43 protein-coding genes are annotated in these 42,391 nt (G+C 74.3%); 20 read left to right on the top strand and 23 right to left on the bottom strand.

The features are described from left to right. Window positions 1–79 precede the first annotated feature (79 nt). Both RIM90_RS12060 and RIM90_RS12055 read left to right on the top strand, forming a co-directional pair. Entirely contained in the window at window positions 80–739 is a 660-nt protein-coding gene (locus RIM90_RS12060) for a peptidoglycan recognition family protein (RefSeq protein ID WP_309060645.1), read from the top strand. A gap of 77 nt (window positions 740–816) precedes the next feature. Next, window positions 817–1,140, top strand: coding sequence for a hypothetical protein (locus RIM90_RS12055; protein ID WP_309060644.1), 324 nt, complete (start codon window positions 817–819; stop codon window positions 1,138–1,140). Window positions 1,141–1,416: 276 nt separating this feature from the next. Here RIM90_RS12055 and RIM90_RS12050 read toward each other — a convergent pair whose 3' ends face one another. The 7 genes from RIM90_RS12050 to RIM90_RS12020 all read right to left on the bottom strand — a co-directional run bounded on the left by RIM90_RS12050 (window position 1,417) and on the right by RIM90_RS12020 (window position 7,269). Continuing rightward, on the bottom strand, window positions 1,417–2,802 hold the full coding sequence (locus tag RIM90_RS12050) for a nucleobase:cation symporter-2 family protein (RefSeq protein ID WP_309060643.1): 1,386 nt from the start codon (window positions 2,800–2,802) through the stop codon (window positions 1,417–1,419). 243 nt (window positions 2,803–3,045) lie between these two features. After that, window positions 3,046–4,425 (bottom strand): 8-oxoguanine deaminase, encoded by a 1,380-nt coding sequence (locus RIM90_RS12045; RefSeq protein WP_309060642.1) that lies wholly within the window; start codon window positions 4,423–4,425, stop codon window positions 3,046–3,048. A 141-nt stretch (window positions 4,426–4,566) separates the two neighbouring features. Next, window positions 4,567–5,490, bottom strand: a complete 924-nt coding sequence (gene pucL / locus RIM90_RS12040; RefSeq protein WP_309060641.1) for a factor-independent urate hydroxylase — start codon at window positions 5,488–5,490, stop codon at window positions 4,567–4,569. Between the two features lie 4 nt (window positions 5,491–5,494). Beyond that, window positions 5,495–5,917, bottom strand: a complete 423-nt coding sequence (gene uraH / locus RIM90_RS12035; RefSeq protein ID WP_309060640.1) for a hydroxyisourate hydrolase — start codon at window positions 5,915–5,917, stop codon at window positions 5,495–5,497. 6 nt (window positions 5,918–5,923) lie between these two features. Next, on the bottom strand, window positions 5,924–6,433 hold the full coding sequence (uraD, locus tag RIM90_RS12030) for a 2-oxo-4-hydroxy-4-carboxy-5-ureidoimidazoline decarboxylase (RefSeq protein WP_309060639.1): 510 nt from the start codon (window positions 6,431–6,433) through the stop codon (window positions 5,924–5,926). A 219-nt stretch (window positions 6,434–6,652) separates the two neighbouring features. Then, entirely contained in the window at window positions 6,653–7,021 is a 369-nt protein-coding gene (locus RIM90_RS12025) for a helix-turn-helix domain-containing protein (protein ID WP_309060638.1), read from the bottom strand. Further along, complete coding sequence (locus tag RIM90_RS12020) at window positions 7,018–7,269, bottom strand: hypothetical protein (RefSeq protein WP_309060637.1); 252 nt, start codon at window positions 7,267–7,269, stop codon at window positions 7,018–7,020. Before RIM90_RS12020 ends, RIM90_RS12025 begins: the two co-directional genes overlap by 4 nt. Window positions 7,270–7,603: 334 nt before the next feature. On the opposite strand from RIM90_RS12020, the gene RIM90_RS12015 reads away from it, so the two are divergent. From RIM90_RS12015 to RIM90_RS11995, 5 genes are all read left to right on the top strand, one after another. After that, window positions 7,604–8,443, top strand: coding sequence for a TIM barrel protein (locus RIM90_RS12015; protein ID WP_309060636.1), 840 nt, complete (start codon window positions 7,604–7,606; stop codon window positions 8,441–8,443). Window positions 8,444–8,612: 169 nt separating this feature from the next. After that, a complete protein-coding gene (locus RIM90_RS12010) occupies window positions 8,613–9,503 on the top strand; it encodes a 2-hydroxy-3-oxopropionate reductase (RefSeq protein WP_309060635.1) in 891 nt (296 codons plus the stop codon). Window positions 9,504–9,685: 182 nt separating this feature from the next. Then, window positions 9,686–11,149 carry a catalase gene (locus RIM90_RS12005; RefSeq protein ID WP_309060634.1) on the top strand — a complete coding sequence of 488 codons (1,464 nt, stop codon included), beginning with the start codon at window positions 9,686–9,688 and terminating at the stop codon, window positions 11,147–11,149. A 369-nt stretch (window positions 11,150–11,518) separates the two neighbouring features. Further along, complete coding sequence (locus RIM90_RS12000; RefSeq protein WP_309060633.1) at window positions 11,519–11,755, top strand: hypothetical protein; 237 nt, start codon at window positions 11,519–11,521, stop codon at window positions 11,753–11,755. Window positions 11,756–11,943: 188 nt separating this feature from the next. Further along, window positions 11,944–12,642 carry a TIGR04222 domain-containing membrane protein gene (locus tag RIM90_RS11995; RefSeq protein ID WP_309060632.1) on the top strand — a complete coding sequence of 233 codons (699 nt, stop codon included), beginning with the start codon at window positions 11,944–11,946 and terminating at the stop codon, window positions 12,640–12,642. A 56-nt stretch (window positions 12,643–12,698) separates the two neighbouring features. Here RIM90_RS11995 and gcl read toward each other — a convergent pair whose 3' ends face one another. Continuing rightward, window positions 12,699–14,483, bottom strand: coding sequence for a glyoxylate carboligase (gene gcl, locus RIM90_RS11990; protein ID WP_309060631.1), 1,785 nt, complete (start codon window positions 14,481–14,483; stop codon window positions 12,699–12,701). Between the two features lie 211 nt (window positions 14,484–14,694). Between gcl and RIM90_RS11985 the strand changes: the two genes are divergently transcribed. From RIM90_RS11985 to RIM90_RS11975, 3 genes are read left to right on the top strand one after another with little or no spacing between them, the layout of a single operon-like run. Further along, entirely contained in the window at window positions 14,695–15,384 is a 690-nt protein-coding gene (locus tag RIM90_RS11985; RefSeq protein WP_309060630.1) for a hypothetical protein, read from the top strand. Window positions 15,385–15,427: 43 nt separating this feature from the next. Next, window positions 15,428–15,970 (top strand): GNAT family N-acetyltransferase, encoded by a 543-nt coding sequence (locus RIM90_RS11980; protein WP_309060629.1) that lies wholly within the window; start codon window positions 15,428–15,430, stop codon window positions 15,968–15,970. After that, window positions 15,967–16,431 carry a GNAT family N-acetyltransferase gene (locus RIM90_RS11975; protein WP_309060628.1) on the top strand — a complete coding sequence of 155 codons (465 nt, stop codon included), beginning with the start codon at window positions 15,967–15,969 and terminating at the stop codon, window positions 16,429–16,431. Before RIM90_RS11980 ends, RIM90_RS11975 begins: the two co-directional genes overlap by 4 nt. Window positions 16,432–16,504: 73 nt before the next feature. On the opposite strand, the gene RIM90_RS11970 is transcribed toward RIM90_RS11975, so the two are convergent. After that, window positions 16,505–18,118 carry an AMP-binding protein gene (locus RIM90_RS11970; protein ID WP_309060627.1) on the bottom strand — a complete coding sequence of 538 codons (1,614 nt, stop codon included), beginning with the start codon at window positions 18,116–18,118 and terminating at the stop codon, window positions 16,505–16,507. Beyond that, window positions 18,115–19,788: an AMP-binding protein gene (locus RIM90_RS11965; RefSeq protein WP_309060626.1), complete on the bottom strand. Its 1,674-nt coding sequence runs from the start codon at window positions 19,786–19,788 to the stop codon at window positions 18,115–18,117. The genes RIM90_RS11970 and RIM90_RS11965 overlap by 4 nt, the downstream gene beginning before the upstream one ends. A gap of 143 nt (window positions 19,789–19,931) precedes the next feature. Between RIM90_RS11965 and RIM90_RS11960 the strand changes: the two genes are divergently transcribed. The 3 genes from RIM90_RS11960 to RIM90_RS11950 all read left to right on the top strand — a co-directional run bounded on the left by RIM90_RS11960 (window position 19,932) and on the right by RIM90_RS11950 (window position 24,750). Beyond that, the gene (locus RIM90_RS11960) at window positions 19,932–20,789 is read left to right on the top strand and encodes a helix-turn-helix transcriptional regulator (protein ID WP_309060647.1); all 858 of its coding nucleotides are present in this window, start codon (window positions 19,932–19,934) and stop codon (window positions 20,787–20,789) included. 154 nt (window positions 20,790–20,943) lie between these two features. After that, entirely contained in the window at window positions 20,944–23,754 is a 2,811-nt protein-coding gene (locus RIM90_RS11955) for an AAA family ATPase (RefSeq protein ID WP_309060625.1), read from the top strand. 207 nt (window positions 23,755–23,961) lie between these two features. Next, on the top strand, window positions 23,962–24,750 hold the full coding sequence (locus RIM90_RS11950) for a serine protease (protein WP_309060624.1): 789 nt from the start codon (window positions 23,962–23,964) through the stop codon (window positions 24,748–24,750). Window positions 24,751–24,855: 105 nt separating this feature from the next. On the opposite strand, the gene RIM90_RS11945 is transcribed toward RIM90_RS11950, so the two are convergent. After that, on the bottom strand, window positions 24,856–25,974 hold the full coding sequence (locus RIM90_RS11945) for a winged helix DNA-binding domain-containing protein (RefSeq protein WP_309060623.1): 1,119 nt from the start codon (window positions 25,972–25,974) through the stop codon (window positions 24,856–24,858). A gap of 243 nt (window positions 25,975–26,217) precedes the next feature. Here RIM90_RS11945 and RIM90_RS11940 point away from each other — a divergent pair, with 243 nt between their 5' ends. The 5 genes from RIM90_RS11940 to RIM90_RS11920 all read left to right on the top strand — a co-directional run bounded on the left by RIM90_RS11940 (window position 26,218) and on the right by RIM90_RS11920 (window position 28,523). Next, on the top strand, window positions 26,218–26,574 hold the full coding sequence (locus tag RIM90_RS11940) for a hypothetical protein (protein ID WP_309060622.1): 357 nt from the start codon (window positions 26,218–26,220) through the stop codon (window positions 26,572–26,574). Between the two features lie 36 nt (window positions 26,575–26,610). Continuing rightward, window positions 26,611–26,796, top strand: coding sequence for a hypothetical protein (locus RIM90_RS11935; protein ID WP_309060621.1), 186 nt, complete (start codon window positions 26,611–26,613; stop codon window positions 26,794–26,796). Window positions 26,797–26,945: 149 nt separating this feature from the next. After that, window positions 26,946–27,896: a polysaccharide pyruvyl transferase family protein gene (locus RIM90_RS11930; RefSeq protein WP_309060620.1), complete on the top strand. Its 951-nt coding sequence runs from the start codon at window positions 26,946–26,948 to the stop codon at window positions 27,894–27,896. A gap of 54 nt (window positions 27,897–27,950) precedes the next feature. Further along, window positions 27,951–28,271, top strand: a complete 321-nt coding sequence (locus RIM90_RS11925) for a DUF3040 domain-containing protein (RefSeq protein ID WP_309060619.1) — start codon at window positions 27,951–27,953, stop codon at window positions 28,269–28,271. Between the two features lie 51 nt (window positions 28,272–28,322). After that, window positions 28,323–28,523 carry a hypothetical protein gene (locus RIM90_RS11920; protein ID WP_309060618.1) on the top strand — a complete coding sequence of 67 codons (201 nt, stop codon included), beginning with the start codon at window positions 28,323–28,325 and terminating at the stop codon, window positions 28,521–28,523. Between the two features lie 115 nt (window positions 28,524–28,638). On the opposite strand, the gene RIM90_RS11915 is transcribed toward RIM90_RS11920, so the two are convergent. From RIM90_RS11915 to RIM90_RS11860, 12 genes are all read right to left on the bottom strand, one after another. Then, complete coding sequence (locus tag RIM90_RS11915; protein WP_309060617.1) at window positions 28,639–29,535, bottom strand: glycosyltransferase family 2 protein; 897 nt, start codon at window positions 29,533–29,535, stop codon at window positions 28,639–28,641. After that, window positions 29,532–30,410 (bottom strand): glycosyltransferase, encoded by an 879-nt coding sequence (locus RIM90_RS11910; protein ID WP_309060616.1) that lies wholly within the window; start codon window positions 30,408–30,410, stop codon window positions 29,532–29,534. Before RIM90_RS11910 ends, RIM90_RS11915 begins: the two co-directional genes overlap by 4 nt. Further along, complete coding sequence (locus tag RIM90_RS11905) at window positions 30,407–31,399, bottom strand: glycosyltransferase family 9 protein (protein WP_309060615.1); 993 nt, start codon at window positions 31,397–31,399, stop codon at window positions 30,407–30,409. Before RIM90_RS11905 ends, RIM90_RS11910 begins: the two co-directional genes overlap by 4 nt. After that, complete coding sequence (gene rfaE2 / locus RIM90_RS11900; RefSeq protein WP_309060614.1) at window positions 31,396–32,757, bottom strand: D-glycero-beta-D-manno-heptose 1-phosphate adenylyltransferase; 1,362 nt, start codon at window positions 32,755–32,757, stop codon at window positions 31,396–31,398. Before rfaE2 ends, RIM90_RS11905 begins: the two co-directional genes overlap by 4 nt. Window position 32,758: 1 nt before the next feature. Continuing rightward, entirely contained in the window at window positions 32,759–33,385 is a 627-nt protein-coding gene (locus tag RIM90_RS11895; protein ID WP_309060613.1) for an SIS domain-containing protein, read from the bottom strand. Then, window positions 33,385–34,602 carry a glycosyltransferase gene (locus RIM90_RS11890; RefSeq protein ID WP_309060612.1) on the bottom strand — a complete coding sequence of 406 codons (1,218 nt, stop codon included), beginning with the start codon at window positions 34,600–34,602 and terminating at the stop codon, window positions 33,385–33,387. Before RIM90_RS11890 ends, RIM90_RS11895 begins: the two co-directional genes overlap by 1 nt. Further along, window positions 34,599–35,549, bottom strand: coding sequence for a glycosyltransferase (locus RIM90_RS11885; RefSeq protein WP_309060610.1), 951 nt, complete (start codon window positions 35,547–35,549; stop codon window positions 34,599–34,601). Before RIM90_RS11885 ends, RIM90_RS11890 begins: the two co-directional genes overlap by 4 nt. Beyond that, window positions 35,546–36,544, bottom strand: coding sequence for a glycosyltransferase family 9 protein (locus RIM90_RS11880; protein ID WP_309060609.1), 999 nt, complete (start codon window positions 36,542–36,544; stop codon window positions 35,546–35,548). Before RIM90_RS11880 ends, RIM90_RS11885 begins: the two co-directional genes overlap by 4 nt. After that, on the bottom strand, window positions 36,541–37,266 hold the full coding sequence (locus RIM90_RS11875) for an HAD-IIIA family hydrolase (protein ID WP_375165432.1): 726 nt from the start codon (window positions 37,264–37,266) through the stop codon (window positions 36,541–36,543). Before RIM90_RS11875 ends, RIM90_RS11880 begins: the two co-directional genes overlap by 4 nt. Then, on the bottom strand, window positions 37,263–38,270 hold the full coding sequence (locus RIM90_RS11870; RefSeq protein ID WP_309060608.1) for a glycosyltransferase: 1,008 nt from the start codon (window positions 38,268–38,270) through the stop codon (window positions 37,263–37,265). The genes RIM90_RS11875 and RIM90_RS11870 overlap by 4 nt, the downstream gene beginning before the upstream one ends. Further along, window positions 38,267–39,904, bottom strand: a complete 1,638-nt coding sequence (locus RIM90_RS11865; RefSeq protein WP_309060607.1) for a carbamoyltransferase C-terminal domain-containing protein — start codon at window positions 39,902–39,904, stop codon at window positions 38,267–38,269. The genes RIM90_RS11870 and RIM90_RS11865 overlap by 4 nt, the downstream gene beginning before the upstream one ends. A 169-nt stretch (window positions 39,905–40,073) precedes the next feature. Then, complete coding sequence (locus tag RIM90_RS11860) at window positions 40,074–41,036, bottom strand: NAD-dependent epimerase/dehydratase family protein (RefSeq protein ID WP_309060606.1); 963 nt, start codon at window positions 41,034–41,036, stop codon at window positions 40,074–40,076. 191 nt (window positions 41,037–41,227) lie between these two features. Between RIM90_RS11860 and RIM90_RS11855 the strand changes: the two genes are divergently transcribed. After that, window positions 41,228–42,004, top strand: a complete 777-nt coding sequence (locus RIM90_RS11855; protein ID WP_309060605.1) for a polysaccharide deacetylase family protein — start codon at window positions 41,228–41,230, stop codon at window positions 42,002–42,004. An 85-nt stretch (window positions 42,005–42,089) separates the two neighbouring features. After that, window positions 42,090–42,391 (top strand): SRPBCC family protein (locus tag RIM90_RS11850; protein ID WP_309060604.1); only part of this gene is annotated, 302 nt, incomplete at its 3' end.

Here is a 42,391-nt window from a genome sequence, read left to right as displayed (position 1 = left end):
GGGGGGGGGGCGGGGGCCGCCCCCCCCCCCCCCCCACCGCTGCCCCCCACCCCCCTTCCTCCCTCCCCGAGGAGTGATCGTGAACGCCGAGAACGCCCTCCGCCGCCGACTCCTGCTCACCGGTGCGGCGGCCGGCCTGGTCGCCGCCACCACCCTGCCGGGCACCGCCCACGCGCGGGACGCCGACGTCGTCGAGCCGGACATCGACAGCACCCGGACCTGGGGCGCCCGTCCCCCCGGGGGGACCATCCGCCTCCTCGACCACCGCCCGAGCAGGATCGTCGTCCACCACACGGTGAGCGCCAACACCTCCGACTTCTCCCGCGCCCGGGCGCACGCCCACGCCCACTGGGTCCAGGACCTGCACATGGACAAGAACGGGTGGGTCGACACCGGCTACCACTTCCTGGTCAGCCGGGGCGGCTGGATCACCGAGGGCCGGCACGGCAGTCTGAAGGCCCTCACCGGCGGAACCACCTTCCCCCTCGGCACGCACACCGCCGGGCAGAACGACTACGCCGTCGGGATCGCGTGCGAGGGCGCGTACCACGACGGCGCGGTACCGCCCGGGGCCCAGTGGGAGGTCCTGGTGACCCTGTGCGCGTACACGTGCTCCCGGTACCGCGTTCCGTCCGGGCAGATCTACGGCCACAAGGACTACGGCGACACCCTCTGCCCGGGGGTCGTCCACGACATGCTGCCCCGGCTGCGCGCCGAGGTGGCGGCCCTGCTGGCGTGACGGCCGCCGGGCCGGGATCCGCGGGCGGCGAAGGAGTCCGGGTGCCCGGGCGGCCCGGCCCGGGGCCCTTCCCTCCCGTGGGCCGAAGGCGCGTCGGGCCCGGCCTGTACATCTCCGTCGGCATCGGGGCCGACGGGCCCGTCCCCGGCCCGTACTCCCTGCCGAGTCCGGGCGCGCCGGTCACCGGGGGCAGGACGCCGACGGGTTCCGGACCGCCGGTTCCCGAGGAGCGGACGTTCTGCCGGGAACCGCGGCCGGCCAGTGAGGAGTTCGTCCCCGAGGCGCCGGCCGTGAGCGGACCGGACCGGGACCGGCTCGGCGCCGAGGGCGCCGAGCCGGTCCGGGCGGTGCGGGAGTTCACCGGCCGGGTGCGTGCCGCGGGGCCGGTGCCCAGCCGGTGATGTGCGGTTGTCCGGCGCCGTACGACCGGCCGTTCCTGTACCGGTGCCCGATCCGCTTCACCGGCTCCCGTCCCTTCGGGCACTCGGGCTGCCTGGGCATGAAGCCCCTCCACACCACCGGGGCGGGGCTGCCGCTGCGGGCGGTGGCCGAGGGCACCGTGCCGCGCGAGCCGCTCCCCCGGCGCGGGCACCCCCTCCCCCGAGCCCTCGCTCGAGCAGGGTGCGCCCCCGTCAACTCGGACGACGCGATCGGGCAGGCCGGGCTGTTCGCGAACCTCATGGCGTGGCCGGGGCCTTCACAGCCGTGATCTCCTCGCCCGCCTCCATCGGGTGGGTGACGTCGGCCGCTTCGCGGCTGCCGTTGCCCAGGTGGTTGAAGACGAAGTTCAGCAGGACCGCCATCACGCAGCCCGTGGAGATGCCGGAGTCCAGGATGATCCGGGCCGTCTCCGGGAAGGAGTGGTAGAACTCCGGCGCGCTGATCGGGATGATGCCGACGGCCAGCGAGACGGCCACGATGAGGACGTTGTTGTCCTTGTCCAGTCCGGCCCGGACCAGGGTCTGGATGCCGCTGGCCGCGACCGAACCGAAGAGGACCACGCCGGCGCCGCCGAGCACCGGGCGCGGTACGACGGCGATCAGCGAGGCGGCCATCGGACACAGGCCCATCAGCACCAGGAAGCCTCCGCCGGTGGCGACGACGTACCGGCTGCGGATCTTCGTCATCGCGACCAGACCGATGTTCTGGGCGAAGGCGCTGCACATGAAGCCGTTGAACAGCGGGCTGATCGCGGAGCCGAGGGTGTCGGCGCGCAGGCCGGCCGCGATGGTCTTCTCGTCCGCCGGGCGGTCGACGATCTCGCCCAGCGCCAGCATGTCGGCGGTGGACTCGGTCATGGAGACCACCATCACCACGCACAGCGAGATGATCGCGGCGAGCTGGAACTGCGGGGCGCCGAAGTGGAACGGTGTCGGGAAGCCGACGATGCTCGCCTCCGCGACCGGCGAGAAGTCCGTGACTCCGAACGGGATCGCGAGGAGCGTACCGCCCACCAGGCCGAGCAGGACGGCGATCTGCTTGACGAAGCCGCGGGTGAAGCGGCGCAGCAGCAGGACCATCACGAGGGTGGCGGCGGCCAGACCGAGGTTGGTCGTCGAACCGAAGTCGTCCGCCGAGGGGCTCGCTCCCTGTGCCCAGCCGAAGGCGACCGGCAGCAGCGAGACACCGATGAGGGTGATCACCGTGCCGGTGACGACCGGCGGGAAGAAGCGGACCGCCTTGCTGAAGAAGGGGGACACGAGGAAGCCGAGGAGGCCGGCGACGATCACCGCCCCGAAGATGATCGGCAGGGCGTCGTCCTTGTCCTCGGTGGAGGCGACGATCGCGGTCATCGGGGCGACACCGGCGAAGGTGACGCCGTTGACGAAGGGCAGCCGGGCGCCGATCTTCCAGATGCCGAGGGTCTGCAGGAAGGTGGCGAGGCCCGCGGTGAACAGGCAGGCGCCGGTGAGGAAGGTGAGTTCGGTGCCGGTGAGACCGATGGCCGCGCCGACGATCAGGGGTGGGGCGACGACGCCCGCGTACATGGCGGCCACATGCTGCAGGCCGGTGGTCGCCATCTTGAGCGCGGGGAGTTTTTCGTCAACGGGGTGGTCGGCCACTGCGGCTCTCCTCCGGTCGGTTACACGTCGGCTTTGACGTGGGTGTCATGGAGGTGTTGCGGGTGGTCGTGCGGGACCGGGGACGGATCCGCCCGGCCGGGGACGTCGTCCCCGGGCCGAACGGTGGGCCGTTCCGGGGCGCGCGCGTCCACGCGCGCCCCGGAGACGGCTGCCGCGCACCCCTGTCGGGGTCCACGGTCGCCGGCCGGGAGCCGTCCCTCTCGGCCGGAGTCTTCGAGGTGTTCAGTTCTGCGCGGCGATCCGTGCCAGCCGCTGTGCCTCGGCACGGGTCGTGCGGGCGATCGTGTCCTCGTCGGCCGTGAGCAGCCGGCCGTTCTCCACGATCTGCCTGCCGTTCACGAAGGAGGCGGTGACCGGGGCCGCCGCGCCGAGGACCAGCGCGGTCACCGGGTCGGCGATGGAGGCGTGGGCGAGCGTGTCCATCCGCCACAGCACCAGGTCGGCGAGCTTGCCCGGCTCCAGGGAACCGATCTCGTCGGCGCGGCCGAGCACCCGGGCCCCGCCGTGGGTGCCGAGCCGCAGCGCCTGCCGGGCGTTCAGGGCGGCCTCGCGGTGGACACCGAGACGATTGATCAGCAGGGCGTTGCGCAGTTCGGTGTGCAGTTCGCCGGACTCGTTGGAGGCCGTGCCGTCCACGCCGAGGCCGACCGGGACGCCGGCCGCGAGCAGGTCGGGGACGCGGGCGATGCCGGCCGCGAGACGGGCGTTGGAGGAGGGGCAGTGGGCGACGCCGGTCCCCGTCCGGGCGAAGGCGTCGATGTCGGAGTCGTTCATGTGGACGCAGTGCGCCATCCACACGTCCTCGCCGAGCCAGCCGGTGGACTCGAAGTAGTCGGTCGGGCCCATGCCGAACAGCTCGTGGCAGAACTTCTCCTCCTCCGCGGTCTCCGAGCCGTGGGTGTGCAGGCGCACGCCGAGGCGCCGGGCCAGCCCGGCCCCTTCCCGCAGCAGTTCGGTGGAGACGGAGAAGGGGGAACAGGGGGCGACGGCGACCTGGGTCATCGCGCCGAAGGAGGCGTCGTGGTGCTCCCGTACGGTCTCCTCGGTCGCGGCCAGGGCATCCTCGAGGGTCTCGACGGCGAAGTCCGGGGGCAGTCCGCCGTCCTTCTCGCCGCGGTCCATGGAGCCGCGGGCGAGGGTGAGGCGGACGCCCATGTCGCGGGCGGCGCGGATGACGGCGCCGGCCAGGTCACCGGAGCCCCGCGGGAAGACGTAGTGGTGGTCCGTGGCGGTGGTGACCCCGCCGCGGGCCATCATCGCGAGCGAGCCCTGGGCCGCCGCGTGCACCATCGGCTCGTCGATGCGCGCCCAGGTCGGGTAGAGCGCGACGAGCCAGTCGAACAGGTTGTGGTCGGTGGCCAGGCCCCGGGTGATCCACTGGTAGAAGTGGTGGTGGGTGTTGACCAGACCGGGAGTCACCAGATGCCCGCCGGCGTCGATGCGGCGGACGACGTTCTCCAGGCCCTCGGGGGCCCCGCCCGCGCCGAGCGACTCGATGCGGTCGCCGGCGAGGACGAGGTGACCGGAGGCGTACTCGGTGTCCTTCGCGTCGACGGTCGCGATCGCGCAGTTCTCGATGACGATGCGCTGGGCTGCTGCCATGGTTCGTCCCTTGTGTTCTCGGGTTCCTTCTGCGGGCAGGGCACGGCAGGACCCCGGGAGTTCTGGGTGCCGCGGCCGGGGAGGCGGCCGCGTGTGCCGAAGGAGGCGGGTGCCCTCGGCGGACCGAGGGCACCGGGTGGGTCAGAGGTTGGTGAGGTCCACCGGGATGCGCGCCTCGCAGCCGTCGCGCAGGACGGTGGCCTCGATCAGGCCGTAGGGGCGGTCGGCGGCGAAGTACACCTCGTTGTCGTTCTTCAGCCCGAACGGCTCCAGGTCCACCAGGAAGTGGTGCTTGTTCGGGAGGGAGAAGCGGACCTCGTCGATCTCGCTGCGGTTGTTGATGATCCTCGCGCCCATCTGGTACAGCGTCTGCTGGAGCGAGAGGGAGTAGGTCTCGGCGAAGGCCTGGAGCATGTGCTTCTTGGTCTGCTCGTAGGACTTCTCCCAGTGGGGCATCTTCTGCTCGTCGTCGGTCCAGTTGAAGCGCCAGCGGCCGGACACCTCGGTGGCGAGGATGCGGTCGTAGGCCTCCTGGAGCGTCGTGTACTTGTCCTTGACGTAGCCCCAGAACTCGGAGTTGGTCGAGTTCATCACCACCAGGTCCTTCAGACCGGATATCACCTCCCACTTCTCGCCGTCGTAGGTGATCTGGGTGAGGCGGACCTCCTGGCCCCTGCGCACGAAGGAGTGCTTGACCTCGTCGGCGCCGATGAACTTGGAGTTGGCGTCGGAGGTGGCGATCCGCTCCCAGGCGTATTCCTCGATGCGGATGCGCGCCCGGTGGATGGGCTCCTGCGAGGTGACGAAGTGGCGGGCGAGATGGATGCCGAACTGCTCGGCGGACTCGATTCCGTACTCCTTGGCGAACGCGAACACCGTGTTCTTGGTGGTGTCGGTCGGCAGGACGTTGGCGTTGGAGCCGGAGTAGTGGACCTCCTCCATGTCGCCGGACAGGGCGACCGAGACGTTCAGGTCCTTGATGTGGTGGGTGGCGCCGTCCCGCGTGATCTTGACGACTCGGTTCTCGGCCTTGCCGTACTGGTTCTGTCCCAGGATGGTCGGCATGTAGCTAGCTCCCTCGGTAAACGGAGTAGCCGAACGGGTTGAGCAGCAGCGGCACGTGGTAGTGCTCGCCCGGCACGACGGCGAACGTGATCGCCACCTCCGGGAAGAACACCGCGGGGCCGCTGTCCCGATTCGCGGGGGCGTCCTGCTGCGCATCGGCTTGCTTCTTCGCAGTTTTCTCGAAGTACGGCTCGACCGCGAAGTCGAGTCGTACGTGGGTGGTCCCCTCCGGCAGCGCCGGGAGGTCCTTGCACCGCCCGTCCGCGTCGGTCACGGAGCCGCCGAGCGCCTGCCAGTCCCCTCCCCGCCCGTCCTGGGCGGGCTGCCCCGAGCGGGCGGAGAGGTGGACGGCGACGCCCTCGGCGGGGCGGCCGGCGCTGGTGTCCAGGATGTGCGTGGACACGGAGGCGGTGGTCTCGGTGCTCATGCTGCGTCAGTCCTCTTCGACGAGTCGGGCCAGCCGGATACGGTTGATCTTCCCCAGCTCGGTGCGGACGATCTCGCGCTCCTGCTCCGGCGCGTTGCCGATGCGTTCCTTGACCGCGTCGCGCATCTGCTCGCCGGTCCGGCCGGTGGCGCAGATGAGGAACACATGGCCGAACTTCTCCTGGTAGGCCAGGTTCAGTTCGAGCATCTCCGCCTTGAGCCCCTCCGAGGCGCCGGCCATGCCGCTCTGTTCCCTGGCGGAGGTCGGGTCGCCGGGCTTGGGGCGGCCGATCGGCGGGTGCCCGGCCATCGCCTCCTCCAGGTCCGCCGCGGTCAGTTCCGCCATGGCGGCGTCACTGGCGGCGTACAGGTCCTCGGCGGTGGCGTACGGGCGGGCGGCGAGCAGGCGCCGGGCCCACGCCGTGGAGGCGCACGCCTCGTGCAGTGCGGCGAAGGCCGCGTGCTCCTCCAGGGCGTTGAAACGGGCCAGGCCCAAGGGCGTGGAAGTCGACGTCACGGGAGCCTCCGTGGCCGCGAACGGCCTTCGTGCTGAACGGGCGTGCCGATAGTGAACGCGGTCACGGACAGCTCGTCAACAGTTTGTTGAAAATTCGGGGGAACATATACGAGTCCGCCACGACGCTCCCCCGGATCGCCTCCAGCATGCGCCCACAACGCCTCGGGCCGCCCCCCGGATGCCGGGGGGCGGCCCGTGACCGCCCATGGAATCCGCAGGTCAGGAGTTCTTCTCGCGGTTGAGGTAGTTGTAGACGGTGAAGCGGCTGACGCCGAGCGCGCTCGCCACGGTCTCCACGCCGTGCCGCACGGAGAAGGCGCCGCGCGCCTCCAGACTGCGGACGATCTCCTGTTTGGCCCTGCGGTCCAGGTCCGCGAGCGGCATGCCCTTCCTGCGCTCCAGGGCGGCGAGGATGTGGTCGAGGGAGTCCGCGAGCTGCGGCAGGCGTACGGCGACGACGTCGGCGCCCTCCCAGGACAGCACGACGTCATCGGTGCCCGCCTCGTCCGGCGGGAGCATCTCGCCGCCCATGGCGTCGACCAGCGGCTTCACCGCCGCGATGAAGGCAGCGTCGCCGGCGCCGGTCACCGCTCGTCCTCCCCCACCACGTTGACCTGGAGCGAGATACGGGTGGCGCCGGCCGTCAGGGTCCGGCGCAGCAGCGCGTCCACGGCGGTGAGCACCGCGTCGGCGCTGCCCTCGGCGGTGTTGCCGAACGGGCCGACGTCCACGGCGTCCAGTTCGGCCGCCTCGATGATCTCGCGGGCCACGACCGCGTGCCCGGGCGCCTCGTCGAGATCGAAGGGCTCGGTCGTGAACTCCACTCTCAAACGCATCACTCGCACTGCCCCCATGACATCGGCTCCGGCCCGCTCATCCTCTCAGCCATCCGGCCGGGAGGGCACGTCCGCGCACATTCTGCCGCCGGGGCACCGGCGGTGCGCCGCGGGCCGCCCGGGTCCGGATGCCGCTCGGCCGCATGTCGCAGGGGTGGGAGGTGAGCGGCGCCGGCGCGCCGCGAGCCCTTCGCACCGCCCCCGCTCCCGCGCCGGACGCGGGAGCGCTTTTTCACGGCCGCTCTTGACAGCCCCTCCCGGCCACAGGCAATCTTCCAATACGCAGAAATCAACTTCCGCGATACGAAATACACAGGGAAGGAGCGCGGCCCCGATGGGATTCGCAGACCAGCGCTTCAACGTCAACCTGTCGATCCTCTTCACGGAACTCCCGCTCCTGGAGCGCCCCGCGGCCGCCGCCGCGGCCGGCTTCACCGCGGTCGAGCTGTGGTGGCCCTGGGTCGACTCCCCCACCCCCGAGCAGTCCGAGCTCGACGCGCTGAGGAAGGCGATCCAGGACGCGGGCGTACGGCTCACGGGCCTGAACTTCTACGCCGGACAGCTGCCCGGCCCGGACCGCGGCGCGCTGTCGGTCCCCGGCGAGGAGTCGGAGCGGTTCCGCGCCAACGTCGACGTGGCCGCCGCGTTCGCCGAGTCGGTCGGCTGCAGGGCCCTCAACGCGCTGTACGGCAACCGGGTCGACGGCGTGGACCCGGCCGAGCAGGACGCGCTCGCGCTGGAGAACCTCGCGCTCGCCGCCCGGGCCGCCGACCGGATCGGCGCGGTCCTGCTGATCGAGGCGCTGAACAAGCCCGAGTCGCCGCTGTACCCGCTGGTGTCGGCGCCGGCCGCCGTGGAGGTCGTCGACAAGGTCAACGCGGCCACGGGACTGGGCAACGCCCGCTTCCTGATGGACCTGTACCACCTGTCGATGAACGGCGAGGACCTGCCCGCCGTGATCGAGCGGTACACCGCGAAGACCGGTCACGTGCAGATCGCCGACAACCCCGGCCGCGGCGCCCCCGGCACGGGCTCGCTCCCGCTGGAGGACCTCCTCGACCGGCTGCGGAAGGCGGGCTACGAGGGCTGGGTGGGCCTGGAATACAAGCCGGGCGACCGCCCGAGCCGCGAAGCCTTCGGCTGGCTGCCGGAAGAAGCCCGCGCCGCCCGCTGAGCGCCCCCCCCGGGGGCTGCCACCCCCGGGGCCATCCGGGACCACCGGCCGCCGCATCGGCCCGCACGGCCTCCTCCGCGACCGCCGGACGTCCTCACCCGCCGGACCGGCCGAGTCCCCACCGGCCGGCGTCCCATCGCAGCACAGCAGTCAGAGAGGCACTCCCACCATGAGCAATCTCCCCAAGATCTCCTGGATCGGCCTCGGCATCATGGGCTCCCCCATGTCCGAGAACCTGATCAAGGCGGGGTACCGGGTCACCGGCTACACCCTGGAGCAGGAGAAGCTGGACCGGCTGGCCGCCGCCGGCGGCACCGCCGCCTCCTCCCTCGCCGAGGCGGTCCGGGACGCCGACGTGATCATCACGATGGTGCCCGCGTCCCCGCAGGTCGAGGCCATCGCGTACGGTCCCGACGGCATCCTCGAGAACGCGCGCTCCGGCGCCCTGCTGATCGACATGTCCTCGATCACCCCGCAGACGTCGGTCGACCTGGCCGCCGCCGCGAAGGACAAGGGCATCCGGGTGCTCGACGCTCCCGTGTCCGGCGGTGAGGCCGGCGCCATCGAGGCGGTGCTGTCCATCATGGTCGGCGGCGAGCAGGCCGACTTCGACGAGGCCAAGCCGATCTTCGAGGCGCTGGGCAGGACCATCGTGCTGTGCGGTCCGCACGGCTCCGGCCAGACCGTGAAGGCCGCCAACCAGCTGATCGTCGCCGTGAACATCCAGGCGTGCGCCGAGGCCGTGGTCTTCCTCGAGAAGTCGGGCGTGGACCTGAAGGCGGCGCTGGACGTCCTCAACGGCGGCCTGGCCGGCTCGACCGTGCTGACACGGAAGAAGGACAACTTCCTCAACCGCGACTTCAAGCCGGGCTTCCGCATCGACCTGCACCACAAGGACATGGGCATCGTCACCGACGCCGCCCGCACCGTCGGCGCGGCCCTGCCCGTCGGTGCGGTGGTCGCCCAGCTGGTGGCGAGCCTGCGCGCCCAGGGCGACGGCGGCCTGGACCACTCCGCGCTGCTGCGGGCGGTCGAGCGCCTGTCCGGCGCGCGGGTCTGACCCGCACCCCGAGACCTCCGGGCGGCGCCGGCGCCGACACCTGTCCTGTCGCGCCCAAGGCGGCGGCGCCGCCCGGACCCCTGCCCCACCGTTCAACAAACTGTTGACGCCCCGATCTCCACGAACCTAGGCTCCACGAAGCGGAAACAGCTTTCCGCTGCCCCTCGCATGGAAGGTCCACGATGTCGAAGCGCGTGCTCACCACCGAGTCCGGCGCCCCGGTCGCCGACAACCAGAACTCCGCCACCGCCGGCGTCGGCGGCCCGCTGCTGCTCCAGGACCAGCACCTGCTGGAGAAGCTCGCGCGCTTCAACCGCGAGCGCATCCCGGAGCGCGTGGTGCACGCCCGCGGGTCCGGCGCGTACGGCCACTTCGAGGTGACCGACGACGTCACCGGCTTCACCCACGCCGACTTCCTGAACGAGATCGGCAAGCGCACCGAGGTGTTCGTGCGCTTCTCCACGGTGGCCGACTCGCTCGGCGGCGCGGACGCGGTGCGCGACCCGCGCGGCTTCGCGGTCAAGTTCTACACCCGGGAAGGCAATTACGACCTCGTCGGGAACAACACCCCGGTGTTCTTCATCAAGGACCCGATCAAGTTCCCCGACTTCATCCACTCGCAGAAGCGCGACCCGTTCACGGGCCGTCAGGAGCCGGACAACGTCTGGGACTTCTGGGCGCACTCCCCCGAGGCCACCCACCAGGTGACCTGGCTGATGGGCGACCGCGGCATCCCGGCCTCGTACCGGCACATGAACGGCTACGGCTCGCACACCTACCAGTGGACGAACAGCGAGGGCGAGGCCTTCTTCGTCAAGTACCACTTCAAGACGAACCAGGGCATCCGCTGCCTGTCCACCGAGCAGGCGCAGGAGATCGCGGGCCAGGACCCGGCCTCCCACCAGACGGACCTGCTCCAGGCGATCGAGCGGGGCGTGCACCCCTCCTGGACGCTGTACGTGCAGCTCATGCCGGTCGCCGAGGCGGCCGACTACCGCTTCAACCCGTTCGACCTGACCAAGGTGTGGCCGCACAAGGACTACCCGCTGCAGCGGGTCGGCCGGCTGGTGCTGGACCGCAACCCGGACAACGTCTTCGCCGAGGTCGAGCAGGCCGCGTTCTCCCCGAACAACTTCGTGCCGGGCATCGGCCCCTCCCCCGACAAGATGCTCCAGGGCCGCCTGTTCGCCTACGCGGACGCCCACCGCTACCGCCTGGGCGTCAACCACACCCAGCTCGCGGTGAACGCCCCGAAGGCCGTGCCCGGCGGTGCGGACAACTACGGCCGGGACGGCTTCATGGCCTCCAACGCCCAGGGCCGCCACGCCAAGAACTACGAGCCCAACTCCTACGACGGCCCGGTCGAGACCGGCCGCCCGCTGTCCGCGCCGCTCGCCGTCTCCGGTCACACCGGCACGCACCCGGCCCCGCAGCACACCAAGGACGACGACTTCTTCCAGGCGGGCGAGCTGTACCGGCTGATGTCGGCGGAGGAGAGGTCCCGTCTGATCGCCAACATCGCCGGCGGCCTCGCCCAGGTCTCCCGCGACGACGTGATCGAGAAGAACCTCGCACACTTCCACGCCGCCGACCCGGAGTACGGCAAGCGCGTGGAGGAGGCGGTCCGCGCCCTGCGCGAGGACTGAGCGCGACGACTCGCGTACGGCCCCTGACGGGAGGTCGGGTCCGTACGCGCAAGCCCGCGGGGACGTGGTGCGGCCCGGATGAGGGGTGACCGTACGAGGTCCCGCGGGCGGGGCAAGGGCGCCGCGGCGGCGTGCGAGCCAGTGCGGTGGTGAAGGCCGCGGGACTCCTTCTTCGACCTGAGGGGAGGGGTTCCGGGGCCGTCGCACCCGCCGCGGTCCCGAGCCCCTCCCTCTCACAGACCCCGTCCGGCGGCGCGAACGATCCGTCGCGCCCGGCCTCGCCCCGCCGGACGGCCACCACCGAACACCTCGGCGTCCGGGGATCCGGCCCGGGGTGCGCACCGGCCCGGTGCGCAGCAGCCTGGGGGCATGGCACATCCCACCGAGCACCCGCACATCGTGGTGCACCCCCCGGCCCTGGACGGATCCCGGCGGGTCACCTCCGGCGACGAGACGCTGGGCATCGCCACGCACGCCGACGACGTGAGCGAGATCCTGCGGCTGGCCGACCTGTACGTCACCGACCTCGAGGAGACCGACGTCATCGAGTGGCAGGGCGGCGGCCCCGACGACTGGCCGGGCCTGTCGGAGCACCACGACGCCTGAGCGCGTCCGGGCACCACGTCGCCCGAGCCCGTCTACGGCTTCGGCCGTAGACGGGCTACGGCATCCTCAAATCAACCTCTGAACCGGGCCCCGGAAGGCTTCGACCGCCCCGGCCGGCGGGCACACTCCCCGCACACGGGGCCCGCCGGCACGGGGGCGGCGGGCCCCGGTCCAGGGGGTGTCATGCCATGAGCGGCAGCACGGGCGTCCGGGGGACGCCGCACGAGATCGCCCTGCTGGGCGGCGGCCCGCGCGCCGCAGTGACGGTCGCCGTCGTCGCACTGCACCTGCGGGGCGCCGTGGAGGCGGGCGCGCCGGGGACGCTGCGGGCGGTCGACGGGGAGGCGGGGCGGGCCCTGCCCGCGCTCCCGCCGCCCGGGACCCCGCTGGACGTGTGGCCCGCGGACGGCCCGGGGCCGGCGGAGCCCGTCACCGGCGCGCGGCGGGCGCTGTACCTGGAGAGCGCGGTGTACTCCTGCCTCGGGGAGCCGTCCGAGGTGCGGGAGCTGGTCCGGCACCCGGACGTCCGCTGGGCCGTCGCCGAGGTGCGGGTGGGGCTCGCGGAGGCGGGACTGCTGCGGTATCCGCTGCTCGGGCCGACCAGGGCCGCCCGCCGACGACTGCGGGTCCTGCGGAAGGCGTGTCCGGTGCCCGCGAGCCGGCGCGGCCTGCCGGACCACGACAAGCTGCTCGCCGTCGCCCTGCACGGCGAGACCGCCCTGCGGGTGCTCGTCCCGCGTTTCGCCCTGCGGGCGGGGCTGACCGGCCGGGTGGCGGTGACGGACAGGGGGATGCTGCGGCACTCCCCCCGCGGCGGCATCTACGGCGGAGGCGGATCCTCCTCCTCCTACTACTGCGGCGGAGGCGGCGGAGGCGGCGGGGACTGAGCGCACGGGAAAGGGCAGTCCCGGTCCCGGGACTGCCCTTTCCGCGTCCGTGCGCGTCAGGCCTTCAGCGTCCTGACCGCCGTCGGGGCGTGCCCCGGCTCGGTGGCCAGCTCCTCGAACTCCACGACGTCGGAGATGTCGTTGGTGCCCGACATGGAGATGTTGGTGACGCGCTCGAGGATCGCCTCCACGACGACCGGCACCTGGAACTCGGCGGCGAGCTTCTTGGCCTGCTCGAAGGCCGCGCCCAGCTCGCCGGGGTCGGTCACCCGGATCGCCTTGCAGCCCAGGCCCTCGGCGACCTTGACGTGGTCGACGCCGTAGACGCCCAGTTCGGGCGAGTTGATGTTCTCGAACTCCAGCTTGACCTGGAAGTCGATGTCGAACGCCCGCTGCGCCTGGCGGATCAGGCCCAGGTAGGAGTTGTTGACCAGGACGTGGACGTACGGGATCTTGTGCTGCGCGCCGACGGCCAGTTCCTCGATCATGAACTGGAAGTCGTAGTCGCCGGAGAGGGCGACCACGGGCGCCTCGGGGTCGGCCTTGGCGACGCCGAGCGCGGCCGGGACGGTCCAGCCGAGCGGGCCCGCCTGGCCGCAGTTGATCCAGTGCCGCGGCCGGTAGACGTGCAGCATCTGGGCGCCGGCGATCTGGGAGAGGCCGATGGTGGAGACGTACCGGGTCTCCGGGCCGAAGGCCTTGTTCATCTCCTCGTAGACGCGCTGCGGCTTGATCGGGACGTCGTCGAAGTGCGTACGGCGCTGGAGCGTGGCCTTCTTCTCCTGCGCGGCGGCGGCCCAGGCGGAGCGGTCGGGCAGCTTGCCTGCGGCCTTCAGCTCCTTCGCCGCCTCGACGAACAGCTCCAGCGCGGCCTTGGCGTCGGAGGCGATGCCGTAGTCCGGGGCGAAGATCCTGCCGATCTGGGTGGGTTCGACGTCGACGTGGACGAACGTCCGCCCGGCCGTGTAGACGTCGAGCTTGCCGGTGTGGCGGTTGGCCCAGCGGTTGCCGATGCCGAGGACGAAGTCGGACTCCAGGAAGGTCGCGTTGCCGTAGCGGTGCGAGGTCTGCAGGCCCACCATGCCGGCGTTGAGCTCGTGGTCGTCGGGGATGACGCCCCAGCCCATCAGGGTCGGCACCACCGGGGTGCCGGTCAGCTCGGCGAACTCCACCAGCAGGTCGGCGGCGTCGGCGTTGATGACGCCGCCGCCCGCGACGATCAGCGGGCGCTCGGCGGCGTTCAGCATGCCGATCGCCTTCTCGATCTGCGCGCGGGACGCGGCGGGCCTGTAGACCGGGAGCGGCTCGTAGGTGTCCGGGTCGAACTCGATCTCCGTCATCTGGACGTCGATCGGCAGGTCGATCAGGACCGGCCCGGGGCGGCCGGAGCGCATCAGGTGGAAGGCCTGCTGGAAGACGCCGGGGACCTGCGCGGCCTCCAGGACGGTGACCGCCATCTTGGTCACCGGCTTGGCGATGGAGGCGATGTCGACGGCCTGGAAGTCCTCCTTGTGGATCACGGCGGTCGGAGCCTGGCCGGTGATGCACAGGATCGGGATGGAGTCACCGGTCGCGGAGTACAGGCCGGTGATCATGTCGGTGCCGGCCGGCCCGGAGGTGCCGATGCAGACGCCGATGTTGCCGGGGTGGGTCCGGGTGTAGCCCTCGGCCATGTGGGAGGCGCCCTCCACGTGGCGGGCGAGGGTGTGGGTGATCCCGCCGGAGGCTTTGAGCGCCGCGTAGAACGGGTTGATCGCCGCGCCCGGGACGCCGAACGCGTCGGTGACGCCCTCACGCTTGAGGATTTCAACTGCCGCGCGGGCAGCGGTCATGCGAGCCATCGAGTACTCCTGCTTCGACTGTCGGATTCGCGCTCCCGTCGCGCCCCGCGGTGAGCTCTTCCGCATTGTGGAAAATATCTTCTACGATCTGAAATGAATCTATGCCGGGTGGCCGAAGCCGTCAAGGGAGGGGGCAAGTACCGGACACGCGGAGGGTTCGTGGAGGACGATGGGGGCGCTGCCCAGAGATGCCGTCGTCCGGGAGTGGGCCATGCCCGAGAGCGTCCCGGTGCGCTGTCCGGCCTGCCGTCGCGCGCACCGTTACACGGCACCGCCGTACCCCTGCGCGTGCGGCGCGCCGGTCACCCCGCCGCTGGACCCGGACGCGGTGCCCGTCCCCGTCGGCCACCGCGCCTGGCGGGAGGAGTGGGTCACCGTGCGGTGCGGACACTGCGGGCGCGACGGCGAGTGGCCGCGGCCTGAGCTGGGGTGCCCGTGCGGGACGGTGCTGCGGATCCCGGTGGCCGGCCCGCGGACCCCCGCACCGTCCTCCCCTGCCGTCCCGGCGGCGCCTCGGGGGCGTCCCGCCTTCCGCTCCGTGCCGGTCCGCACCGCGCGGGACGCGGTCACGGCCGCCGTGCTGTATCTGCGCCGGCTCGGCCACGAGGACGTCCGCCGCGCGGACCGGCACCCTCCGGCCGGCATCGGGCTGGCCGGCCGGGGCGTTCTCGCCCAGGTCGATCCGTCGGCGCGTCCGGCGACGCTGCGGGACGTGGAGTGCCTGTGGCTGACGGCGATGACGGAGTCCGCCCGGTGCCTGTACTTCTCCCTCGCCGGATACGCCGAGGACGCCCGGTCCCGCGCCGACGCCCTGGGCGTCCCGCTGTTCCTGCTCGACCTCACCGGCACCCCGCGGCCGGTGAACGGCCCCGCCGACGCGCTGGACCGCGAGGGCGCCTGAAAACCCGGCGACGCGCCCGGCGCGGGCGTCCGATACTCGGCGGATGCGCATCCGCCCCGCCGCCCCCGGCGACCTGCCCGCCCTCCAGGACATCGAACGGGCCGCCGGCGCCCCGTTCCGCGACCTCGGCATGCCGGAGATCGCCGACGACGAACCGCCCGCCCTCGACACCCTGGAGCGCTGCCGGCGGGCCGGCCGCTGCTGGGTCGCGGCCGACGGGCGGGACCGGCCCGCCGGGTACCTGATCGCCGAACCGGTGGACGGCGCGCTGCACGTCGAGCAGGTGTCGGTCCATCCGCGCGCCGCCCGCCGGGGCGTGGGCCGGGCCCTGCTCGCCCACGCGGCGGGGCGCGCCCGCGAGGAGGGACTGACCGCGCTGACGCTGACCACCTTCGCCGAGGTCCCGTGGAACGCCCCCTACTACGCCCGCCTCGGCTTCCGGACGCTGAGCGAGCCCGAACTCACCCCGGGACTGCGGCGGATCCGTGCCGAGGAGGCCGCGCACGGGCTCGACCGGTGGCCGCGCGTGTGCATGCGCGTGGAAGTCCCGCACACCGGCGAGACGATTGCCAGACTGTCTGAATGATGATCAGACTGGCACGCGAGCACGACTTCCCGGGGTTCCTCGGCCTGGCGGCCCAGGTCGAGCAGTGGTTCGGACCGATGGTCGAGGAGCCCGGGTTCCACGACGCGGTGCGCGAGCACATCGCCGACTCCATGGCGCTCGTCGTCCCGTCCTCGGGGCCGGACCTGCTCGGCGGACTGCTGTTCGGGGCCGAGGCTCCGGCGTACCACGTGCACTGGCTCGTCGTCTCGCGCCGGGCCCGGGGCACGGGCGTCGGCAGGGCGCTGATGGCGGACGCGATGCGCAGGTGGGTGCGGGGTCCGGGGCACATCGAGGTCGTCACCTTCGGGGCGGACCACCCCGGTGCCGAGGTCAGCGGCGCCCGCGTGTTCTACGAGCGGCTCGGCTTCACGCCCGCGGAGGCCGCCGACCCGGGCCCGGAGGGCGGCTCCCGGCAGGTCTTCCGCCGGGCCGTCGCCTGACGCGCACGGCACCGGCCCGGAGGGGACGCCGGCCGCGGCGGCACCTCCCCGGGTCGGCGTCCCCGGAGCGGGGTCAGCCGGCCGCGTACCGCTCCCGCAGTTCCACCTTGCGCACCTTCCCGGACACCGTCATGGGGAAGGCGTCGAGGAGTTCGAGCCTGCTCGGGATCTTGTAGTGGGCCAGCCGGTCCCGGCAGAAGGCGTGCAGCTCCTCCAGGGTGAGCGGGTCGGCCGGGTCGCGCGGGACGACGCAGGCGAGGACCTCCTCGCCGTAGCGCTCGTGCGGGACGCCGACGACCTGGACGTCCGCGATCTTGGGGTGGGCGTAGAGGAACTCCTCGATCTCGCGCGGGTAGATGTTCTCCCCGCCCCGGATGATCATGTCCTTGATGCGGCCGACGATCTCCACGTAGCCGTCCTCGCGCATCACCGCGAGGTCCCCGGTGTGCATCCAGCGGCCCGGGTCGACGGCCTCGGCGGTCTTCTCGGGCTCGTTCCAGTAGCCGAGCATCACGCCGTAGCCGCGGGTGCACAGCTCCCCGGCGGAGCCGCGCGGCAAGGTCACGCCGGTGGCCGGGTCGACGACCTTGACCTCGGTGTGCGGCAGGACCCGGCCGACGGTGGCGGTGCGGTGCTCCATGTCGTCGTCCATCCGCGTCTGCAGCGACACGGGGGACGTCTCGGTCATGCCGTAGCAGATGGAGACCTGTTCCATGTGCATCTCGGCGACGACCCGCTTCATCACCTCCACCGGGCAGGGCGAGCCCGCCATGATGCCGGTGCGCAGGGAGGTGAGGTCGTAGGACGCGAAGCCGGGGAGGTTCAGCTCGGCGATGAACATCGTCGGCACGCCGTAGAGCGAGGTGCAGCGCTCCTGCTGGACCGCCACCAGGGTGGCCTCCGGGTCGAAGGAGGGGGCCGGGACGACGATGCAGGCGCCGTGGGAGGTGGCGGCCAGGTTGCCCATCACCATGCCGAAGCAGTGGTAGAAGGGCACCGGCAGGCAGACCCGGTCCTGTTCGGTGTAGCCGATGGTGCGGCCCACCCAGTAGCCGTTGTTGAGGATGTTGTGGTGGGAGAGCGTGGCCCCCTTGGGGAAGCCGGTGGTGCCCGAGGTGTACTGGATGTTGACCGGGTCGTCGCAGCTCAGCCCGGCGGCGATCGCGTCGGTCCGCTCCCGCGGCACGGTGGCGGCGCCCGCGGTCAGCGCGTCCCAGGAGGGGTCGCCGATGTAGACGACCTCCCGCAACTCGGGGCATTTCCCGCGCACTCGGTCCACCAGCGCCCGGTAGTCGCTGCCCTTGTGGGCGAGCGAGGAGATCAGCAGGCGGATCCCGGCCTGCCGGAGCACGTACTCCACCTCGTGCGCGCGGTAGGCCGGGTTGATGTTGACCATGATGACGCCGATGCGGGCCGTGGCGTACTGCACGAGGACCCACTCGGGACAGTTGACCGCCCAGATCCCGACCCGGTCGCCCTTCGTGACGCCCTTCGCCAGCAGTCCGCGGGCCACCTCGTCGACGGCGGCGCCGAACTCGGCGTAGGTCCAGCGCCGTCCGGAGGGGACGTCGACCAGGGCCTCGCGGTCGGGCCACGCGGCGACCGTCCGGTCCAGGTTGGCGCCGATGGTGTCGCCGAGCAGCGGGGTCGTGCTCGTGCCGTGGCTGTACGACGCCGGCGCGGTCACCGGAAGTCCTCCTCGCGGTACTCGTCCGCGCTGCCGGCGGCCGTGGCCTCGCGCAGTTCGACGCGGCGGATCTTGCCGGAGACGGTCTTGGGGAGCTCACCGAACTCCAGGCGGCGGATCCGCTTGTAGGGGGCGAGCGCCTCGCGGGAGTGCTCGAAGAGCACCTTCGCGGTGTCGGGGCCGGGTTCCCAGCCCTCCGCGAGCACGACGTACGCCTTGGGCACGGCCAGGCGCAGCTCGTCCGGGGCGGGCACGACGGCCGCCTCAGCGACCGCCTCGTGCTCCAGCAGCGCGCTCTCCAGCTCGAAGGGGCTGATCTTGTAGTCGGAGGCCTTGAAGACGTCGTCCGCGCGCCCGACGTAGGTGATGTATCCGTCCTCGTCCCGAGCGCCGATGTCGCCGGTGCGGTAGTAGCCGCCGGCCATCACCTCGGCGGTGCGGTCGGGGTCGCCGTGGTAGCCGGTCATCAGGCCCACCGGACGGTCGGACAGGTCGAGCGCGATCTCGCCCTCGGCGGCGCCGGGCGCGCCGGAGACGGGGTCGAGCAGTTCGACGCGGTAGCCGGGGCTGGGGCGTCCCATGGAGCCGGTCTTGAGGACCTGGCCGGGGCTGTTGGAGACCTGCACGGCGGTCTCGGTCTGCCCGAAGCCGTCCCGGATGGTCACGTTCCAGGCGCGCCGGACCTGTTCGATGACCTCGGGGTTGAGCGGCTCACCGGCGGCGACGACCTCGCGGGGCGGGGTGCGCAGCTGGGTCAGGTCGGCCTGGATGAGCATGCGCCACACGGTCGGCGGGGCGCAGAAGGTGGTGACGCCGGCCCGGTCCATCTCGGTCATCAGCCGGGCGGCGTCGAAGCGGGTGTAGTTGTGCAGGAAGACGGTCGCCTCCGCGTTCCACGGGGCGAAGAGGTTGGACCAGGCGTGCTTGGCCCAGCCGGGCGAGGAGATGTTCAGGTGCACGTCGCCGGGTTTCAGGCCGATCCAGTACATGGTGGCCAGGTGCCCGATCGGGTACGACGTGTGGGTGTGCTCGACCAGCTTGGGCCGGGCGGTGGTGCCCGAGGTGAAGTACAGCATCAGGGGGTCGTCGGCGAGGGTGGGCCCGTCGGGCGCGAAGTGCTCGGCGGCGCCGTACGCGTCCGCGTACGGCAGCCAGCTCTCGCCGGCCCCCTCCCCGACCGCGATGCGGGTGTAGTCGCCGGGCACCTCGTCGAACTTCGGGGCGTCCGCGGCGCGCACGATCACGTGCCGGACCCGGCCCCGGTCGACGCGGTCGCGCAGATCGGCCGGGCCGAGCAGCGGGGTGGCCGGGATGACCACGGCGCGCAGTTTCATCGCCGCCAGCGCGGTCTCCCACAGCTCGGCCTGGTTGCCCAGCATCACCAGCACCCGGTCCTCGGCGACCACGCCCCGCTGCCGCAGCCAGTTGGCGACCTGGTCGGAGCGGCGCGCCAGCGCGGCGAAGGACAGCCGGGTCTCGCCGCCGTCCTCCTCGACGAGGTGCAGGGCGGTGCGGTCGTTGCCGTCCGCGATCACGTCGAACCAGTCGAGCGCCCAGTTGAACCGCTCGGGCCGGGGCCAGGTGAAGCCCCGGTAGGCGGTGGCGTAGTCCTCACGGTGTTCCAGCAGGAAGTCCCGGGCCCTGCGGAACGCGTCCGTCGCCGTCGTCATCTGTCCTCCTCGCTCTCCCGGACCATTGCCGGGCGGCTCTCCGACATCGTGTAATCCGTGATGCAGGTCTCACTACCCCCGAACGGGGGGGTGCGCCCGTACAGGAGCCGCGGTGGAGGGGCGAACAGGTGACAGCTGACCCGATGAGGGCGGTCGAGGCGGTGGAGATCCGCAGGGCGCTGGCCCGGCTGCGGCGCGCGACCGGGCTGCCGGTCGCCTTCGGCGGTCTGGTCGAGCCCGGGCGGCGGCAGGTGCGGATCAGTGAGCTGAGCGGCACCGCGACGCCCGCGCTGAGCGCGCTCGCGGTGACCTCCGGCAACGGCCTCGGCGGCAGGGCGGTGGCGCTGGCCCGGCCGTGCGCGGTGACGGACTACTCGGTCTCGCGGCAGATCAGCCACGAGTACGACGCCCCCGTCGCCGCCGAGGGCCTGCGCGCCGTCCTCGCCGTGCCGGTGGTGGTGCGGCGGCGGGTGCGCGGCGTGCTCTACGGCGCCCTGCGCTCGGCCCAGCCGCTCGGCGACCGCACGCTGGGGGTGGCGGTGCAGGCGGCGCGGGACGTGGAGCAGGCCCTGGTGGCGCGCGAGGAGGCGGGTGAGCTGCTGGCGGCGGCCCGTCCGCGGCCGGACCCGGGCGGCCCGGAGCCGGACCCGCGGCCGGACCCGGCGTCCGGGGCCGCCCGGGAGCAGGTGCGGGAGGCGCACGCGGCGCTGCGGGCGCTCGCCCCGCGCATCGCGGACCCCGCCCTGCGGGCCGAGCTGCTCGGGGTGTGTGCCCTGCTCACGGCCGGCGGGGAGCCGTCGGCGACGGTGCGGCTCGCGCCCCGCGAGGTGGACGTGCTCGCCTGTGTGGCGGCGGGGGCGACCAACGCGGTGGCCGCCGAACAGCTCGGGGTGACGGCCGAAACCGTCAAGGGGTATCTGCGCTCGGCGATGCGGAAGCTGGGGGCCCGGACCCGCGGGGAGGCCGTGGTCGCGGCCCGCCGGGCGGGGTGGTTGCCGTAGGTTTGCGGTGTTTTCCCGGACGGGCCATTACCACAGGTACGGCTTTGGTTTTATCGTTGCCCGGCCCGCTGTTATTTCCCTCACCACACCGTCCGTCCGAAATTAAAGAACCTGTTGCCTAATATTGGCCGGGACACGCCACACGGAGGGAGCGGTGACCGTGCGACGGGACTTCGAGGAGCCTGCCAGGTGCCGCCCCGACCTGGTCATCGGCCGGGAGGAGCTGTTCTCCGACGCGCGCGGGCAGCTCGCCCGCGGCGGAAGCGTGCTGCTCCACGGGCCCGCCGGAATAGGAAAGTCGACCGTGCTGCGGGCACTTGCGGCGGAAAACACCGGTGCGGCACGGACGGTGTTGCGCTGTTCGGCCACGGAGTCCGAATCCCACCTGCCGTTCCTGGCGCTGGCCGACCTGTTCGGCCTGGTCCTCGACAGGGTCTCCGCCCGGCTGCCCGCCGCCCAGCGCACCGCCCTGGAGTCGGCGCTCACCGGACGCGGCGAGTCCACCCTCCAGCGGGACGGGCTCGCGCTGCGCCTGGCGGTGCTGTCCACGCTGCGCGCGCTGGCCGCCGAGGGCCCGGTCCTCGTCGTCGCCGACGATCTGCAGTGGCTGGACTCGGCCAGCGCCGAACTCCTCGGCTTCGCGGCCCGGCGGCTCGGCGACACCCCGGTGCAGATGGTGTGCGCGGTGCGCACGGAGGGCCAGGAGTACGACCGTCACCTGCGCGCCTGCCCGCCGGACACGCTCGCCGTGCGGCTGGGCCCGTTCTCCCGCACCCAGGTGTCGGCGCTGCTCGACCATCGCGGCTACACCGGTCTGTCCCGCTCCACGGTCCGTGACATCCACCGCACCAGCGGCGGCAACCCGCTCTTCGCGCTGGAACTGGGCCGCGCCCTCGCCGAGAGCCCCACCCGCCCCCGCCCGGGCGAGCCGCTGCCGGTGCCGACCTCGCTGCGGGCCCTGGTGCTGAGCCGTCTGGAGATGCTGTCGGACGACGCGCGCCGCACCCTGCTGGTGGCCAGCGCGGGTGCCCGTCCCACCCTGGCGCTGCTGCACGCGGCCGGCCGGGACGACGCCGAGGCGGAGACCGCTCAGGCCGCCGCCCTGGGGCTGCTGACGACGGATCCGGAGGAGCCGGCCCTGCGCTTCGCTCATCCGCTGATCTCGGCGGCCCTGTACGCGGAGGCCCCGGCGCACGAGCGGCGGGCGGCGCACACCGCGCTGTCCACGGCCGCCTCCGACCCCATCGAGCGGGCCCGGCACCTGGCCCTGGCGACCACCGGCACCGATCCGGAGGTGGCGGCCCGGCTCGCCGAGGCCGCCGCGCTGGCCCGGGACCGCGGGGCGCCCTCGGTCGCCGCCTCGCTCGGGCTGCTCGCCGCCCGGCACACCCCGGCCGGCAGCGCGCCGGGCCCGGACGAGCGGCGGCTGCAGGCCGCCGAGGACGCGATCACCGCCGGAGAGGCCGACCTCGCCCGGGACATCGCGCGGGAGGTGCTGACCCGGGCCACGGTGCCGGCGGAGCGGGTGCGGGCCTGGATGGTGGTCATCGAGGCGGCCGGGCAGGCGCTCGGCGAGGTCGACGCCGTCTTCCCGCAGGTGCTGGCCGACGCCGGCGACGACCCGCGGCTGCTCGCCCTGGTCCACTACCAGCTGGCGTGGCGCGAACTGGTGGTGGACGGCGACTTCGCCAAGGCCCGGCAGGAGGCCGCGCACGCGGCGGAGCTGGCCGCCCGGGGCGGGGACCGGCGCACCGAGCTGATGGCGCTCGCCTTCCAGTCCTCCACCGAGACCCTGATGGGCCACCCGGACGCCCCCGCCACCATCAAACGGGCCCTGAAGGAGCCCCAGGACCCCTTCGTGGCCTGCCACCACAACGGCGCGGGCATGGCCAGGTTCCGGTGGCTGTTCATGAGCGACCGGCTGCCGGAGGCGCGTACGGCCATCACCGCGCTGCTGCGCGAGGCGCGGCGGCGCGGCATGGTCGAGAGCGAGGTGCACTTCCTGCGCTTCCTCGCCGACACGGAGCTGCGGGCCGGGCACTGCGGCCGGGCCCTGGACCTGGCCCGCGAGAGCCTGCGGCTGGCCCGGGACTCCGGGATCGGCGAGGGCGCCTCGGCGATGCTGGCCTCGCTGGCGGAGGCCTCGGGCGGGGACGTGGACCGGGCGCTGGCGCTGGCCCGGGAGGCCGCGGACCACGCCGAGGTGGACGGCGACCAGATGTACCTCTCCCGCGCCCTGGCCGCCCTCGGCTACGCCCAGTTGGTCGCCGGGGACGCGGCCGCCGCGGTCCGCTCGCTGCGCCGGGTGCGGGAGCTGGAGCACGCCATGGGCATCAGCGACCCGGCGCGGGGCCGCTGGCACGGCGACCTCGCCGAGGCGCTGGTGCGGATCGGCGAACCCGGCGAGGCGCAGGAACTCATCAACGTCACCCGGGGGCACGCGCTGCGCCTGGACCGCGCGAGCGTACTGGCCACGCTGGACCGAGCCGAGGCGCTGGTGCGCGCCGCGCGCGGTGAACACCAGGCCGCGCAGGCGCAGTTGGTGTCGGCGCAGGACCGGTTCGGCAGGCTGGGCCACGGCCTGGAGGAGGCGCGGGCGGCGTTCGCGCTGGCCCGGCTGCGCGCCCGGGGCCCCGGACCGGCCGCGTACGACGAGGCCGCCCGGCTGTTCCGGCGCTGCCGCGCGCTGCCCTGGCTGCGCCAGGTGGACGAGGCCGTGGCCGCCGGTCCCGCCCGGGCGGAGACGGCGCACGCCACCACACCGGCCGCCCTGGACGGGCTCGCCTCGATGGAGCGGCAGGTGGCCGCGCTGGTGATGGAGGGCGCCACCAACCGGGAGATCGCCGGCCGGCTGTTCATCAGCGTGAAGACCGTCGAGGCGACCCTCACCCGGGTGTACCGCAAGCTGGGGATCCGTTCGCGGGTCGACATCGTCCGACTGGCGGCGGGGCGCCACACACCGTGACCGCACCGCGGTCCGCGCGGTCCGGGTGGCGGCGACCGAGGGTTTTCCCTGCCCAACTCCCTTAGGGGGTTCCCTCATTGGGAGGGTCACGCTCCGGCTCGTAGCGTGAACCCGTGCCGCTCGCCGGGCACACGGGGGCCGGCCCCGAGGCCCTCGTGCTCCACCCCCACCCCGCGCGCCCCCACCGGCAACCCCACGAGGAGACCCATGCCCGGGCTCACCCGCGCCAGGAAGGCCGCCGCCGTGGCGGCCACCGCTGCCGCCGCCGCGACCGCACTGCTCACCGCCCCCTCCGCCGTCGCCGCTCCGCAGCCGGTCGTCGGCGGTACGACGACCACGACGTCCGCGTACCCGTTCATGATGCAGATCACCGACGCCTCGCAGGACCAGTTCTGCGGCGGCACCCTGGTGGCGCCCACCAAGGTGGTCACGGCCGCGCACTGCATGGTCGGCGAGACCACGAGCAGCGTGCGCGTGGTCGGCGGGCGCACCTACCTCAACGGCACCAACGGCACGGTGGCGAGAGTCAGCGGGATCTGGATCCACCCGGACTACAGACGCGTCACCCGGGGCGACGACGTGGCGGTGCTGACGCTGTCGACGCCGATGCCGTACACCCCGGCGGGATACGTGTCGTCGACGGACACCTCGGTGTACGCGGCCGGCACCACCGCCCGCATCCTCGGCTGGGGCACCACCTCCTCGGGCGGCAGCTCCTCCAACCAGCTGCGCACCGCGACCGTGCCGACCGTCTCCGACGCCAGCTGCCGTGGCTCGTACGGCTCCCGGTTCGTGCAGAGCGACATGGTGTGCGCCGGGTACGCCTCCGGCGGCGTGGACACCTGCCAGGGCGACAGCGGCGGGCCGCTGCTCATCGGGGGCCGCCTCGCGGGGATCACCTCCTGGGGCGACGGCTGCGCGGCGGCCGGCTACCCGGGCGTGTACACCCGGCTGACCACGTTCTCCGGACAGGTCACGGCCCAGATCAACTCATAGGGTCCCACGAGTTCCTGAGTACTCCTCAGGCAGCAGACCAGGGGGCGTTGCGGGCTTCCACGAGCAGCCCGCAACGCCCCCTCTCCATGGGGAGACCGGGCGGGGTCACCCCCGCACCGTTCCGAAGCGGATGTCGTACGCCGTGCCCGGGTGCAGGGTGCGGAGCATCCGCTCCCCCTCCGCGATGACCTCCGCCCGCCCGGTCCCGGTGAGCCGGCCGAACGGCTCGATGACGAGGGCGTCCTCCTCCAGCCGCCACAGGCCCGCCAGGAAGCCGTCGACGAGGAGGGTGCGGTGGGCGATGTTCCCCTGCCAGGCACGGCCCCGGAACTCGGGCGGCACGACGCGCGTGCGGTCGGCGTGGGAGAGCAGCAGGTTGTCGAACTCGGGCAGGAAGCGCGGCGGTGCCGGGGTGTCCGGGTCGGGCCGGGGCGCGTCCGGGAGGTCGAAGAGCTCGGCGCCGTTGCCGTCGCGGAAGGTGACGAGCCGCGGCCGGAGGCGCTCGAAGGCCTCGCGCAGCCGGGTCAGTCCGGCCCAGGTCTGCATGTCCTGCACGGTGGCCGGGCCGAAGGCGGCGAGGTAGCGCAGCACGGTGTCGTCGGGCGCGGGCGCCGGCTCGGCGGAGCGGCCCAGCCAGTGCTCGGCGGTGGTGAGCGTGACCTGGCCGCTGCGGCCCCACAGTCCGCGCGGGGTGATCTGGACGAGCGGCAGTCTGCAGCGGGCGGCGACGGACAGGGCCCGCGGGTCGGCGTCGGGCCACTCCTCCAGCAGGGCCTCGCGCAGCTGCTTCATGGTGCGCGGCTCCTCCTCGACGAGCTCGCGGGCCAGGGCCGCGAGCCGGTCCAGGTCGACGCCGGCGAGACCCCTGCGGAAGCCGGTGAGCTCGCGGTCGCGGGCGGGCTGCACCAGCGGCCGCAGGGTGAGGCAGTCGTGGGCGGTGTGGGTGTGGATGGTCGAGCGCAGCGTGACGATGCGGACGAGCGCGCGGTCGGCCATCGGCCGGGACAGCGCCTGAGGGGTGAAGCCGTCGAGCCGGGCGGCGAGCGCGTAGTACGGCGGCTTGACGTTCTGCGCCTGGAGCCCGACCAGGTGCGACACCGCGGCCTCGGCGGACATCGGCGAGCGGCGCAGCAGGAGCTGCCGCTCGAGGGTGGCCCGGTTCAGGGCCCGGGTGCCGAGCACACCGGCGGGCGACGGGGTGGCGCTCCGCTTCGTCTTCGTCATACCGGCACGCTAGCGGGGCTTGCGGTCAGCTTCTGTCCGCGAGGGGTGACCCGCCACCGGGGCCCGGAGCGAAAACCCCGCCGGCAAAAGAAATACCGGGCCCGCTCATGTGCACACCTTGCGGAATACGTGCTCATATACGGGACATTCCACGGCGCGTGTAACACCGCGACCGCCGCGGAACGCTGAGTTCTACGGGACGCGCAAAGCGGCCCTTTCTCGTTCCGCCGAAGAGGATTCACCGTGAGCCGTATCGATCCCCTGCCCGGGCAGCACACCCACGACCGGCCCCCGCCCGGCCCGCACCGGGAGGAACGGCGCCGGTCCACCACCCGGCGCACCGCCCCGACCGTCCGGACCGCCGCCGACGCCGCCGCGGGTCTCCTGGTCCTGTGGATCGCGCTCCACCTGCTCGGGGCCAACGAAGCGAATGTTTTCGTGGAATTCGTGCACGGCGCCGCTGAATTGCCGGCCCGGTGGTCACAGGATGTTTTCACGATGGGCACGGAAAACCTTCGCGTCCTCCTCGACCACGGCCTGCCCGCCCTCATGTGTCTGGCGGTCGGCCATGGAATCGCCGCGCGGCTCGACCACGCGTGACCGCGTTCCGCACGCCCCCGACGAAGGACCAGCCCTGTGACATCCCGCCCTGTGACCTCCCGTCCCACTGGAAACGATCACCTGCCGGTCTACGAGAGCCTGGTGCGCGAACGCGGTGACGTCGTGGCGGAAGCCCGCGAGGTGGCCGAACGGACGCAGCACGAGGCACGGCAGGCTCTGGCCGGGCACCCGGCCACCCGCCCCGGGCCCGCGCCCCGGTAGCCCCTCGTCGTCCGGCCGGGCGCCACCGCGCCGCGCCGGACCCCGTCGGCGGGGCGGGCGGCGAAGACTCCGCGCGTCCGCCCCGCCGCCTCGTACGGTCGGCCCGGGGCTTGATTGCCTCCCGCCGGAACGGGGCACCCGGTGGCACTGTGCCCGCGACAGAGTTCACGCGACCGGAGAGGGTCCTGCTGACCGGGTGGTTCAGCTTCCGTGACGGGGAGGCGACCGCCGGGGACGTGCTCGCGCTGCACCGGGTGGAGGAGGTGCTGCGCGGGGCCCGGATCCCCTACGACGTCGTCTGGAGCCCCGGCTTCCTGCCGGACGCCCGGCACCTGGACGACGTGCGGCCCCGGGACTACTCCCACCTGGTGTTCGTGTGCGGCCCGCTGCACGGGCCGCAGGTCGAGGAACTGCACCGGCGCTTCGCGCACTGCGTGCGGATCGCCGTGGGGACCTCCGTGATCGATCCCGGCGGCGCGGCCGTGACCGGGTTCCACCGCGTGCTGGCGCGGGACGCCCCCGGCAGCGAGCCGTCCGAGGACCTGGCGGCCCGCGCTCCGGCGGCGCCCGCCCGGCCCGTGGTCGGGGTGATCCTCACCCATGGGCAGCACGAGTACGGACGGCAGCGGCGGCACGGGCAGGTCGCGGACCGGGTGACGCGCTGGCTGGCCGGCAAGGACTGCGCCCGGCTGGAACTGGAGACCCGGCTGGACACCCACGACTGGCACCTGAGCGCGACGCCCGCGCAGGTGCAGTCGGTGCTGGCCCGCCTCGACCTCGTCGTCACCGACCGGCTGCACGGGCTGGTGCTCGCGCTGCGGGTCGGCACGCCGGTGCTGGCCGTGGACCCGGTCGCGGGCGGCGCGAAGGTGACCGCGCAGGCCCGCGCCTGCGGCTGGCCCGCACTGCTGGACGCCGGGCAGCTGGACACGCGTCGGCTGGAACGGTGGTGGGACTGGTGCCTGACCTCGGGCCGGGTGGCCGCCCGGCAGATCCGCGACGCGTTCCGGGAGGGCCGCGTGCCGGACGGCGCGGACCGGCTCGTGGAGGTGCTGGCGTCCCGCCCCACCGCCGGTCGGTCCCGTCCCACCGCCGGTTAGCGCGGGGTCCGCCCGGGCACCCGGGACCTTCCGGTCGCCCCTGGAGGAGAGACGGTGTCCATCGGTCGGCTCCCCGAGCACGAACAGCGCGTCCTCGACGAGATCGAACGGGCCCTGCGCCGCGACCGCCGGCTCGACCGGCGGCTGCGGACCCTGCGGCTGAGCCGGTGGCCCGATGTGCCGCGCCTGCTGCCGCGGGCGGCGTCGTACCGTCCGCGCGGCCGGACCGTGGCCGTGCTCCTCGCGGTGTCGGTCGCACTGATGGTGGCCGGGATGGTCACCTCGGATCCCGGCGTGATCGGGGCGTTCGCGGTGGTGTGGCCGCTGACGCTGTTCGCGGCCTTCCGGCTGCTGTGCCGGTGGTCGGGCGGCTGAGCGTTTGCCCTGCGGGGCGGCGGGGTCCCGGCCCGGCAGGAAGTGATCGTCGTGCCCGAACCCGGAAGCAGGAAGTACGACACCCGGCGGGCCAGGCTCCGCGAGGACGCCGAGCAGTCCGGTGTCTCCGGCCAGGACGCCAACGCGGCCGCCCACGAGGAGCTGCAGGAGGGCGAGGGGTGGCGCAGCCGTGGCCCGCGCGCCGAGCGCGGACGCGGGCCCGAGGGCGAGCGCCCGGAGAGCACCGGCTGACCCCCTCCGTCCCCGTGCTTCGTTGCGCACGCGGTGACGGGGCCCGCCCACCGGCAGCGGTGGGCGGGCCCCGTCACCGCGTGGCGTGCCGGCCCGTGTGGCGGCGGGTCGTGGGTCAGCCCGTGTAGCGGCGGGCCGTGGAGGTGCGCTGGGCCGGTTCCAGCAGGCGCAGCCGGGACTCGACCTCGCGGGGCAGGACGCGGCGTTCGCGCAGGACCCAGGGCAGGGCCGCCGCCGCCTCGGCGAAGGCGCGCAGGGAGGTGGTGTCGCGCGGGACCGTGCGGGCCAGGTTCAGGGTGCGGCGCAGCGCGGGTCCGGCCGGGCGGCGCAGCCAGGTGAACCACAGGGTGTTGCGGATGCCGTGCCTCCGGCGCAGCGTGGAGTCCCGTGCCCGGGATGCCTGGTGATGGATCGTCAGGTGGTCCGCGTAGGTGAGCCACCAGCCGTCGGCCGCCAGGTCCGCGGCGAGCAGTTCCTCCTCGCCGCCGAGCCACAGCCTCGGGTGGAAGCCGCCCGCGGTCCGGAAGGCGTCGGTGCGCAGGACGGTCGCGGCGGCCAGGAACGAGCCGAGGGCCGGCCCGGGCAGCCAGGGCGGGCCGGGAACGGGCGAGTCGCGCAGTTCGCGGACGATCGGGTCGTCGGTGCCGTCCGGTTCGACGATGATCCGTGCCGTGACCGAGCCGAGCGCCGGGTGCCGGTCGAGCAGGTCTGCGGCGCCGGCCAGGGAGCCGGGCGACCACCAGGAGTCGTCGTCGCAGAAGGCGACGTAGGGCGTGCGGACCTCGCGCACCGCGAGGTTGCGGCCGATGGCGCCGAGGTTGCGGCCGGGGCGCAGCAGCCGTACCCGGGGGTGGCGGCGGGCGACGGCCTCGGCGGTGCCGTCCGTGGAGCCGTTGTCGGTGACGATCACCGGCGGCTTCTCCGGGAGTTCGGCGAGGTGGCCGAGGGTGCGCAGGAGTTCGCCGCACCGGTTGTGGGTGATGACGACGACGGTCGTGCGGGGATCCGTCATGCGCTCTTGCCTTCCAGGATCCGGGCGGCCCGTTCCACGTGCGGGGGCAGGGGCCTGCGCTCGCGCAGGGCGGCCGGCAGCCGTGCGAGGGCCCCGCTCAGCGCGCGCCGGGCGTGGTCGTCGCCGCGGGCCTCGGCCGCGAGGGCTCCGGTGCGGGCGAGGGCGTAGGGGACGGGGCGGCGCAGCCAGGCGGTGAGGAGTTCGTTGCGGCGCTGGAGCGCCGGGCGGCCGGTGCGGGGCGCGGGGGCCGGGTGGTGGTGGGCGACGACGTCGGGGCAGTGGGTGACGCCCCAGCCGCGGGCGGCCAGGTCGTAGGCGAGCAGGGTCTCCTCGCCGCCGAAGAACAGCAGCCGGTGGAAGCCGCCCGCGTCGAGGTAGGCGCTGCGGCGGACGACGGCGCCGCAGGCGAGGAAGCCGAGCACCTGGGTGCCGGGGAGGTCGGTGGCCGGGCCGAGCGGGGAGCGGGCGAGGACGTCGTTGAGCGGGTCGGGCTCCGCGGCCGGGCCGACGAGGGTGCGGGCGGCGATCAGGCCGAGCCGGGGATGGGCGTCGAACAGCTCGACCGCCCGGGCGAGGGCGCCGGGCGCCCACCAGGAGTCGTCGTCGCTGAACGCCACGTAGGGGGTGTCGAGGGCGCGGGCCCCGTGGTTGCGGGCGAGGGCGCCGTGGTTGACGGGGAGCGCCAGCACGCGGACCTCGGGGAAGTCGCGGGCCAGCAGGGTGCGGGTGTCGTCGGTGGAGGCGTTGTCGACGACGAGGATCTCGGGCCGCTCGGGCAGGGCGAGCAGGTGGCGCAGGGTGACGGCCAGCCGGTCGGAGCGGTCGCGGGTGGCGATGACGATGCCGAGGCGGCCGTCCGCGGGCGGGGTGGTCATGGCGTGCTCTCCCCTCCCGGGCGTCGGGGGGCGGGCAGTCGGCCGAGGGCGTCCAGGACGTCGTCGGGGGTGATGCGCAGCAGCGCCGGGTCGGGCCGTCGCCCGTGCGGGTCGCCCTCCGGGCCGTACCACAGGGCGATGTGGCGCGGGTGCGCGGGCGGGCCCCAGTGACGGGGCGGGACCGGGCCGAAGAGGGTGACGGTGGGGACGGCGTGGGCGACCGCGAGGTGCGCGACGCCGGTGTCGCCGCTGACGACGGCGCGGGCACCGGCGACCAGCGCGGAGAGCCGGTCGAAGGGGAGGCCGCCGCCGAAGACGTCGGTGTCGGGCAGACGGGCCTGCTTGGCGAGCCGCGCCACCAGGTCCGACTCGTCCGCTCCCCCGGTGACCACGACCCGCAGCCCGCGTGCGCGCAGTGCGGTCGCGACGGCCGCGTACCGCTCGACGGGCCAGCAGCGGGCGGGGGCACCCGCGCCGGGGTGCAGGACGACGGCGCCGGGGGCGGGGGACGCGGTGTCCGGCGGGGGCAGCAGCAGGTCGGTGGGGTCGGCGTCGATGCCGTACCAGCGCAGCAGCCGGCACCAGCGGTCGCGCTCGTGCTCCTCCGCGTACCAGGGCGGGCCCTCGATCTCCGGGGTGCCGGGGTGCGCGAACGCGAGCAGCCGCGAGGGGGCGAGGTCCTTCAGCAGGAGGTGGCTGGGCGGCCCGTTGCCGTGCAGGTCGACGGCGACGTCCGGGGGCGGCCCGGTCCAGTCGAGCGAGCGGGGGACCTCCCGCCCGGGTGCGGAGGCGGGCAGCACCCGGTCCACGGCTCCCGTGGCCTCGGCGACCGGCGCGAGCCCGCCGGGCGCGGCCAGCACCACCTCGTGCCCGGGAAACCCCCGCCGCAGCGCCCGCAGCGCGGGAACACCGGCGAGCAGATCACCGAGGCCGAGGGCCCGCAGCACCAGGAGGCGGGCCCGCGGGGCGGCGCGGTGCGGGGCGGTCATCGGGTTCCCTCCGCGGCGCGTTCCAGCATGCTCGTCGACGACCGGCCGTCCAGGTACGGCAGGAGGACCGCCTGGCCGCCCCATTCCTCCAGCAGCGCCGCCTCGGGCAGGTCGGCGGCGGCGTAGTCGCCGCCCTTGACCCAGACGTCGGGGCGCAGGTCGGCCAGGAGGCGTTCGGGGGTGTCCTCGTCGAAGACGGCGACGGCGTCGACGCAGGCCAGGGCGCGCAGCACGCGGACGCGGTCGGCGAGCGGGTTGACCGGGCGGCCCGCGCCCTTGCGGCGGCGTACCGACGCGTCGGAGTTGACGCAGACGACCAGGCAGTCGCCGAGCCCCCGGGCGGCCTGGAGCAGCCCGACGTGCCCGGCGTGCAGGAGGTCGAAGCAGCCGCCCGCCGCGACGACGGTGCCGTGGGCGGTGCGGATCCGGTCCGCGAGGGCGAACGGGTCGTCGCCGTCCGGGGGCGGGAGCGCGGCGTCCGGCCGGGGCAGGGCGCCCGCGCCGCCCGCGCCGACGAAGTCGGTCGCCGCGGCGACGGCGGCCTCGACGGCCTCGCCCACCAGCGCGCCGTCGGCGAGCAGCCCGGCCGCCGTCGCGGCGAACCGGTCGCCGGCGCCGCAGCTGTCGCCGTGGTGCGCGGCGGAGGCGGGGACGAGCAGGGGGTGCTCGCCGTAGGAGAGGAGGGCGCCGCGGGCGCCGAGGGTGACCGCGACGGCGGCGGCCTTCCAGTGCCGTACGAGCGCGGCGGCGCTGTGGGCGGCGGCGGTCAGGTTCCGGCGCGGGGTCGCGCCGTCCGGTGCGAGGGCGAGCGCCTCCTTCTCGGCCGGGGTGACCAGCCGGGTGCCGGGCACCGGCGGGCCGCCGCGCGGGTGCGGGTCCCAGAGCAGCGGCGGACGGGCGGCCAGGACGTCCCGGAGGACGTCGGCGGTGCCCCGGCCGTAGTCGGAGACGAGGACGGCGGGCGCGGCACGGACGGTCTCGCGGGCCCGGTCGGTGGCCTCGCGGGCGCGGCCGCTGCCCCGGTCCAGGCGGGCCACCGGCCGGTCCGCGGCCAGGACGCGGCTCTTCTCCGGGAGCGGTCCGGTCAGCGGCAGCGGGACCAGGGTGACCCAGGGCTCGAGGAGCCGCCGCAGTTCACGGCTCGCGGGGTCGTCGCCCACACCGGCGACGAGGGTGACCTCGCGGCCGTCGCGTGCGGCGAGGTACGCGGTGAGCGCGGCGCCGCCGGGGCGGGTCCGCTCCCCGTAGTCGTCGACCACCGGGACGGGCGCGTCGGGTGCGAGCCGTTCGGCGCGGCCGGTCAGGTCGCGGTCCAGCAGGGCGTCGCCGACCACGACGAGGGGTGCCTTGCCGTTCATGTCACCTCCCGTCGCTCCGGCCGCCTCCGGGTCCCGTGTCCGCCTCCCGCCACCTCCCGTTCTCCAGCGCCGCGTCGAACGCCGCGCACACCATGTGCACCGCGACCAGGTGGAGTTCCTGGACGGTGGCCGCCGTGGGCGCCTCCACGCACAGCGACTCGTCGCTGCCCGCCATCAGCGGGTTGGGGGCGGGCCCGGTCAGGGCCCACACGCGCAGGCCGGCCGCGCGGGCGGCGTCGGCGGCGGACAGCAGGTTGGCGCTGGCGCCGCTGGTGGACAGCAGCATCAGCACGTCGCCGGGACGTCCGTGGGCGCGGACCTGGCGGGCGAACACCGCGTCGACGCCGTAGTCGTTGGCGATGGCGGTGGTGCTGGAGGTGTCGGCGTGCAGGGCGATGGCGGAGAACGCGGGCCGGTCGTCGCGGTAGCGGCCGACGAGCTCCGCGGTCAGGTGCTGTGCCTGGGCCGCACTGCCGCCGTTGCCCGCGGCCAGCAGCCGGCCCCCGCCGGAGAGCACCTCGGCGAGCCGCGCGCCCCACCGCGCGGTGATGTGGGCCGAGGCGCGGAACGCCCCCAGGGCGTCCTGCAGTTCGTCGCAGTGACCGGTGACGGGAGGGTGCACGGTCATCAGGCCACCTCTTTCGGGATCGCGTGTGCGGTCAGGACCTGGCGGTGGACGTCCTCGACGCCGTCGGCGACGCGGCTCCAGGTGTAGTGGGCCAGTACGCGTGCGCGTCCGGCGGCGCCGTAGCGGCGGCGCAGTCCGTCCGCGGCGAGGAGTTCGCGTACGGCGGCGGCGACCGCCTCGGGGTCCCCGGGCGGGACCAGCCGGCCGGTGGTGCCGTCGGCGACGCTGTCGCGGTGGCCGCCGACGTCGGTGGCGACGACCGGCACGGCGCACGCCATCGCCTCCAGCGGCACGATGCCGAACGGTTCGTAGACGGGGGTGCACAGCACCAGGTCGGCGCTGCCGATGAGGGCCGGCATGTCGGCCGGGTCGACCGCGCCGAGCAGCCGCACCCGGTCGGCCACCCCGGCGCGGTGCGCGAGGTGCCACAGCCGCCGGGCCTCCGGGTCCCGGCCCAGCCGTCCGGCGGCGGGGCCCCCGGCGACGACGAGTTCGGTGTCCGGGATCGCCGTCAGCGCGCGGACGGCCAGGTCGTAGCCCTTGCGGCGGACCAGCCGGCCGCAGGCGAGCAGCCGGTACCGCTCGCGGCGCGGCGGTACGCCCGTCCCCTCGGCACCGGGGCGGAAGTGGCCGGCGTCCACGCCGCAGGGCACCACCGACACCCGGCTTCGGGGCACGCCCATCTCGGCCAGCTCGCGCACCTCGTCGCTGCAGGTGGCGAGGACGCGTTCACAGCCGCGTCCGATCTGCCGCTCGACGGCGAGGCGTTCGGGCGGGCTGGTGTCCCGCCATCCCTGGTGGCGGCGCTTGACGGTGCCGAGGGCGTGGAACGTCTGCACGACCGGGATGGCGTGCGGGCGGGCGCCGGTCCGGGCGGCCAGGCCCGACATCCAGAAGTGGGCGTGCACGACGTCCGGCCTCTCCCGCCGCCAGGCCCGGGCGAGGTACGCGCCGAACGCGGGCATGTGGGGCAGCAGTTCGTCCTTGGGGACGGTCTCGGGCGGGCCGGCGGGCACGTGCTCGACGACCGCGCCGCCGGGCAGCGGCACCCGGTCGGGCAGGTCGGCCGCGTCACGGCGGGTGTACACCGTGACGTGATGGCCGCGCCGGGCCAACTCCTCGCTGAGCCGCGCCACGTACACGTTCTGGCCGCCGGCGTCGACGCCGCCGAGCGCGGCGAGCGGGCTCGCGTGCTCGGACACCATGGCGATCCTCATCGGGTCACCTCCTTCAGGAGCCGCTCCCAGTCGTCCAGGAAGCGGGACAGCCCGTAGCGGGACAGCGCCGCCGCACGCGCGCCCTCGCCGGCCAGGCGGGCACGCAGCGGGTCGGCGACGAAGTCCCGTACGGCTTCGGTCAGTACGTCGAGCCGGTTGGAGACCACTCCGGCACCGGGCGGTACGGCCTCGGTGACCTCGGTGGTGGCGAGCGCGACGACGGGCATGCCCAGGTGCATGGCCTCCAGCAGGGACAGGCCGAGGGAGGTCCAGCGCACGGGGTGGACGTAGACGCGCCGGCGGGCCATCGCCGCGTGCAGGTCGGCCTGCGTCAGCTCGTGCGCGCGGCAGCGGTCGGCGGGCAGGCCGAGGTGGCCGGCGAGGCCTTCGGTGCCCATGCCGAAGACGTCGAGGGGCGCCGCCCCGGCGAAGGCCGGCAGCAGGTCGGTGCCGGTGGTACGGCCGCGGCGCACCGGCTCGTTGACGACGACGGCGGCGTGCGGCAGTTCGCCGGTCCACAGCGGACCGGGGTCGACGATGCCGTGTTCGATGACGGTGGCCGGGGTGGAACCGGCGTCCCACATCAGGCGGTTGAAGTGGGTGACGTGGACGAGGGTGACACCGGGGATGTCCGCGGCCGGGTGGCGGGTGTCGGGCACGTCCCCGTGCGGGGCGTTGTGCTCCAGGTAGACCAGGGGCGGGCGGCGGCCCAGCCACCGGTCGACGAGGGCGAGTTCGTGTGGCCGTTGCAGCACGACGACGTCGATGTCCGTCTCGCGCAGGCGCTCCGGGGGCACCTCGACGACCGAGTCGGGCCAGTCGAAGGTGCGGGCGCGGCCCAGGCCGTCGGGCCCGCGGTCCGGGGTGACGGGGACGACGTAGGTGTGCGGGCCCTGCACGAAGGCCGTGGTCCACGACCCGTGCACGTGCCAGAGCAGGATCCTCATGCCACCTCCACGAGCTTGTCGACGGCGGCGACGACGTCGAGCGCGGTCACGTCGTCCAGGCACGGGTGGCCGGGCACGGGGCACTGCCGGGCCCTGGTGCCGGCGCACGGCGCCCGCTGGTCGCCGAGCAGCACGTACGGCACGCCGTACGGCCGCCACCGCTCGGCCGGGACGACCGGCGCGAACAGGGACACCACCGGGGTGCCGACGGCGGCGGCGAGGTGCGCGGGCCCGGTGTTGCCGGTGACGGCGCAGGCGGCCCCGGCGAGCACTCCGGCGAGTTCGGCGGCGTCGGTGCGGCCGCCGAGGTCGAGGCCCCGGTCGCCGGCCACGTACGCGGTCAGGTCCCGCTCCCCCGCGCCGCCGGTGACCACCACCCGGCGTCCGGCGGCGGCGAGTTCACGCACGGCCTGCGCGCACCGCTCGGGGCTCCAGGCGCGGGCGGGCACGCTGGCGCCCGGGTGGACGACGACGTATCCGGCCGGGCCGGTCAGCTCGTCGACCGGGGGCGGCGGGAGCACCCGCAGCCGTCCGTCGTCGGCCCGGGGGAAACCGGCGGCCTCGGCGAGGTCGAGCGCGGCCTCGGCCTCGTGGGCGTGCGGGGCGCGGTGGTGGCGCACGTCGAGGAGGGAGCCGGGGTAGTCCTCGCTGTCGGCGGCGATGAAGCGGACCCCGGCCAGCCGCAGCAGCAGGGCGGTGGGCAGCGGGGACTGGTGGAAGGAGGTGAGGACCAGCGCGGTGTCGGCGTCCGTGGCGGCGACGGCGGCGACGAGCGCGTCGATCTCCTCGCGGCGCACCTCGGGCGGCTGGAACCCGGCCCAGGGGGCGTCCCAGACGAGGACCTCGTCCACGCCGGGCAGCAGCCGGGCGGCGGGGGCTCCGTGCGGCCCGCACAGCAGTGTGACGGTGTCGGCCCGGGCGGCGACGGCGCGCACGGCGGGCCCGGCGAGCAGGACGTCGCCGAAGTTGTCGAGGCGGGTGACGAGGGCCTTCACGCGCGCCTCCCCGGTACGGGGCGTCCCGCGCCGGCCGCGGGGACGGCCGTGGCGGAGTCCCCCGGTGCCCGCGGCGCGGAACGCCCCGCGTCCGACGCGGAAACGCCCGGCCCCCCGCCCCGCCGCGGCGTCTCCTCCGGGCGGCCCGTCCGGTGCGGCGCGGCGTCCGGGGGGCGGGTCCACGGCGGGCCGTCCAGCACCATCCGTACCGCGGTCGCGAGGTCCGGTGCCACGTGGGCGGCGGCGGCCGTCTCCTCGGGGCGGGTCTGCGGGGTGGGGACGAGGATGCCGTGGGCGCCGGCCCGGCGCGCGGCCTCGACGTCGGCGCCGATGTCGCCGATGACGACGCAGTCGGCCGGGTCCGCGCAGATCCGCCCGGCCGCCCACAGGATCATGCCCGGCCGGGGTTTGCGGCAGTGGCAGCCGTCGTCGGGCCCGTGCGGGCAGACCGCCCACACGTCGAAGGGGCCGAGGAGTTCGTCGACGCGGCGGTTGACGCGGCGGACGTCGGCGTCGGTGAGCAGTCCGCGGGCGACGCCGGACTGGTTGGTGACGACGCCGGTGCGGAGGGAGCGGGCGCGCAGCGCGTCGAGCGCCTCGCGGGCGCCCTCGACGGGGCGCACCCGCTCGGGGTCGGCGTTGTAGGGGACGTCGTGGACCAGGGTGCCGTCGCGGTCGAACAGCACCGCCTTCACCGGGCGCACCGGGCTCGTCGGGCTCATCGGGCCACCTCCGGCCAGGCGGGGGCGTGCCGGTGGCGCCAGGCCCCGGCCAGCCGGTGCCAGGTCGCGGCGGGCGGGATGAGCACGCTGGTGGCCAGCATGGTCGTCACCTCGTCGCGGGTGCGCGGCCCGGGGACGATCCGGGCGCGGGCGAACTCCGCGGTCCCGGCGGCCCAGCCGAGGGCGCAGGCGGCGGCCGCCCGGCGGTGCCCGGTGACGGCGAGGGCGCAGGCGGCCGCGCCGGCGGCGGTGATCGCGGCGTGGCGGCGGATCCGGCCGCGCGGCGCGACCGCCTTGTCCCACCAGTCGGGTCCGTGCAGGCGCCGCATCAGGGCGTCGTCGGCGTTGCCGCGCTGCTGCTTCACCGACACCCAGCGGGAGGCGGGGCGCACGGGGTGCAGGGTGGTGCGCCGGCCCTGGCGGATGCGCCAGCCGGCGTCCAGGAGGCGCAGCGCGAGGTCGGCGTCCTCGCGGAAGGCGCGCGGGAAGCGCTCGTCGAAGCCGCCGACCTGCTTGAGGGCCTCGGTGCGGTAGGCCATGTCGGCGGTGATCCAGCGGGCCCGGGCGAGGCCGGCGGTGCCGCGTTCCCAGTCGGTGGGGCGGCGCCCGCCGGGCAGCGGCACGGTGATGACGCCCTGGACGCCGGCGGTGTCGGGGGACGCCTCCTGCAGGTCCTGGACGAGCTGTGCGCACCAGTGCGGGCCGACCTGGACGTCGTCGTCGAGGAAGGCGACCCAGGGCCCGGTGACGGCGCGCAGCCCGGTGTTGCGGGCGGCGGCGGGCCCGCGGCCCCCGCCGGTGAGGACGGTGGTGCGCTCGCGCAGGTCGCCGAGGACGCTCAACGCGTGCTCCAGCGGCGCGGCTCCGGAACCGGGTCCGGGCCGCCGGTCGTCGACGAGGACGATCGCGTCGGGGTGCGGCCCGGTCGCGGCGGCCAGCGCGGCGAGGCAGTCGGCGAGGGTGTCCCGCACCAGCGTGGGGACCACGACGGCGTACGACGTCATCCGAACGCCCTCCCCCTGCGCACCGCGTACGGCCCGATCGCCAGCAGGTCCACCGGGGCGGAGCCGAAGCACTCCAGGGCGTCGCGCGGGTCGTCGACCATCGGCCGGCCGGCGGTGTTGAGGCTGGTGTTGACCACCACGGGCAGTCCGGTGCGCCGTTCGAAGCCGCGCAGCATCCGCGCGACCAGGGGCTCCTGGCGCTCCTCGACGGTCTGGATGCGGGCGGTGCCGTCGACGTGGACGACGGCCGGGATCCGCTCGCGCCACGCGGGGGCGACGTCGTGGACGAAGAGCATGTACGGGCTGGGCAGCGGGCCGCGGGAGAACAGTCCGGCGGCCCGGTCGGCGAGGACCATGGGGGCGACGGGCCGGAACTCCTCGCGGCCCTTGACGTGGTTGAGCCGTTCCAGGTTCTCGGCGCGGCCCGGGTGGGCGAGCAGGGAGCGGTGCCCGAGGGCGCGCGGCCCGTACTCGCTGCGGCCCTGGAACCAGGCGACGATGCCGTCCCGGGCCAGTTCCTCGGCGACGGTCTCGGCGATGTCGTCGGGCCTCTCGTACGGGATCGCGGCCCGCTCCAGCCAGGCGCGCAGTTCGTCGTCGCTCCAGCCGCGGCCGAGGTCGGCGCCGGGCAGGGGCTCGGGGGTGCTCTCCTGCGCGGCCAGGTGGAGGGCGCCGCCGAGCGCGGTGCCGGCGTCACCGGCGGCGGGCTGCACCCACACGTTCCGGTACGGGCCGCGCGCGGCGATCACCGAGTTGGCGACGCAGTTCAGCGCGACGCCGCCGGCCATGGTGAGGGCGTCGCCGCCGGCCTCGCGGTGCAGCCAGTGCACGAGCTCCAGCAGCACCTCCTCCAGGACGGCCTGGGCGCTGGCGGCCAGGTCGGCGTGGTCCCGGGTCCACGGTTCGCCCTTGGCGCGGGGCGGGGCGAGGGCGGCCCAGTCGACGCCGTGGGCGCGGAAGCCGCCGTGGCCGGTCGGGTGGATGTCCTCCCGCAGGCGGGCCAGGTGGCGCGGGGTTCCGTAGGAGGCGAGGGCCATCACCTTGTACTCGTCGCTGCTGCGCAGGAAGCCGAGGTGGGCGGTGAGCTCCTCGTAGACCAGGCCGAGGGAGTCGGGCAGCGCCTGGGTGGCGAGGGTGTCGAGCTTGCCGTCGCGGTAGCGGCCGGCCAGGTGGGAGGCGGCCTCGCCGCGGCCGTCCAGGACGAGGACGGCGCTGTCGGGGTGCGGGGAGGCCGGTCCGGCGGAGGCGGCGTGGGCGACGTGGTGGGGGACGAAGACGACCCGGGCGGGGTCGAGGCCGGGCAGGGCCTCGGCGAGGAACTCGGGGGCGCGGCGCGCGTACTCCAGGCGCAGCGGGTCCCAGGGGTCGTCCAGGCCCATGTCACGGGCGGGCCGGGCCAGCGCCGGGTCGAAGGAGTAGGTGACGGCGTCCAGGTCGGCGGGGCCGAGGCCCGCCCGCTCCAGGCACCAGCGGGCGGACTGCTCGGGCAGCTCCCAGGCGGAGAACGGCAGGGGCCGCTTGCCGTGCTTGCGCCGGCTGAAGCGCTCCTCCTCGGCCGCGGCCACGGTCCGGCCGTCGACGACCAGGGCGGCGGCGGGGTCGTGGAACAGGGCGTTGATACCAAGGATGCGCATGAGGCATGTGCTCCGTCCCTGCGGTACGGGTGGTGCTCTCGGGACGCGAGTGCCGCACCGCAGTTGTCTCAAACACTTGGAGACAACTCGCATCGGTATGCCCGGATTCGCAGAGATATGCCCCGGTCTCCGGCCTGCGGCGACGGCGCAGGCCGGCGCGGTGGCCGGCTCAGGCGGCCACCGACCGCGAGAACCAGCCGACGGTGCGCTCCAGGCCCTCGCTCCAGCCGGTCCGGGGCCGCCAGCCCAGGCGCTCCCGGGCCAGCCGGGTGTCGGGGCGGCGCCGGGCGGGGTCGTCCACGGGGCGGTCCACGAACCGGATCCGGGAGGCGGAGCCGGTGAGAGCGATGATCCGGCGGGCCAGCTCCAGCATGGTGATCTCCTCGCCGCCACCGATGTTCACCGGCCCGGTCTCGCGGGAGCCCGCCAGGGCGAGGACGCCGGTGACGGTGTCGTCCACGTAGCACAGGGAGCGGGTCTGGCTGCCGTCCCCGGCGACCGTGAGCGGCATGCCGTCCAGCGCCTGTGCGACGAAGGTGGGCACGGCGCGGCCGTCGCCGGTGCGCATGCGGGGGCCGTAGGTGTTGAAGATGCGCACGATGGCGGTGTCGGTGCCGTGCACCTGGCGGTGGGCGGTGACCAGCGCCTCGGCGTAGCGCTTGGACTCGTCGTAGACGCTGCGCGGGCCGATCGGGTTGACGTTGCCCCAGTACGTCTCGCGCTGCGGGTGCTCCAGCGGGTCGCCGTACACCTCGGAGGTGGAGGCGAGGACGAAGCGCGCGCCGTCGGCGCGGGCCCGCTCCAGGGCGTTGCGGGTGCCGGCGCTGCCGACCTCGAGGGTCTCCAGGGGCAGCCGCAGGTAGTCGGCGGGCGAGGCGGGACAGGCGAAGTGCAGCACCAGGTCGAACCGGCCGGGCAGAGCGGCGAGGGCGGCGGGGTCGGTGGCGTCGGCGCGGACGAAGCGGAAGCCGCGATACCGTTCCAGCTCGGCGACGTTGGCCCGGGATCCGGTGGACAGGTTGTCCAGGCACACGACTTCGGTGCCGGCCCCGGCCAGCCGTGCGCACAGGTGGGATCCGACGAATCCCGCCCCACCGGTCACCAGGGCCCTGCGCCAGGGGTGTTCGTTCACGGGGCTCCTCCTCGCGTCTCGCGTTCGCGTCGTACGCGTCGACGCCACACGGACCGGCGTCGCACGTGCCGGCGTCGCACCTGCCGGCGCGAGTAACCCGGTGACGACGCTCACATGCCCCCGCCCTCCCGTCCGAGGGCACGCGAAACGGACTATGCATCGCGTGTATATACGCTATGTATAGTCCCGGCATGCCTTCTCTGACCAGGAAGATGAAAAGACCGGGGACCGCGTTCCGGGCTCTGACGGGCGTGCTGGCGGCCACGGCCGTGACGCTGGCGCCGAGCGGCTGTACGCGGGTGGAGACCACCGCTCCCAGCGCCGTCCGGTCCGCGGACGTCCAGGCCCGGTTCGGCACTGTGGACTGCCGCGAGGCCAAGTGCATCGCGCTCACCTTCGACGCGGGTCCGAGCGAGCACTCCGCGCGGCTGCTGGACATCCTGAAGCGGGAACACGTACCGGCGACGTTCTTCCTGATGGGCAGGCGGCACATCGAGAAGTACCCCGAACTCGTCGAGCGCATGGCCGACGAGGGCCACGAGGTGGCGAACCACACCTGGACCCACCGGATCCTGACGGACCTGGAGCCCGAGGAGATACGCGAGGAACTGGAGCGCCCCAACGAGGAGATAGAACGCCTCACCGGCCGCCGCCCCACCCTGATGCGCCCGCCGCAGGGCCGCACCAACGGCACCGTGAACGGGATCTCCCGCGAACTGGGCCTCGCGGAGGTCCTGTGGAGCGTGACCGCGAAGGACTACAGGACGACCGACTCCGGCCTCATCACCCGCCGCGTCCTCGCCCAGTCCTCCCGCGACGGCATCATCCTGCTCCACGACCTCTACGACGGGACCGTCCCCGCCGTGCCCGGCATCATCGACGCGCTGAAGAAGCGGGGGTACGTGTTCGTGACGGTCCCCCAGCTCCTCGCGCCCGGCAGGGCGGAGCCGGGGAAGGTGTACCGGTGAGCGCCGAAGGAGCGGGGACCGGGCCGACCGGGTGCCCCGTCCCCGGAGGCGCCGACGGGCGGACGGGATTCCTTAGGATCCCCTCGTGGCCACCTTCCTTGTCCAGCGCACGGCACCCCTCCCCCTCGACGAGGCCTGGCACCGGCTCACCCGGTGGCCCCGGCACGGGGAGGCGGTCCCCCTCACCCGGATCACGGTGACCACTCCCGGGCCCACCGGCGTGGGCACGAGGGTCGTCGCCCGCACGGGCCTCGGCCCCCTCTCCTTCGACGACCCGATGGAAGTGACGGTGTGGCAGCCCCCGGAGGACGACTCCCCGGGGCTGTGCCGCCTGGAGAAGCGGGGCCGGGTCGTCCTGGGGTGGGCGGAGATCGAGGTACGGCCGGG

This window comes from Streptomyces sp., assembly GCF_031181555.1.
Lineage (GTDB): Bacteria > Actinomycetota > Actinomycetes > Streptomycetales > Streptomycetaceae > Streptomyces > Streptomyces fimbriatus.
This window is presented reverse-complemented; position numbering and strand designations above follow the sequence as displayed.

What these genes read in the sequence shown, in the direction of transcription:
- RIM90_RS12045 (WP_309060642.1), bottom strand. Translation starts at nt 4,425, where the DNA reads ATGGCAGCAGCCCAGCGCATCGTCATCGAGAACTGCGCGATCGCGACC.
- pucL (WP_309060641.1), bottom strand. Translation starts at nt 5,490, where the DNA reads ATGCCGACCATCCTGGGACAGAACCAGTACGGCAAGGCCGAGAACCGA.
- uraH (WP_309060640.1), bottom strand. Translation starts at nt 5,917, where the DNA reads ATGAGCACCGAGACCACCGCCTCCGTGTCCACGCACATCCTGGACACC.
- RIM90_RS12020 (WP_309060637.1), bottom strand. Translation starts at nt 7,269, where the DNA reads ATGCGTTTGAGAGTGGAGTTCACGACCGAGCCCTTCGATCTCGACGAG.
- RIM90_RS12015 (WP_309060636.1), top strand. Translation starts at nt 7,604, where the DNA reads ATGGGATTCGCAGACCAGCGCTTCAACGTCAACCTGTCGATCCTCTTC.
- RIM90_RS12010 (WP_309060635.1), top strand. Translation starts at nt 8,613, where the DNA reads ATGAGCAATCTCCCCAAGATCTCCTGGATCGGCCTCGGCATCATGGGC.
- RIM90_RS12005 (WP_309060634.1), top strand. Translation starts at nt 9,686, where the DNA reads ATGTCGAAGCGCGTGCTCACCACCGAGTCCGGCGCCCCGGTCGCCGAC.
- RIM90_RS12000 (WP_309060633.1), top strand. Translation starts at nt 11,519, where the DNA reads ATGGCACATCCCACCGAGCACCCGCACATCGTGGTGCACCCCCCGGCC.
- RIM90_RS11995 (WP_309060632.1), top strand. Translation starts at nt 11,944, where the DNA reads ATGAGCGGCAGCACGGGCGTCCGGGGGACGCCGCACGAGATCGCCCTG.
- gcl (WP_309060631.1), bottom strand. Translation starts at nt 14,483, where the DNA reads ATGGCTCGCATGACCGCTGCCCGCGCGGCAGTTGAAATCCTCAAGCGT.
- RIM90_RS11985 (WP_309060630.1), top strand. Translation starts at nt 14,695, where the DNA reads ATGCCCGAGAGCGTCCCGGTGCGCTGTCCGGCCTGCCGTCGCGCGCAC.
- RIM90_RS11980 (WP_309060629.1), top strand. Translation starts at nt 15,428, where the DNA reads ATGCGCATCCGCCCCGCCGCCCCCGGCGACCTGCCCGCCCTCCAGGAC.
- RIM90_RS11975 (WP_309060628.1), top strand. Translation starts at nt 15,967, where the DNA reads ATGATGATCAGACTGGCACGCGAGCACGACTTCCCGGGGTTCCTCGGC.
- RIM90_RS11965 (WP_309060626.1), bottom strand. Translation starts at nt 19,788, where the DNA reads ATGACGACGGCGACGGACGCGTTCCGCAGGGCCCGGGACTTCCTGCTG.
- RIM90_RS11960 (WP_309060647.1), top strand. Translation starts at nt 19,932, where the DNA reads ATGAGGGCGGTCGAGGCGGTGGAGATCCGCAGGGCGCTGGCCCGGCTG.
- RIM90_RS11950 (WP_309060624.1), top strand. Translation starts at nt 23,962, where the DNA reads ATGCCCGGGCTCACCCGCGCCAGGAAGGCCGCCGCCGTGGCGGCCACC.
- RIM90_RS11945 (WP_309060623.1), bottom strand. Translation starts at nt 25,974, where the DNA reads ATGACGAAGACGAAGCGGAGCGCCACCCCGTCGCCCGCCGGTGTGCTC.
- RIM90_RS11915 (WP_309060617.1), bottom strand. Translation starts at nt 29,535, where the DNA reads ATGACGGATCCCCGCACGACCGTCGTCGTCATCACCCACAACCGGTGC.
- RIM90_RS11910 (WP_309060616.1), bottom strand. Translation starts at nt 30,410, where the DNA reads ATGACCACCCCGCCCGCGGACGGCCGCCTCGGCATCGTCATCGCCACC.
- RIM90_RS11905 (WP_309060615.1), bottom strand. Translation starts at nt 31,399, where the DNA reads ATGACCGCCCCGCACCGCGCCGCCCCGCGGGCCCGCCTCCTGGTGCTG.
- rfaE2 (WP_309060614.1), bottom strand. Translation starts at nt 32,757, where the DNA reads ATGAACGGCAAGGCACCCCTCGTCGTGGTCGGCGACGCCCTGCTGGAC.
- RIM90_RS11895 (WP_309060613.1), bottom strand. Translation starts at nt 33,385, where the DNA reads ATGACCGTGCACCCTCCCGTCACCGGTCACTGCGACGAACTGCAGGAC.
- RIM90_RS11890 (WP_309060612.1), bottom strand. Translation starts at nt 34,602, where the DNA reads ATGAGGATCGCCATGGTGTCCGAGCACGCGAGCCCGCTCGCCGCGCTC.
- RIM90_RS11885 (WP_309060610.1), bottom strand. Translation starts at nt 35,549, where the DNA reads ATGAGGATCCTGCTCTGGCACGTGCACGGGTCGTGGACCACGGCCTTC.
- RIM90_RS11875 (WP_375165432.1), bottom strand. Translation starts at nt 37,266, where the DNA reads ATGAGCCCGACGAGCCCGGTGCGCCCGGTGAAGGCGGTGCTGTTCGAC.
- RIM90_RS11870 (WP_309060608.1), bottom strand. Translation starts at nt 38,270, where the DNA reads ATGACGTCGTACGCCGTCGTGGTCCCCACGCTGGTGCGGGACACCCTC.
- RIM90_RS11865 (WP_309060607.1), bottom strand. Translation starts at nt 39,904, where the DNA reads ATGCGCATCCTTGGTATCAACGCCCTGTTCCACGACCCCGCCGCCGCC.
- RIM90_RS11855 (WP_309060605.1), top strand. Translation starts at nt 41,228, where the DNA reads ATGCCTTCTCTGACCAGGAAGATGAAAAGACCGGGGACCGCGTTCCGG.